The sequence below is a fragment of the uncultured Rothia sp. genome (assembly GCF_916049665.1).
Taxonomy (GTDB): Bacteria; Actinomycetota; Actinomycetes; order Actinomycetales; family Micrococcaceae; genus Rothia.
Map to the genome: position 1 here is coordinate 1 of NZ_CAJZIE010000005.1, position 44,878 is coordinate 44,878.

The 44,878-nt window shown below is 61.5% G+C and carries 32 protein-coding genes; 27 read left to right on the forward strand and 5 right to left on the reverse strand.

What is annotated here, in order from left to right; all coding sequences use genetic code 11:
• Positions 1 to 47: 47 nt before the first annotated feature.
• Positions 48 to 1,280, reverse strand: a complete 1,233-nt coding sequence (locus tag QZ540_RS00840) for a polyprenyl synthetase family protein (protein ID WP_294626998.1) — start codon at positions 1,278 to 1,280, stop codon at positions 48 to 50.
• Positions 1,281 to 1,465: 185 nt separating this feature from the next.
• Between QZ540_RS00840 and dinB the strand changes: the two genes are divergently transcribed.
• The 24 genes from dinB (at position 1,466) to nrdR (ending at position 33,689) form a co-directional block, all read left to right on the forward strand.
• The gene (gene dinB / locus QZ540_RS00845; protein WP_294627000.1) at positions 1,466 to 2,881 is read left to right on the forward strand and encodes a DNA polymerase IV; all 1,416 of its coding nucleotides are present in this window, start codon (positions 1,466 to 1,468) and stop codon (positions 2,879 to 2,881) included.
• A 243-nt stretch (positions 2,882 to 3,124) separates the two neighbouring features.
• Positions 3,125 to 3,526 (forward strand): DUF3040 domain-containing protein, encoded by a 402-nt coding sequence (locus QZ540_RS00850; protein ID WP_005506566.1) that lies wholly within the window; start codon positions 3,125 to 3,127, stop codon positions 3,524 to 3,526.
• A 555-nt stretch (positions 3,527 to 4,081) separates the two neighbouring features.
• On the forward strand, positions 4,082 to 4,513 hold the full coding sequence (gene mraZ, locus QZ540_RS00855; protein ID WP_294627002.1) for a division/cell wall cluster transcriptional repressor MraZ: 432 nt from the start codon (positions 4,082 to 4,084) through the stop codon (positions 4,511 to 4,513).
• Between the two features lie 105 nt (positions 4,514 to 4,618).
• Entirely contained in the window at positions 4,619 to 5,683 is a 1,065-nt protein-coding gene (gene rsmH, locus QZ540_RS00860; protein ID WP_294627004.1) for a 16S rRNA (cytosine(1402)-N(4))-methyltransferase RsmH, read from the forward strand.
• 20 nt (positions 5,684 to 5,703) lie between these two features.
• A complete protein-coding gene (locus QZ540_RS00865; protein ID WP_294627007.1) occupies positions 5,704 to 6,699 on the forward strand; it encodes an amino acid ABC transporter ATPase in 996 nt (331 codons plus the stop codon).
• A gap of 62 nt (positions 6,700 to 6,761) precedes the next feature.
• Entirely contained in the window at positions 6,762 to 8,627 is a 1,866-nt protein-coding gene (locus QZ540_RS00870) for a penicillin-binding protein 2 (protein WP_294627009.1), read from the forward strand.
• 168 nt (positions 8,628 to 8,795) lie between these two features.
• Positions 8,796 to 10,541 (forward strand): Mur ligase family protein, encoded by a 1,746-nt coding sequence (locus QZ540_RS00875; protein WP_294627011.1) that lies wholly within the window; start codon positions 8,796 to 8,798, stop codon positions 10,539 to 10,541.
• On the forward strand, positions 10,534 to 12,153 hold the full coding sequence (murF, locus tag QZ540_RS00880) for a UDP-N-acetylmuramoyl-tripeptide--D-alanyl-D-alanine ligase (protein WP_294627013.1): 1,620 nt from the start codon (positions 10,534 to 10,536) through the stop codon (positions 12,151 to 12,153). The genes QZ540_RS00875 and murF overlap by 8 nt, the downstream gene beginning before the upstream one ends.
• Positions 12,154 to 12,159: 6 nt before the next feature.
• A complete protein-coding gene (gene mraY / locus QZ540_RS00885; RefSeq protein ID WP_294627015.1) occupies positions 12,160 to 13,365 on the forward strand; it encodes a phospho-N-acetylmuramoyl-pentapeptide-transferase in 1,206 nt (401 codons plus the stop codon).
• Complete coding sequence (gene murD, locus QZ540_RS00890; RefSeq protein ID WP_294627017.1) at positions 13,365 to 14,951, forward strand: UDP-N-acetylmuramoyl-L-alanine--D-glutamate ligase; 1,587 nt, start codon at positions 13,365 to 13,367, stop codon at positions 14,949 to 14,951. The genes mraY and murD overlap by 1 nt, the downstream gene beginning before the upstream one ends.
• 149 nt (positions 14,952 to 15,100) lie before the next feature.
• A complete protein-coding gene (locus tag QZ540_RS00895; protein ID WP_294627019.1) occupies positions 15,101 to 17,287 on the forward strand; it encodes an FtsW/RodA/SpoVE family cell cycle protein in 2,187 nt (728 codons plus the stop codon).
• Between the two features lie 211 nt (positions 17,288 to 17,498).
• Positions 17,499 to 18,599: an undecaprenyldiphospho-muramoylpentapeptide beta-N-acetylglucosaminyltransferase gene (gene murG, locus QZ540_RS00900; RefSeq protein ID WP_294627021.1), complete on the forward strand. Its 1,101-nt coding sequence runs from the start codon at positions 17,499 to 17,501 to the stop codon at positions 18,597 to 18,599.
• A complete protein-coding gene (gene murC / locus QZ540_RS00905; RefSeq protein ID WP_294627023.1) occupies positions 18,599 to 20,098 on the forward strand; it encodes a UDP-N-acetylmuramate--L-alanine ligase in 1,500 nt (499 codons plus the stop codon). Before murG ends, murC begins: the two co-directional genes overlap by 1 nt.
• 9 nt (positions 20,099 to 20,107) lie before the next feature.
• Positions 20,108 to 21,715 (forward strand): cell division protein FtsQ/DivIB, encoded by a 1,608-nt coding sequence (locus QZ540_RS00910; protein ID WP_294627025.1) that lies wholly within the window; start codon positions 20,108 to 20,110, stop codon positions 21,713 to 21,715.
• Between the two features lie 196 nt (positions 21,716 to 21,911).
• The gene (ftsZ, locus tag QZ540_RS00915; protein ID WP_005507755.1) at positions 21,912 to 23,102 is read left to right on the forward strand and encodes a cell division protein FtsZ; all 1,191 of its coding nucleotides are present in this window, start codon (positions 21,912 to 21,914) and stop codon (positions 23,100 to 23,102) included.
• Positions 23,103 to 23,251: 149 nt separating this feature from the next.
• Positions 23,252 to 24,100, forward strand: a complete 849-nt coding sequence (locus tag QZ540_RS00920; protein ID WP_294627027.1) for a polyphenol oxidase family protein — start codon at positions 23,252 to 23,254, stop codon at positions 24,098 to 24,100.
• Between the two features lie 68 nt (positions 24,101 to 24,168).
• Positions 24,169 to 25,002 carry a YggS family pyridoxal phosphate-dependent enzyme gene (locus tag QZ540_RS00925; protein WP_294627029.1) on the forward strand — a complete coding sequence of 278 codons (834 nt, stop codon included), beginning with the start codon at positions 24,169 to 24,171 and terminating at the stop codon, positions 25,000 to 25,002.
• A gap of 204 nt (positions 25,003 to 25,206) precedes the next feature.
• Entirely contained in the window at positions 25,207 to 26,094 is an 888-nt protein-coding gene (locus QZ540_RS08450; protein ID WP_363279936.1) for a cell division protein SepF, read from the forward strand.
• Positions 26,095 to 26,104: 10 nt separating this feature from the next.
• Positions 26,105 to 26,404, forward strand: coding sequence for a YggT family protein (locus QZ540_RS00935; RefSeq protein ID WP_294627031.1), 300 nt, complete (start codon positions 26,105 to 26,107; stop codon positions 26,402 to 26,404).
• 450 nt (positions 26,405 to 26,854) lie between these two features.
• Positions 26,855 to 27,397: a DivIVA domain-containing protein gene (locus QZ540_RS00940; protein ID WP_070667253.1), complete on the forward strand. Its 543-nt coding sequence runs from the start codon at positions 26,855 to 26,857 to the stop codon at positions 27,395 to 27,397.
• A gap of 302 nt (positions 27,398 to 27,699) precedes the next feature.
• Positions 27,700 to 28,317, forward strand: coding sequence for a signal peptidase II (gene lspA / locus QZ540_RS00945; RefSeq protein ID WP_294627034.1), 618 nt, complete (start codon positions 27,700 to 27,702; stop codon positions 28,315 to 28,317).
• A 131-nt stretch (positions 28,318 to 28,448) separates the two neighbouring features.
• Entirely contained in the window at positions 28,449 to 29,435 is a 987-nt protein-coding gene (locus QZ540_RS00950) for an RluA family pseudouridine synthase (protein ID WP_294627036.1), read from the forward strand.
• A gap of 78 nt (positions 29,436 to 29,513) precedes the next feature.
• Positions 29,514 to 33,056, forward strand: a complete 3,543-nt coding sequence (gene dnaE / locus QZ540_RS00955; RefSeq protein ID WP_294627038.1) for a DNA polymerase III subunit alpha — start codon at positions 29,514 to 29,516, stop codon at positions 33,054 to 33,056.
• 177 nt (positions 33,057 to 33,233) lie between these two features.
• A complete protein-coding gene (gene nrdR, locus QZ540_RS00960) occupies positions 33,234 to 33,689 on the forward strand; it encodes a transcriptional regulator NrdR (RefSeq protein WP_005506525.1) in 456 nt (151 codons plus the stop codon).
• A gap of 174 nt (positions 33,690 to 33,863) precedes the next feature.
• Here nrdR and ppgK read toward each other — a convergent pair whose 3' ends face one another.
• Both ppgK and map read right to left on the reverse strand, forming a co-directional pair.
• The gene (gene ppgK / locus QZ540_RS00965) at positions 33,864 to 34,715 is read right to left on the reverse strand and encodes a polyphosphate--glucose phosphotransferase (RefSeq protein ID WP_294627040.1); all 852 of its coding nucleotides are present in this window, start codon (positions 34,713 to 34,715) and stop codon (positions 33,864 to 33,866) included.
• Positions 34,716 to 34,849: 134 nt separating this feature from the next.
• Positions 34,850 to 35,761, reverse strand: a complete 912-nt coding sequence (gene map, locus QZ540_RS00970) for a type I methionyl aminopeptidase (protein WP_049354871.1) — start codon at positions 35,759 to 35,761, stop codon at positions 34,850 to 34,852.
• 258 nt (positions 35,762 to 36,019) lie between these two features.
• Here map and QZ540_RS00975 point away from each other — a divergent pair, with 258 nt between their 5' ends.
• Complete coding sequence (locus tag QZ540_RS00975) at positions 36,020 to 36,277, forward strand: hypothetical protein (protein ID WP_294627043.1); 258 nt, start codon at positions 36,020 to 36,022, stop codon at positions 36,275 to 36,277.
• A gap of 155 nt (positions 36,278 to 36,432) precedes the next feature.
• On the opposite strand, the gene panB is transcribed toward QZ540_RS00975, so the two are convergent.
• Positions 36,433 to 37,347 (reverse strand): 3-methyl-2-oxobutanoate hydroxymethyltransferase, encoded by a 915-nt coding sequence (gene panB / locus QZ540_RS00980; RefSeq protein WP_294627045.1) that lies wholly within the window; start codon positions 37,345 to 37,347, stop codon positions 36,433 to 36,435.
• Between the two features lie 63 nt (positions 37,348 to 37,410).
• On the reverse strand, positions 37,411 to 39,228 hold the full coding sequence (locus QZ540_RS00985; RefSeq protein ID WP_294627046.1) for a geranylgeranyl pyrophosphate synthase: 1,818 nt from the start codon (positions 39,226 to 39,228) through the stop codon (positions 37,411 to 37,413).
• 413 nt (positions 39,229 to 39,641) lie between these two features.
• On the opposite strand from QZ540_RS00985, the gene glnA reads away from it, so the two are divergent.
• Both glnA and QZ540_RS00995 read left to right on the forward strand, forming a co-directional pair.
• Complete coding sequence (gene glnA, locus QZ540_RS00990) at positions 39,642 to 40,982, forward strand: type I glutamate--ammonia ligase (protein ID WP_049362897.1); 1,341 nt, start codon at positions 39,642 to 39,644, stop codon at positions 40,980 to 40,982.
• Between the two features lie 158 nt (positions 40,983 to 41,140).
• On the forward strand, positions 41,141 to 44,479 hold the full coding sequence (locus tag QZ540_RS00995; protein WP_294627047.1) for a bifunctional [glutamine synthetase] adenylyltransferase/[glutamine synthetase]-adenylyl-L-tyrosine phosphorylase: 3,339 nt from the start codon (positions 41,141 to 41,143) through the stop codon (positions 44,477 to 44,479).
• Positions 44,480 to 44,878 lie beyond the last annotated feature (399 nt).

Here is a 44,878-nt window from a genome sequence, read left to right on the forward strand (position 1 = left end):
CGGTATGCCGCCTCAACTTATTTAATGTTTATGACTGTGCTGAACCTCTAGGCCTTGCGGCGTAGCGCGCGGCCCACAATATCGGTCAGCGCCGCGTGCACCAGCTCGTCCAGGTTCATCGCCTCCAGCGCCTCAAACACCGCCTGAGACTTCTGCTCAATCAGCTGCTCGTGCTTGGCGAAAGCACCCGAAGAGACCATCAGCTCGCGGATGCGCTCCACCTGCTCATCGCTCAGCTCGGGATCGCCCAAGCTATCGTGCAGAAGCGCCGCATCCTTCTCATCGAGGGCGGCGGAGGTGAGCGCCACCAGGACGGTGCGCTTGCCCTCGCGCAGGTCGTCACCGGCGGGCTTGCCGGTCACCTCGGGCTGACCGAAAACGCCCAGCTCATCATCGCGCAGCTGGAAGCCCTCACCCAGCGGCAGACCGAACGCGCGGTATCCGGCAAGTACCGGGTGCTGCTCGCTCACAGCACCCGTGCCGTTCTCCAGCGCGGTAGCCTGCAGAGCCAGGGCACCACCAATCGTGAAGGGGTGCTCGCAGGAGTACTTGGCGGACTTAAAACGGATGACGTTCAGGGCACGCTGCAGAGCCGCCTGCGCGTCCTCGGTTTCGAGAACCTCGGAGTAGACGTCCAGGTACTGGCCTGCCAGAACCTCGGTGCGCATCCGGTCAAAAATGGTGCGCGCCGGAGCGCCATAGATTGCGCCCTCACCCAGGGATGTAAAAACCTCGGCAGACCACGCCAGGGTCAGGTCGCCAGCAAGGATGCCGCCGGTCAGACCGTAGTTGAACGCATCGCCGCGCCAGCTATTCTGCTCGTGTGCCGCCTCAAAACTCTTGTGCACGGAGGGAGCGCCGCGGCGGGTATCGGAACGGTCGATGATGTCGTCGTGAATCAGCGCGGAGGTCTGGAACAGCTCCACCGCCATGCCCGCCTTCACAATGGGCCAGGAGGCGCGGTCTGCAGTCACGGGTGCGCCGCCGGCACCTCGCCAACCCCAGTAGCTCAACAGAGCGCGCAGACGCTTGCCGCCGGTGGAGAGGGACTCGATGGCCTCCAGCAGGGGCAGGGTTTCGGGGGAGATACCCTCGAGCAGTTCGCGCTGGCGGGCAAAAAACTCCGCCATGAGGGTATCGAAAGCATGCAGGTAGGCTCGCTGCTCTTCAGCAATACGCTCAGTGAGGTGCGCAGAATCCGCCGGGATATTCGGGACTGCTACGGTGAGGCTCTCGGTCGCCTGGGGAGTGGGTGCTCCGGAAGGAGAAGGGGGAGTCATACTATCCTCGCTGATGGTCGCTGTGTACGGTCCATGTGTTGTGCGGTGTGCACTTCTTCTAGCTTAGTGGAGAAAAGCCCAAGAGAACGCATTTACGAATATGTTTACTATATGATGCCATGATTTTTCGTAGAAATGTGCTATATTTTCGGTAGGTGGGCGTAGAAGCTATGAGAGGAGGCGACATGGGGCAGGCTCGAACCGGCAAGAATAGCGGCGCAAGGAACGGTCGCGTCATTATGCACTTGGACATGGACGCCTTCTTCGTCAACGTTGAACTCCTCGAAAACCCCGCCCTGCACGGAACCCCGATTATCGTGGCGCCCCTGGGCCCCCGCTCGGTCGTCTGTTCAGCCTCCTACGAGGCGCGCGCCCATGGAGTACGCTCCGGCATGCCGCTCAGCCGCGCACAAAACCTCAGCCCCAATGCCACCGTCCTACCCCTACGCGGCGACTACCGACGCTACTCCCGCGCCGTCATGGCAATCCTGAACGACCTGAGCCCCTACGTGGAGCAGGTCAGTGTGGACGAAGCCTTTGTGGACCTGACCGGCGCCTACCTGCACGGCCAAGACCCCGTTGCCCTGGCGCAGAGCGCTCGCGACCGCATCGCACAGGAGCTCTCCCTGCCCTCCTCGGCGGGGGTCGCGCCCAACAAGCTACTCGCCAAAATGGCGTCCACCGGTAGCAAACCGAACGGGCTGTGGGTCATTCCGCCCGAGCGGGTTCAAGAATTCCTCGACCCCCGAAAAGTCTCCGACCTGTGGGGAGTGGGTGCGAAAAGTACCGAGCAGCTCTCCCGGTACGGTATTCAGACCATCGCCCAGATGCGATCCATGAGCTTGGACTGGCTCAAAGAACGCTTCGGCACCGCCCAGGGTGAGCACCTCTGGGCCATGGCGCGCGGCATTGACGAACGCCCCGTGGTCACCGAGCGCGAAGAGAAAAGCATGGGCGGCGAGCACACCTTCGAGACTGATACGACCGACGCCCACGAAATCAGTGCAGCCGTTCGGGAACTGAGCCTCAAACTTGGAAAGCGCCTGCGCACCGCTGGAAAACTTGCCGGAGGGCTCAGCCTCAAAATCCGCTACAGCACCTTCGAAACGCACACCCGCGCTATTGCCCTGAACGTGCCCGTAGACTCCGGTATGCAGATCGCCTCCCTCGCGTTGGAAGCCCTGCGTGCCGATGAAATTATGGTGGGCCAGGAGGCGCCACGCGCCCTGCGACTCATTGGAGTGCGCGCCGAAAAGCTCGCCCGCGCAGAAGACGGGGTGCAACAGACCCTCTTCGACTCCATCGAGAACGGGGCGAACTCATGCCCCGCAAGAACTGCCTCCGCCAGAATCGCCTCAGACAGAACAGCCTCGGTACAACGAGGCGGTGGGGGAGTGGGCAATGGTCCGGAGAACGGTACTCGCTCGGGGGGTGATGTTCGCTCGGGGTATGACGCTCGCTCTGGGTCTGGTGCCCGCCTCGTGAAGAGCAGCAGATGGTCCGAAGTGGAGCACGTCATGGACGCGATTCACCGCAAGTACTCGCAGGAAAGCCTCAAACCAGCCTCCGGAGTGGCTGCACCGGATCAACAAGCTGAGTAAAAGGCAGAGGAAGGGAACTAGATCGAGGGTAGCCACCACAGAAGGGGAGGCGCCCTCTGTAGAAGACCATAAAGTACTTCTGCCCGAAAAAGAATGCGCCAACCCCACCCCGCGCGGTACGATGGGAAGCATACGACCGGAAATATACGGCGGGAAGAAGCGCGCCCAGCGCCAGCTGATGCACTAGCTAACCCGGCTGATACCGACGTCATCTTGAGTAGCGACACCTCAAAGGAGAAAACGATGGCACTGTCCGAGCGTGAACAGAAGGTTCTGGACCAGCTCGAAGAACTCATGAGCAATGAGGACCCGCACTTTGCCTCCTCCATGTCTTCGACCGGCAACACTGCGCCGGTTTTCAGTGCTCGCCACCTGGCTCTCGGTATTCTCTTCGTCCTCATTGGCCTGGGCATCATTATTGGCGCGGTCGCGTCCAACATGATTTGGCTGGGCGTATTCGGCTTCCTCTTCGCGGCAGGTGGCGTGTACTTCGCAACCACCAGCAAGAAGACCCCCGTGGATTCCTTCCTGGGCGGTAAAGCAGAGGGCGCAGCGCGTGTGCGTCAGCGTGAGCAGAAGGAGCGTTCCTCCTTCATGAACCGTCTGGAGGACCGCTGGGACGAGCGCAATAACGGCCAGTTCTAATACTGCTTTGTTGCAATAGTTTTCTCGCGGCTGAGCATCCGTGCTCTCTAGGGCCTTAAGACTTCAACAAGACTTCACAAGCGGAAGGTAAGAATTCTCTTGCCTTCCGCTTTTTCTATGCCCGAACCAGTGATAGACGGGTGCTTTAGAGGCTGGTGGGCTGAGCATGCTGATTGCCGCAATCGACCCTGCCGTTGGGTCTGTAGCCATTGAGTCTGTAGTTGAGCCAGTGCGTGGCAAGCATGATGAGGGCGAGGTGCTGAGCGGATGCGACCCGAAGCTGTGTAGAAGCTGTGTGCCAGCGTTAAAAATGCAGAAGAGAGCATAAAAACACTAAAAGATACTCTGCCGGGTGGGGTAGGTGGTGGAAAGTGGGGTAAAGTGGAGGGGAAAGCTGAAAGTCAGTCCTATCGCCGTGCCCTCAAGCAAACGACGAAGGTGCAGGGCTCGGCACACCCCGCCACCGGCACCCACAGGGACCGTGGAGCAACCCCGCTCCCGCAGGCTTCAGCACATCGGCACACATCAGGGGCACACATCGGGGAGGTGAAGTGAATGTTCTTAGGTACCTACTCACCACGAATGGACGCCAAAGGACGCATCATCCTTCCCGCCAAATTCCGTGAGGAACTCTCTGCAGGCCTCGTTCTGACCCGCGGTCAAGAACGATGCCTGTACGTTTTCCCCGCCGCAGAATTTGAACGCATCCACGAGCGGATGCGCACCGCGCCGCTGCCCGGACGAGCCGCCCGAGACTTCCTGCGAGTCTTCCTCTCAGGAGCCTCAGACGAACTGCCTGACAAGCAGGGACGCATCACCATCCCGCCGATACTGCGCCAATACGCAGGGCTGAGCGACAACCTCGTCGTCATCGGCTCCGGAACCCGCGCAGAAATCTGGGATGCAGCCGCCTGGGAGGAATACCTCGCCCGCACCGAAGCTGAATTTGCTGCCCTCGACGAGGACCCGTTCAGCCCGCTGCTCTAGTCGGCACCTCGCCGGCGCGACGGCTACCGCCCGGCGTCTCTCTATCACCACCGCACTACATCTTCCGTAAGCCTTCCCGCAGGACAAACTCTCACAGGAGCACCCATGAGCGTAGACCACGCCCCCGAAACCGGTACGACCGCATCCGGTACTGCCGCTAAGGTGACCGGCGCATCCATTGAGAACCTCTCCCAGCGTGAAGCCAGCGAACGCCACGTGCCTGTCATGCTGGACCGCTGCATTAACCTGCTGGCACCCGGTATTGAGCGCGCCGTTGAGGAGCGCGGTACCGCCTACGTGATTGACGGTACTCTCGGCATGGGCGGCCACTCTGAGGCGCTGCTTGAGCGCTTCGAAAACCTTGTGCTGATTGGCATTGACCGTGACCTGCAGGCGCACGCCATCGCCGGTGAGCGTCTGGCACGTTTCGGTGACCGCTTCGTACCCGTTCACGCTGTCTACGACGAGATTGACCGCGCCATGGAAACCGCCAGCGTGCAGGGTATCGACGGCATCCTGATGGACCTGGGCGTCTCCTCCATGCAGTTGGACGAACGCACCCGCGGTTTCGCCTACTCCTACGATGCGCCCCTGGACATGCGCATGAACTCCGAAGACGAGCTCACCGCCCGCATTGTTGTCAACGAGTACAGCGAAGACCAGCTGCGCCGCATTATCCGCAATTGGGGTGAAGAGAAGTTCGCCTCGCGTATTGCCCGTGCCATCTGCACTGCCCGCGCCAACGCGCCCCTGGAAACCACCGGCGAGCTCGTGCGCATTATCCAGAAGGCTGTGCCCGTCGCCGCGCAGCGTACCGGCGGCCACCCCGCTAAGCGCACCTTTCAGGCGCTGCGCATCGAAGTGAACCACGAGCTGGAAGCCCTCGAACGCGCCGTACCGGCAGCCCTGGAGGCGCTCAATCTCGGCGGCCGATTCGTCGCCATGAGCTACCACAGCCTCGAAGACAAGATCGTCAAGAGGGCACTGACCGCAGAGGCAACCTCCAAGGCACCCAAGGGATTCCCCGTGGAGCTTGAAGAGCACAAGCCCACCGTCAAGATCATTACCCGCGGCGCCGAACCGCCTACCGACGAGGAAATCGAACAGAACTCCCGCGCCGCCAGCGCCAAGCTACGCGCCGCCGAGAAGATCCGCATCCCCGCCAAGTAGAAGACAGAAAGCGAAGAAGAGTGAGCACCCAGCACGCATCCCAGCGCCCCACCCGCACACAGGGCGCACCGCGGAGTCGACGCGCCGGTTCCTCGCGCCCTGCCGCCGGTACCCCCAGCGCCCTTGGCTCTACCCGCGCATCCTCTACTGGCGCATCGACCGGGGCGAGCCGCGCCTCCACTCGCGCCCACTCCGGTCGTACCCGTACCGCGCGTCTGGAGCCGGTCACCGCATCCCAGCCGGTGGTTCGCCCTGCCAGCACCGCTGCTTCGCACGGCGGTAAGCGCACCTCGACGAACGCGAGCCGCGTGCCATCGAGCGTTCGTGCGGCTGCTCGCACTGAGGAGACCCGCGAGGAGAAGCCGAAGTCGCGTCACCCGCTCTCGACGGTTCGCCGCCGAGCACGCAAGCTCAGCCCGCCCACCATGCTCGCTGTCTTCGCGGCAATCCCACTGACTCTGGTCTTTATCCTGCTGCTCAACGTGCTAATTGTGACCCGCCAGTACGACATGGTGGATTTGCGCGCGCAGGAGCAGCAACTTGTGCAGGAGAACCAGGCGCTTCAGCAGGAGATTGGTTTCAAGGAAGCCCCGCAGGACCTTGCGGTTCGTGCAAGCACTCTGGGCATGTTTGTGAGCTCTTCGCAGGCGACCCTGAATCTGCAGTCCTCCACGATTGAGGGCACCCCCGCCCCGGTGGCAAGCCCGACCGGCATCGAGGGAAGCAAGCAGGAGAACCTGATTGCCCCGCCGGCAGCGGGTTCGAACGAAAGCTACGCCAAGGGCATTGTGGATGCTGACAAGTCTGTTCAGCAGCGACACAGCCAGGCGAGCGCGGCGGCAAAGGCATCTGCAAGCGCCTCGGCAAGCCCCACTCAGCAGGCCAACCCCACTCAGCAGGCTAACCCCACTCAGCAGGCTAACCCCGCACCGGCGAATAGCGCCCCTGCTAGCCCGGCTGCGTCCGCCGCGCCGAGCACCGCTCAGCAGCCCGCGGCTAGCCAGCCCGCACGATAAACAACACTGACCACAGGATGCGTAGCATCACCGATAGACTAGACCAGCGAAAGGACCACCGCATGAGCTCCGACGCGCGTAAGAACGCGAACGAATCGGCATCCGGTCAGCCGGATCTGACCCGCCGCGGCTTCGTCGCAGGCGCCGCAGCCACCTGCGCTCTGGGCGTTATCGGTGCGAACCTGTTTATCCGTCAGGGCTTTGACCCCGGTGCGGTGGCGAATGCGTCCCGTCAGAAGCGTCTGCGCTCGCAGGTGCTGCCCGCTGTGCGTGGCCAGATTCTCGATATCAACGGTAACGTTATGGCGCGTACCGTGCAGCGTTATAACCTGACCGCAGATCAGAGCGCTGTGGCGACCTTCAAACGCTACAACGAGGACCGCACCCAGAAGATTGAGGTAACCCCCAACCAGCTGGTGTACGAGATGGTCGATATTCTCAAGACCGTTGACCCGGGTATTACCGATGAGTTCATCAAGTCCAAGCTGGACGGCACCTCTAAGTACTCGGTGATTAAGGCAAATATCACCCCGGAAATTTTCAATAAGATTGATGCTCTGGGCGCGCCCTTCATCTACGGTGAGGCGTTCTCCCAGCGCCTGTACCCCAACGGTAGTGTGGGTGGCTCCGTGGTCGGCAAATACAACATTGTTGAAGAGGCTGACGGCAACGGTAAGGGCGGTACGGTTTCCCGTAACTTCTCGGTGGGCATTGAGCGTGTCTTCGAGAAGGAACTTGCCGGCACCCCCGGTGAACGTACCTACGAGATTAGTGCTGATGGTGTGCGTATCCCCGTGGCGAAGGAAGAGCAACGCCTGGCGGTGGACGGTAAAAATATTCGCCTGACCATTAACCGTGATGTGCAGTATTTTGCGCAGCAGGTGGTTCGTGCCCGCGCTGAGGAGCTGAAGGCTGAATGGTGTACCGCCATTGTTATGGATGTGCGTGACGGCTCCATTTTGGCTCTCGCTGATTCCTCTACGATGGACCCGGGTGCGGCAACCATTGAGGATGCGGCGGATATGACTCCGCGCGCTATTTCGCAGAACGTGGAGCCCGGTTCGACCGAGAAGATGCTGACTTCTTCTGCGTTGATTGAGCAGGGCCTGACGACTCCGACTAGTGTGTATGATGTGCCCGCGACCCTCACGATTGACGGCCAGACTTTCAAGGATGCGTTTGAGCACGGGGCGCAGCGGCGTACTTTCTCGGGCATTATTCATGACTCGATGAACACCGGTACGGTGCTGGTCGGTCAGAAGCTCAGCAAGGAAGAGCGCTACAACTGGTTGAAGAAGTACGGCGTCGGCGAGTTTACCGGCATTGAGCTGACCGGTGAGGAGCAGGGCCTGATCAGCGATTGGCGTGATTGGGATGGCCGTCAGCAGTACACTGTGCTGTTCGGTCAGGGTGTTGCGCAGACTCCGCTGCAGACCGCCATGATTTTCCAGGCGCTGGGCAATAAGGGCGTTCGTCTGAAGCCGCGCATTGTGGACGCGATCATTGACGCCGACGGTACCGAACATAAGCGTGCCGTAGAGCCTGGCGAACGCATGGTCAGCGAGGAGACTGCCGCTTCCTGCCTGACTCTCATGGAGAATGTGGTGGAGCAAGGCCACGCCCGTCCGGCGAAGGTGACCGGCTACCGCGTGGGCGGTAAGACCGGTACTGCGGAAACTCCGAGTGAGAAGGGCGGCTACGACGGCAACACGACGTCCTTTATTGGTGTGGCGCCGATTGAGAACCCGCAGTTCTTGGTGGCGGTGACCATGCAGCGTCCTGAGGGTAGCGTGGGTACGAACGGTACGACGGCTGAGTTCTCCAAGATTATGGAGAAGACTCTGCACACCTATAATGTGCCGCGTTCTACCGGTGAACCGGAGTTGATTCCGCTTTTTGCTGAGGATAGCCCCAATAAGACGAGCTAAAGGTGAGCGGGGGAGAGGCGCCCGGTAGCTGATTCGTGATGAAGAAGCGCCGGTACTGAACACCTGTCGAAGCCTAAAGACCGTAGAATATTGAATGACCCTGTGTGCCTTGAGCGCATTGACCATACAGAGCTCACCGCTTCGGACAGCGGAGAGGAAAGAAGGACGATGGATACCGCATCTCACGCACCCGGCCAGAACCTGCTGGGCGGCGACGCTCAGACTCTGCGCCCGAATTCTGTGCGCCCGGTGAGTTTGGCGCACCTTCGCGAACATCTGCAGGGCTTGGGTGCTCAGGTGAGTTCCCAGCCGGCTAGCGGCGTTCAGGGTTCTGAATCCGGTGATTCTGTTGAGGTCACCGGTATCAGCATGGACTCCCGAGGCGTTCGCCCGCAGGACCTGTACGTGGCTCTGCCCGGTGCGAAGGTGCACGGTGCGCAGTTTGCTGAGGCTGCGTTGAAGCTTGGTGCTTCCGCTATTTTGACGGATGCTGCCGGTGCGCAGCTGCTGGGTGAGGCGCCGGTGCCTGTCCTGGTGGCTGAGAACCTGCGCGAGTATGTCGGTCCGTTGGCTGCGCTGATTTATGGTTCGGCGTCGTTCCCCGCCACCCACCGCTATGCGGTGACCGGTACGAACGGTAAGACCACCTCCACCTACATGTTGGAGTCGGTGTTCCGCACCGGCCTGGGTGTGAAGACCGGTCTGATTGGCACTATTCAGATTCTGATTGATGGTGTGTCGGTTCCTTCGAAGATGACCACCCCGGAGTCTCCTCACGTGCATTCTCTGCTGACGATTATGGGTCAGCATCAGGTGCGTTGCGCGGCGATGGAGGTGTCTTCGCACGCGATTGATTACCACCGTGTGGACGGCGTGAAGTACGCGGTTGCTGGCTTTACGAACCTGACTCAGGATCACCTGGATCTGCACGGCACCATGGAGCACTACTTCGACTCGAAGGCTCAGCTGTTCACTCCTGAGCGCGCCGAGCTGGCTGTGATTACTGCTGATGACGAGTGGGGCGAGAAGATGTTCTCCGCTGCTTGCGAGCAGATGGGCGCGCAGCAGGTGCACCGCCTGGTGACTGCTCGAGGTGCCGGTCTGGCTGAGGTGCCCGCAGAGTTCGGTCCCCGCGACTGGGCTGTGGTGAAGGTTCAGCGTGAGGGCCTGGGCCACCGCTTCCACGTGGCTAATGGTGCCGGTGAGAGTGTTGAATGCTACACCGGTCTGCCCGCTGACTTTAACGTTTCGAATGCCGCGCTGGCGGCTCTCATGGCGTACCTGGACACTGACTCCGCTGAGCGTGAGCGCCTGTTGCCCGAGCTGGTCTCCGGTGCGGCTCTGACTCCGGTGGTGCCGGGTCGTATGCAGCTGATTTCTTTGGCTCCGCACGCGATTGTGGACTTCGCCCACAACCCGGACGGTCTGACCCGTGCCCTGGAGGCAATGGACCGCCCCGGCGACGGTAAGGTCATGATTGTTTTCGGCGCGACCGGCGAGCGTGACCAGCTCAAACGCCCGATTATGGGTGCGATTGCTGCGCAGAACGCAGATATTGTTGTCGTGACTGATGACGACCCGCACGGTGAGGACCCGGCTCCGATTCGTGCCGCCGTTGAGGAGGGCGCGCAGAAGGCTGAGAACCGCCGAGCCACCCAGATCCTGAACATTTCTCCGCGTGCCGCCGCTATTGATGCGGCAATTGCCCTGGCGGGCGAGCACGACGCCATCCTGATTGCTGGCCGCGGCCACGAAACCGAACAGGATGTTGACGGCGTGGATATCGCCCTGGACGACCGCGTTGAAACCGCCCGTGCCCTGCGTGCGCACGGTTTCGAGATTCTGCCTGACTACCAGCGCATGCTCGATGAAAGTGACTCTAAGACCGCTGAAGGTATGGTGAAGAATGATTAAGCTCAGCGCCGCCCAGATTATTGAGGCAACCGGCGGCACCGCTATCGGCCTGGAGGGCCGTGAGGAGCAGGTGTACGCAGACTTCGCCACCACCGACTCGCGTGAGGTGCAGACCGGTACCTTGTTCGTGGCGAAGCCCGGCGCTGTCACTGACGGCCACAGGTTCATCCCCATGGCGTTTGAGAGGGGCGCGACCCTGGCGCTGGTCGAGCGTGAAGTACTCGACGAGCAGGGCGTGCCCTACCCGAGCATCCAGGTGCCCGATGTGGTGCTGGCGATGGGTGATTTGGCGCGCTACTCCATTGAGCAGATGCGCGCTCAGGGTGAGCTGACCGTTATCGGTATTACCGGTTCCGCCGGTAAGACCACCACCAAGGACCTTCTTGCCGCCATTTTCGCCCCGGAGGGCCCGACCGTTGCGCCGGTTGGTTCCTATAACAGTGAGGTGGGCGTGCCCCTGACCGTTTTCCGTGCGGATGAGTCTACCCGCTACCTGGTCATTGAGATGGGGGCCGACCACGTGGGCAACATCGAGTACCTGGCGAATATTGCGCACCCCGATCACGGTGCAATCCTGAAGGTCGGTACCGCGCACGCTGGCGAGTTCGGCGGCGTGGACAATATTGAGCGCACTAAAGGCGAGCTGGCTGAGGGTGTTCAGCCGACCGGTTCCCTGGCGCTGAACGCTGACGATGAGCGCGTGCTACGCATGGCGTCGCGTTCGGTTGCACCCATTACGTACTTCGGCGTGGGCGAGAAGACCGACGCGAACGGCCAGCCCTACGAACGCTACGTGGCGGCGCTGAACCTGCGCACCACCGACGCTGGCTGCCCCGAGTTCACTCTGCGCCTGCCCGACGGTAGCGAGTACGAGATTTCCTCGCAGCTGATCGGTGAGCACCACGTGCACAACCTGCTGGCTGCTGCGACAATCGCCTACAACAGCGGTATTTCGGGTGAGAAGATTGCTCGCGCGCTCAACAAAGCGGCGGCGGCTTCGAAGTGGCGTATGGCGCGCACCGACCGCGCTGACGGCGTGACCGTCATTAACGACGCCTACAACGCGAACCCCGAGTCGATGGCTGCGGCACTGCGCACCCTGGCGCAGCTGGGTCGCACCGTCGACCCGGCGACCGGTCAGCCGCACCGCACCTGGGCTGTTCTGGGTGCCATGCTGGAGCTCGGCGACGCCTCCATGGAGGAGCACGACCGCATCGGCCGCCTCGTGGTGCGCATGAACATTTCCAAGCTGATTGCTGTGGGTGACGAAACGAAGCCCACCTACAACGCGGCTCACCTGGAAGGCTCCTGGGGTAATGAAGCGACCTGGGTGAAGACCCCGGAAGAGGCGGAGCAGATTCTGCGCGCCGAGGTTCGCCCCGGCGACATTGTGCTCTTCAAGTCCTCGAACGGCGCGAAGCTGGGCATTCTGGGCGACCAGGTTGCTTTCGCTGAGTACACCTTCGGCGCTGAGGAAGAGCAGGCACCGACCTGGCTTTCTGCCGGTGACTTTGTTGAAACCACCGATTTGAGCGACCACCTTGCCGCTCACCTGGACGGCGCCGCTAACGGCGACCGTACTTCGACCGAACAGACCACGAACGAAGGGTAGCGCTTTATGATTACCGTGCTGATTGCTGGAATCTTCGGATTCCTCATCTCCCTCACCGCGCTGCCGGTGTTCATCAAGAAAATGAAGTCCCTCAAGCTTGGCCAGCTCATCCGCGAGGAAGGCCCGGCAGCTCACCAGCATAAGGCGGGCACCCCCACCATGGCGGGTCTGATTTTCATCCCCGCGGCGATTCTCGCCTACTTCTTGACGTTGGCGGTGAGCGCGCTGTTCTTCGGTACCGCACCGATGCCGACCGCTACCGCGTGGCTGACCATCGCCTTCACCCTGGGCATGCTCGGTGTGGGCGCGGCGGACGACATCATGAAGTTCCGCAATAAGGGCAACGAAGGTCTGACCGAGAAGCAGAAGACCATCGGTTTGCTGGGCGTGACCCTGCCCTTTGCGTTCCTGGCGTTCCAGTTCCCGAATGAGTCGGGTGCACGTCCGGCGTCGACCGCTATCTCGTTCGTGCGTGACCTGCCCATCGACCTGTTCGCGGCGGGTGCGGTCTTCGGCTCCATTCTGCTGGTTGGCTGGATTACCCTCATCTCCCTGTCCGGCACGAACGCGGTGAACTTCACCGATGGTCTGGATGGCCTGGCTGGCGGCATCATGATGACCATCTTCTCCGGCTACCTGACCATCAGCATCTGGCAGTACGTGCACGCCTGCTCCGCTGGCGCCGGCACCGCCTGCTACGATGTGCGCGACCCCGGTTCGCTGGCGCTGATTGCCGCGTCCTTCGTGGGTTCGCTGGCTGGCTTCCTCTGGTGGAACGTGTCGAAGGCACAGATCTTCATGGGCGACTCCGGCTCCCTGGCGCTGGGCGGTGCAATGGTTGCTTTCGCACTGTTCACCCGCACCGAGCTGCTCCTGCTGGTTATCGCCCTGATTCCCGTGCTGGAAGTGTTCTCTGTGATCGTGCAGAAGTTCGTGTTCAAGACCAGCCGTAAGCGTTCGGTGGCAGCGGGGGAGAAGCCCCTGCACGCGCACCGTTACTTCCGTATGACCCCCTTCCACCACCACATGGAGAAGGTCGGCGTCAACGGCAAGTACTCAATTGATAAGCGAGGCATTGCCCCCGGTACCGTCAGCAGCGGCGAAGTGAACTCCGTGTTCCGCCTCTGGGTTATCAACGCCCTCTGCGTGCTCGTTGCCCTGGCGCTGTTCTTCGGTGACTGGTTCTCGCAGACTTCTGGAGTGATTCACTAATGTCAACTAATGAACAGCCGGACGCCGCTCGCATTGAAACGAACGCCGCCGCTATTGCGGTGAACCCGGTGTACGAGAACGAGCGCCTCGCGGAGCTGACTCACTGGGGCGCTCCCTGGGCTAACCTGCGCGTGGTCGTGGTGGGCATGGGTACCAGCGGCGACGCTGTGACCGATGTGCTCGCACAGCTGGGTGCGAAGATCGTCGTCATCGACGGGGCTGATACCCCGGAGAAGCGTGAACGCATCGAGATTTACAAGAATGCGTACGGCAATGTTGAGGGTCTGTTCGGTCCCGAGCACATGCGTGCCCTGCCCTTGGTGGACGGTCAGGAACCCGAGCTTGTGGTGACCTCCCCGGGCGTGCGTCCCGACCACCCGGTCATGCTGGACGCGTATGAGCGTCGCATCCAGATTTGGGGCGATGTTGAGCTGGCGTGGCGCTTGAACGAGCGTAGTGGCCTGCCGACCCCCAAGTGGCTGTGCCTGACCGGTACGAACGGTAAGACCACCACCGTGGGCATGGTCGATTCCATCCTGAAGGCTGCCGGTAAGAAGGCTATTCAGGTGGGTAACGTGGGTATGCCCATTGTGTATGCCATTGCTGATGATGAGCCCTACGAGTTCTTCGCGGTGGAGCTGTCGAGCTTCCAGCTGCACTGGACCTACTCGCTGTCCCCGTACGCTTCGGTGGTTCTGAACATCGCTGAGGACCACGTGGACTGGCACGGTTCGTTCGAGCGTTACAAGGCTGATAAGGCTCGTGTGTACGAGCACACTCAGGTTGCCTGCATCTTCAACACCGACCACGTGGACACCCTGCGCATGGTCGAGAACGCGGACGTCATTGAGGGCGCTCGCGCGATAGGTTTCAGCTCCACTGAGATGCCCGCCGTGTCGATGCTCGGCCTGGCTGAGGACATCATGGTGGACCGTGCCTTCCTGAAGAACCGTTACAACGAGGCGTATGAGCTGGCGGTTCTGGAGGATCTCGCTCCGGCACCCGGTAAGATGCCCGCAAAGCACACCGTGGAGAATGCTCTGGCGGCTGCGGCTCTGTGCCGTGCGGCTGATATTGACCCGAAGGCTGTGGGCGCTGGCCTGCGTTCCTTCAAGACCGGTGCGCACCGCAACCAGCTGGTGGGTTACGCGAACGACATCATGTGGGTGAACGATTCGAAGGCTACGAATCCTCACGCCGCGAATGCTTCGATGAGCGGTTACCCCTCGCTGGTGTGGATTGCTGGCGGCCTGTCGAAGGGCGTTGAGTACGATGAGCTGATTGCTGCTCACGCTAAGCGCCTGAAGGCTGTGCTGATTATCGGTACTGATACTGCGGCGTTGAAGTCGGCGTTGGCGTCTCACGCCCCGGAGGTTCCGACCTACAATATGACCGCCGCTGTGGCTGATTCTTCGGATGGTGTTGCCGTGATGAACGCGGCTGTTGCGAAGGCTGCTGAGCTGGCGCATCCGGGCGATACCGTGCTGATGGCTCCCGCGTCTGCGTCGATGGACCAGTTCAAGAATTATGCGGTGCGCGGTGATGCGTTTGCGAACGCTGTTGCCGCCCAGCTGGCAGACTCTTAGGACGTTGCCTGCAGAGGGCGCTTCGGGTGACCGGGGTGCTTTCTGCGGCTTCTTCTCGGGGGTGGGATGGTAACGGTGTCCCACCCCTGAACCTTTTTCGTGTATTCGCCACGACGGATCCGTGGCAGTTGAGGCCTATAGGAGGGCATGTGAGTACCAGCGCATCTTCGGAGCGTTCGGCTTCTTCGGCGCGTTCGACTACGAGTGGTCGTTGGGGGTCTTTGCGAGCCGGTTTGGAGGATTTCTCTGCGCCGTTCCGTGCTCGTGCCGGTAGGCTGTACCGTCGTGGTTTGAAGGCTGACCTATGGGATGTGCCGGTGATGCTGCTGGTGACGACCCTGGGTCTGGCTATTTTTGGCTGCATTATGGTGCTGTCGGCTTCGAGCGTCACCATGATTTCTCAGGGCCAGTCGCCGTTCTCGCAGGTTTCGTCTCAGATCATGTTCTTGGTCGTGGGCGTTCTCGCGATGGTGGGTATTACACGTATCCCGGTGGGTGTGTACCACAAGAAGTTTGTGGTGTACGCGATGCTGGCCACCGCGCTGGTCATGCAGCTTGCTGTGGTGGTCGTTGGCGTTGAGGTGAACGGTAACCGTAACTGGTTGAAGCTCCCCGGAATCGGACAGATTCAGCCGTCGGAGTTTTCGAAGCTGGCGATTATTATGTGGCTGGCGTGGGTGTACAGCCGCCACGGCGATATCTCTCGCAGTATTTGGCGTACGCTGTTCCCTTCGATTTATGGTGTGGGCGCCCTGGTCCTGCTGATTATGCTCGGCGGTGACATGGGTACCGCCATGGTGTATGGCTTCATCTTCGTGGGCATGATGTGGCTGGCGGGTGCTTCTCGCAGTTCGCTGCTGAAGATTGGCGGCGCGTTTGCGGTGTTGGCGCTGGTGGGTGTGCTCAGTAGCGCGAACCGTGTGGCGCGTATTTTCGGTATTTGGGGTTCGTGTACGAACGCTAACTGTGACCAGGCGAATTCTGGTGAGGTGGCGTTGGCGACCGGTGGTTTCTTGGGCGTTGGTCTGGGCCAGTCGCGTCAGAAGTACAACTACCTGGCTGAGGCGCATAACGACTATATTTTCGCCATTATTGGTGAGGAGCTTGGTCTGCTGGGTACGCTGGCGGTTCTGCTGCTGTATGTGGGCCTGGTGTATTGCGCGGTGCGTATTATGCTGCGTACTACTGATCCGCTGGTGCGTTTGGCGACGGGCGGCATCATGATTTGGTTGACCTCTCAGGCGATTATCAATATGGGCATGGTGTCCCGTCTTTTGCCGGTGATTGGTGTGCCTCTGCCGTTCGTTTCGTACGGTGGTTCGTCGCTGTTGTCGTCGTTGTTTGCGGCGGGCTTGTTGTTGGCGTTTGCGCGGCAGACTCCGTTGCGTGGTGCGACGGAACCGTCGAATATTGAGACCCAGAGTGTGCGTGAGGTTCGTCGTGCGAATGCTGACTGGCAGCGTCGTACGCCGTTGCAGATTGTTCTGAATCAGGAGGAGGCGGCTCGTGCGGCTGCCGGTGGCCACCTGTTGAAGGAGCAAAACCCGTTCGCGCTGATGTTTGGTCCGGAGAGTACTTTGCGCCGCTGGTTGGGTTTTGCCCCGGATCAGCAGCGTGAGCTGGCTCGTATGGCTCGTGAGCAGCAGAAAGAGCAGGAACGCCAGGCCCGGGAGCAGGAGCGTCAGGAACGGGAGCAGGCTCGCCGTGAGGCGGCGCAGGCTCGTGAAGAGGCTCGTCGTGCTCGCGAGGAGGCGCGTCTGGCTCGTGAAGAGGCTGCCCGCGTGAAGGCGGAGCAGAAGGCTGCACCGAAGAAGGCGCCTCAGCAGAAGAGCGTTCCGAAGAGTCAGGCTCAGAAGCCTGTGTCTTCGGCTGGTGCTCCCGCGAAGAAGCCTGTTTCGAATCAGGCACCCGCTCAGGCTCGTGCTTCTCAGCCGCGTACCGGTCAGGGTAAGCCCGCTCAGAAGGCGACAGCTGCGAAGCCCGCAGGTCAGAAGCCCGCGGCTCCGAAGCAAGCTGTACAGCAGCGCGCCGTGCAGCCGCGTAATGCTCAGCAGCCTGCTGCGCAGAAGCGGGCAGCTCAGCCTCGTACTGCCCAGCCCCGTAGCCCGCAGCACCGCCCCTCGGGTTCACTACCTGCGGGTCTGCAACCGCTGCATCCAGAGGACCGTCAGCGTCGCGCCCAGCGACAGGGTACTCAGCGTCAGGCAGCGCCGCGACAGGGTGCTCAGGTAAAGGGTGCTCAGGCAAAGGCCGCGCAGAAGAACGGCGCTCAGCAGCGTCCGGCTCAGGGTGCGGCTCGGAACTCAGCTCAGCGGGGCACCCGTAAGCAGGGCTAAACCCAGGGGACCCCACCCCGTGTAGCCGGCATCGTGAGAGCTGGCGTTCGGGGGAGCGGGGCTGTGGATTGTGCTTCCGCCGGTGATGAATATGCGCTGAATAAGAGATAACGCCCTCGCCGTTGAGTCATAGCTCAATGGCGGGGGCGCTCTATTGAACAGGTGCGATAGCGTAAAATGATGCTGTACCGATGTGTTGGGAGAAAGACCTATGACGAAGAAGGCGCCCTCTATAGTCTTCGCCGGTGGTGGCACCGCCGGTCATATTAATCCGATGCTCGCGATTGCGCGTGCGGTTCGTGATCTTGAGCCGAACGCTAAGATTCTGATGCTGGGCACTGCGGACAAGATGGAAGCCGAGCTGGTTCCGGCAGCTGGTTTCGATATTGAGTTTATTCCTCGCGCGGCGTTCCCTCGTAGCATTAACCGTGCCGCTTTGGCTTTCCCCGCTAAGTTCTTTGGTGGCCTGTCGAAGACCCGCCGCATCCTCAAGGAAGCAGATGCGGATGTGGTTGTTGGCGTGGGCGGCTACGTGTGCCCGCCGGCGTACCTGTCGGCGTTGAGCGCTAAGATTCCCGTGGTGATTCATGAGGCGAATGCGAAGCCCGGTTTGGCGAACCGCCTGGGTGGTTCGTTTGCGAAGTTCACCGGTGTGGCGTTCCCTAATACTCCTTTCCCGCGCGCAACCCTGGTGGGCATGCCGATGAAGGATGAGATTGCCTACCTGAACCGTGAGGCGCACCGTTCGAAGGCTCGCCGTAACCTGGGTCTGGACCCGCAGAAGCCGACCGTGATTGTGACCGGCGGTTCGTTGGGTGCGTTGAGCCTGAATAATGCGGTGGCGGCGTGCCGTGACCACTTTGCGGAGTGGGATTTCCAGATTCTGCACATTACCGGTAAGGGTAAGGCTGTTCTGGATGAGAACGGTGAGCTGTTGAGCGCCCCGAATTACCGTCAGATTGAGTTCAGCAACGGCATGCAGGATGTGTATGCTGCCGCTGATCTTCTGCTGGTGCGTTCGGGCGCGGCGACCGTGAGCGAGGTTGCTGCGGTGGGTGTTCCCGCGATTTTTGTGCCGCTTCCCATTGGTAATGGTGAGCAGGCTCTGAATGCTCGTTCTCTGGTGGAGGCGTCTGCGGCTCTGCTGGTGAAGGATGCAGAAGTCACCGGTGAGTGGTTTGCCCGTGAGATTCCGGCTCTTATGGCGAACCCGGAGGAGCTGGAGCGCATGGGCGCTGCGGCGTATGAACTTGGTATCCGTGACGCGGCGCGCGTTATGGCTGAAGCAGTATTGAAGGCAGCTGAGAAGTAATGACTGAATTGATGAATCTTGAGATGGTGTTGCCGGCTCCGCTCAACCCGCCGTTCCCTGAGCGTGCGAAGATGAGCGAGTTGGGCCGTGTGCATTTCATCGGTATTGGTGGCGCGGGTATGAGCGCTATTGCCGCTCTGATGCTGCAGGCTGGCGTGACGGTGAGCGGTTCGGATCGTGCCGAGTCGGCTACTGTTGAGTCTTTGCGTGCTGCGGGTGCTCGTGTGGGTGTTCCTCAGCAGGCTGAGAACATTGTGGACGTTGATACCGTGGTGATTTCTACTGCGATTCGTGAGGATAACCCGGAGCTTGTTGCCGCTCGTGCGCAGGGTCTGCGTGTGCTACATCGTTCTGAGGCGCTGGCCGCTGTGATGGGTGAGTCTCAGGTGGTTGCTGTTGCCGGTACTCACGGTAAGAGCACGACTAGCTCCATGATTTCTGTGATGTTTGATCAGCTGGGCGCTGACCCGTCGTTTGCGGTGGGCACCGTGATTGCTGGTCGCGGCACGAACGCTCATCTGGGTGCTCAGGGTCCGGAGTCGATTTTTGTGGCTGAGGCTGATGAGTCGGACGGCTCGTTTGTGCGTTACCGCCCGGCGATTGCTGTGGTGACGAACGTTGAGCCGGACCACCTGGATTTCTACGAGACCGATGAGCGTGTCTTTGAAGCGTTCAACCGTTTTGTGGGTTCGCTGGCTCCTAACGGCGTTGTGGTGACCTGCGCTGATGATGCGGGCGCGGCTACTCTTGCGGCTCGTTCTCGTGCGGCGGGTGTTCCCGTGGTGACCTATGGCGAGTCTGCGGATGCTGACCTGCGCATTAGCGAGATTACCAGCGCTGGTTCGTCTTCTTCTTCGCACCTGTCGTGGTCTTTTGAGTGCCGTGGCGTGCGTTATGAGGGTGAGCAGGATATCGCTCTGAAGGTGCCCGGTATTCACAACCAGCTGAATGCTTCTGCGGCTTTTGCTTCGGCGTTGATTTCTGGTTACGAGGCTGCCGATATTGCTCCCGCTCTGGCTGAGTTTGTGGGTGCTGACCGCCGCTTCACCCTGCGCGGTGAGGTTGCCGGCGTGAAGGTCTTTGATGATTATGCGCATCACCCGACCGAGGTGTTCCGTGCCTTGGAGACCGGTCGTACCGTGGCTGACGGCCACAACCTGTACGTGATTTTCCAGCCTCACCTGTTCTCGCGTACTCGCGAGTTCGCGAAGGAGTTCGCGCAGGCTCTGTCGATGGCTGACCGCGCTCATGTGCTGGATATTTACCCGGCTCGTGAGCTGCCGATTGAGGGTGTGACCAGTGAGCTGATTACCGGTGCTGGTTTCTCTGAGGTTCGTTACGCTACCGCTGAGGGCGCTATTGAGGATATCGTGGCGTGCGCTCAGAGCGGCGATATTGTGATGACCGTTGGCGCCGGTGACGTGACCGCTTTGGGTGCTCGTCTGCTGGAGTCCCTGCAGGTTCGTCACGGTGGCGAGTCGAAGAAGTCGGAGGCTTAGGCTGTGCCGATGAGTTCTGGTCTCTCTTCGGAGGGGCATTCCTCCTCGCGCGTGCCGAAGGCTCCGCGTTCGCGTGCTCGTTTGCGTGCCCAGCAGGCGGCTGAGAATGCGCCGGTTGAGGCGGCACAGGTTAAGCCCGTGCAGCCGCAGGCCGTAAAGAGCGCAGAGTCTGCCGAGGCTCTACAGCCCGCGGAAGCCACGAAGTCTGCGGAGGCCGTGAAGCCCGCCAAGGCTACCGCCTCCGAGGGCGCGGCCCAGGCAGCCGCTACCCAGTCTTCGAGCCCTGTTCGCCATGTGCCGCGTAAGCCGGTGGTTCATAAGGCTTCCGCTCAGCACGGTGCTGATTCTTCGGCTCAGAAGAGCGCTGCAGCGGTGCATTCTTCGGCGCAGTCTCTGAAGGATTCGGTGCGTTCGGCGCTGATGACCGGTCGCACCGTGTCTGAGGTTGAGCACGCGCCCGAGCTGTTTGACGTTGAGGCGTTTGAGGATTCTTCTTCTAAGACTTCTTCTGCTCAGGCCGCATCCGCTAAGTCTGCGGCTAAGTCTGCGTCCGCGCAGGCCGAGAAGAGCGCCGGCAAGGACAGCGATAAGGGCTCTGACAAGAAGCCTGGCTCCTCCAAGGCCTCTGCTGAATCTCGTGAAGAGCCTGCCGCCCCGAAGGCTGAGGAAAACGCCGATAAGAGCACTGATAAGGCGGGGGAGAAGGCTGCTGAAGAGCCTCGCCCCACGAGCCGTTTCGGTCGTTGGCGTGCCGAGCGTGAGCAGCAGCGTGCCGCGGAGATTGAGAAGGAGCGTGAGCGTGCGAGCCGCCAGGCTCAGCGTGAGCGTCTGCGTCAGGATCCGGGTCTGGACGGTCTGCGTGCTGAGGAACGCCCCCGTAAGGAGCGTGCGCCTCTGACTCGTGCCCGCAAGCTGCTGTACACCGCCTCGGCGCTGGCTATTATCGCGGTGCTGTACGTGGTGCTGGTCTTCTTCTCGCCCCTGTTGGCGACTCAGAAGATTACGGTGCGCGGCGCATCCCTGCTGGAGACCACTCAGGTGGAGCAGAAGCTGGAGCCCCTGCGTGGTGTTCCGCTCACTCGCATCGACGAGAAGAAGGTGCGTGAGCTAATCGGGCAGGATAACGTGATTCGTAGTGTGCAGGTGGAGAGCCGCCCGCCGCATGAGCTGGTGGTGACTCTGAAGGAGCGTACCGCGGTTGCGGTTGTGAAGCAGGGCGATACGTACCATACTGTTGATAGTGATGGTGTGAGCCTGCTGGAGTCGGCAACTCAGCCCGATACCTCGGTGCCGCTGGTGCGTTTCAGCGGCGATGACCCGCAGACTTCGGCTGAATTCCGCACCATTTCTACGGCGCTTTCGGCGATGCCCTCTGAACTTCTAGCTCAGGTTAAGGAAGCCAGCGCTACCTCAACCTCAAGTATCACTCTAACCTTGAGGGATAATACTACGGTGCAGTGGGGAACCGCTGAAGAGAGCGAGTTGAAGGCTAAGGTCCTTCTCTCCCTGCGCCAGGCTATTGCTAAGCGTGCTCAGGAGGAGAGCTCCTCCGAGGCACGGACGCAGAAGGTGACCGTCTACGACGTGTCTGCCCCGCGCGTACCGGTGACCCGATAGGGGAACCATTCAGGCGCTTTATCCTCCCTTTTTGTGTGAAATCCGCAAAAAGAGGGGGTAATTGCGCTGTGTGACTAGGAACCAACAAAAACAGTTTGGTATCCTAGCAGATAAAGTCATTCTTTAGAGGAAACCTTCAGGCTTAGATTAAGCTGCGGGTCTTCCGAAGCTGGAACACGGAACAATCGAGGAATACATGGACGCTGGAACTCCCCAGAACTACTTGGCAGTCATCAAGGTCGTTGGTATCGGCGGCGGTGGCGTCAACGCAGTCAACCGCATGATTGAGGTTGGTCTGCGCGGCGTTGAGTTCATTGCTATCAACACTGACGCTCAGGCTCTGCTGATGTCCGATGCAGACGTTAAGCTGGACGTTGGTCGTGAGCTGACCCGCGGTCTTGGCGCGGGCGCAAACCCCGAGGTTGGCCGTCAGGCAGCCGAGGATCACGCGCAGGAAATTGAGGAAGTCCTCAAGGGCGCAGACATGGTCTTTGTGACCGCAGGTGAGGGTGGTGGCACCGGTACCGGTGGTGCACCCGTCGTGGCACGTATTGCCCGCTCCCTCGGCGCTCTGACCATTGGTGTGGTGACCCGCCCCTTCACCTTCGAGGGTCGTCGCCGCTCCAACCAGGCTGAGACCGGTATCGCTGCTCTGCGCGATGAGGTTGATACCCTGATCGTTATTCCGAACGACCGACTGCTGTCGATTTCGGATCGCAACGTCTCCATGCTGGACGCATTCAAGTCCGCTGACCAGGTTCTGCTCTCCGGTGTGCAGGGCATTACCGACCTGATCACCACCCCCGGCCTGATCAACCTTGACTTCGCTGACGTTAAGTCCGTCATGCAGGGTGCAGGTTCGGCTCTGATGGGTATCGGCTCGGCATCCGGTGAGGACCGCGCAGTGAAGGCAGCTGAGCTGGCTATCGCATCGCCGCTGCTGGAAGCATCCATCGACGGTGCACACGGCGTTCTGCTGTCCATTCAGGGTGGCTCCGACCTGGGTCTGTTCGAGATCAACGAGGCTGCACGCCTGGTTCAGGAAGTTGCTCACCCCGACGCAAACATCATCTTCGGTGCGGTTATTGACGACGCACTGGGCGATGAGGCTCGCGTGACCGTGATTGCTGCTGGCTTCGACGCAGTGAACCCGGAGACCAACTCCAACGCTTCCACTGCTGCGGCTACTCAGGCTCAGCGCACCCAGGCATCCTTCGGCGGTTCCACCGCTGCGGCTGCTCCGGCTGCTAACGGCTACGGCTACAACGCACCCGCTGCTGCTCCGGCTTCCACCGGCGCTGCTGGCTTCGACGTTGACCTTCCCCCGGTTGTGGAGGAAGCTCCGGCTCGCCGCGACACCCTGGACGTCCCTGACTTCCTGAAGTAGTCTGCCCGGCTGTGAACGCCTAAGCGTTGCACGGCTGAGAGTCTTATGAAGCTATAGGGGAGCTGAGAAACACGCACTTTGTGCGGTTCTCGGCTCCCCTTTGCTATACCCGCCGTTATACCTGCTGACATCTGATGAAGGAATAGACGATGAGCGACGCTCCCAAAACTCCACTACTTGCCTCAGCCGATACCCGCACCCTGGGCTCTTGGCGTGTGCGGGTGGGTTTCACTTCCCGCGCGGCAGGCAACCTGGGCCTGCACGTGGACGATGAGCTCGGCGGCGGTATGGATGCCTCCCTGGTGCGCACCCTCAACCACCGTGCCGCGCTGGAGGAAGCGCTGGGTACCGACCCGTTCTTCTACCTGAACCAGGTGCACGGTGTGCAGATTGCCTACCCGGAAGACTACGCGGTGGAATCCTACGCGCCCGGTGCACCCGAGGAGCGTACCGCTGAGCGTGCCCGCGCGGTGCTGGAGAACTCCCCGGTCGCCGATGCGGCGATTAGCAGTGAGGGCGTGCCCCTGGCGATTATGGTGGCGGACTGCATTCCCGTGGTGCTGGTGGGTGAGCGGGTCGCGAACTGGCAACCAATCCTGGCGGTGGCTCACGCTGGCCGCCGAGGCCTGCTCGACGGCGTGCTCCAGCAGACCGTGCAACGGATGCGTCAGCTTGGCGCGGAGAAAATTACCGCCTGGCTGGGTCCGAGCATTTGCGGTAGTTGCTACGAGGTGCCCGAGGCGATGCGCACCGAGTCTACCGAACTGATTCCGCAGGTGCACGCGGTGACCAGCCAGCAGACCCCCGGACTGGATTTGCCCGCCGGTGCCCGCGCCGTGCTGGAGGATGCAGGCGTGCAGGTGAGCACGGATTGTGCGCAGTGCACGTTTGAGGAGCCCGAGGTGTATTCGCATCGCGGGTTCACGAACCGCGGTGAGAAGCCGGGTCGTATCGCGGGTCTGGTGTGGCTTGAGAAGCTTGCGGAGCCCGCCGCCTAGAGCTGCTAAAGACAGAGCCGCTAAAGATAGAGAGCCGCTGAAGATAGAGAGCCGCTGAAGGAGAGAAGATGCCTGAAATGAACGTAGAAGAGAACCTGCAGTACACTCCCGAACGTGCCGAGCAGCTGTTGCAGAGCTACCGCCGCGTGCTTGAGCGTATCCGCACCGCTGAACAGGACCATAGCGCGGTGCGTACCGAGGCGAGCGCCCCGGTGCAGCTGGTGACGGTCACGAAGTTCTTCCCCGCCTCCGACGCGGCGGCGCTGCTGGATGGGGGAGTGTCCCTCTTCGGCGAGAACCGCGACCAGGAGGCGAGCGCGAAGGCTCGTGAGCTCGCCGCCTACTGCGCCCAGCGTGAGGTGCAGCCCCCGCACTGGGCGTTCATCGGCCAGTTGCAGACGAATAAGGCGAAGTCCGTGGTCAAGTACGCTTCCAGTGTGCATTCGGTGGACCGCCCCTCCCTGGCGGACGCCCTGGCGAAGGCGTACGCGAACCAGATCTCCCGCTTTGAGGCGGGGGAGGCGCCCGCACCCGCCGCGGCGGAGCAGGGGGCGCTGACCTGCCTGGTGCAGGTGTCCCTGGCGGAGGTTGCTACGGCTGGCCACGCTGCCGAGGGCGCGCGTGGTGGTACGAGCGCCTCCGAGCTGCTGGAGCTGGTGGAGCGCATCGAGAACCACGAGCACCTGCGTTGCGGTGGCGTGATGGCGGTGGCGCCGCTGGGCATGAACCCGGACGAGGCGTTCGAGAAGCTGTACGGCTTGGCGTCGCTGGTGCGTGAGCAGGTGCCGCACGCGACTGAGATTTCCGCCGGCATGAGCGGCGACCTGGAGGCGGCGGTGCGTTGGGGCTCGACCTGCGTGCGCGTCGGTAGCGACATTATGGGTCAGCGCCCGGCGCTCTAAGCCCTATTCAACCGCGGCCCTTCAATGGTTATAGTTCCGGGTCTGCTTTCGGCGGAATAATCATCGGTGCCCTGACCGCCCGCGCGGGGTGGGCGCTGGTAATATATACATGCCGGTGCATGACGTACCGTCACGCGCACACACCTTCTGACGAAGCACCACGGCAGACCCTGTACACCACAAGCAAAGAACAGCGAGAGAATCATGGCGAAACAAAGCCGTCTGGCGGGTTTCCTCGGCCTGGAACGATACCAGGACGCTGAGGCGACGCCGGAAGAATCCCCGCAGGCTGTGCAGGCTGACACCCGTAGGGAGGCAACCGCCTCCGCAGGGCAGGCTGCTGCAGCACAGAAGACCGAGGACCCTAACCGGCTCTCAGCACTGCCCGGCTCGGCACAGTACAGCAACAGTGCAGTCGAGCCGCAGAGCGAAACCTACCGCCAGCAGGACGAACCCGCCTATACTGAACAGGAAGAGTACCTGCAGGCTGATAGCTACGATGACGGTACAGAAACCGAGTATCTGGACGCAGAAGAACCTGCCGACGGACGAGCAACCGTAGATGCAGCGGCACACGCCACCGCTCATACACCTGAAACCACAGCTGACCTGGCAGAAACCGAACAGACCTGGGACGACGCCAGCGCAGACAATTGGGAGGACACCCCGGTGCCGAATACCGAATACACCGAGCAGTACGCCGAGACGTACTCCAACGACGGCTACTACGAAGAGGGCTACGCGCCCGAAGAAACCAACGGATACACCTACGGTTACGAGGAAGAAGAGGACGAATTGCGTCGTATCACCACTATCCACCCCCGCTCCTACAATGACGCAAAGATCATTGGTGAGGCATTCCGCGAGAACATCCCCGTGATTATGAACGTGGAAGAGATGCCCGACGCAGACGCTAAGCGCCTGGTAGACTTCGCCTCCGGTCTGGCATTCGCTCTGGAGGGCCGCATTGAGCGCGTCACCGCTAAGGTGTTCCTGCTGACCCCCTCCAACCTGGAGGTTCTGGGTGTGGCTAACTCTGAGGTTCCCGCCGGCTTCGAGACCGACGGCGAATTCCCCTTCGACCAGGGCTAAGGACTGATAGATGGGTTATATTTTCGCCCTCATTACGATCGTTGTCTACGTTCTCTACATTGCGATGCTTCTGCGCATGCTCTTTGACTGGGTGCGCATGTTCGCACCGGAATGGCGACCCAAGGGCATTGTGTTGCTCTTCGCCAGCGGCGTGTACGCGGTGACGGACTGGCCGATGAACCAGCTGCGCCGCCTGATCCCGCCGGTGCGCGTGGGTAACGTTGCGTTGGATACCGGTTTCCTGATTCTGATTGTTCTGCTGTCTTTCCTGCTGAGCATCATGATGCGGGCAACCGCAGCATTCTCCTAAACCGCCCGTTCGACCCGTTCGGCTGAGAGGCTAGAGAGCTAGAGTTTGAGCCCCGCCTGCGCTTGGCACCCCTCATGGGGTGGAGCGCCGGCGGGGTTTTCTGCGTCTGGGGTTTCTGTGTACGGGGAGCGTCAAAATGCCTCCTAGAAAACCTTGTAGAAATGCACCGCAGGGCAGAAAACTCAAGGGGGACAAACGGGGACTAGGGCGGATATTAGACGTGGTGAATCCCACCCTTGCGCAGAGCGAATATTTTACGGTTCAACCGACGTATAACCGGGCACAGAAACCAAAGAATAGTAGAATTGGTGCCAACGACTGCATCGCGGCATAGCCATGCCCTGAATCATCGGGACCCTGAAATATTGGGGCCACGCGCTATCTGGCTGGTGAATCCGCGGCACTCAACATCACCACCAAACCCCGTAGGGATACCCAGAGGAGAAGCCCATGGCAATCACCCCCGAAGACCTAATCACTAAGAGCTTCAAGATCGTCACCGAAGAGTCCGGTTACGACCGCAACGAGGTCGACGACTTCCTGGACGAGCTCGTTGTCGAACTGCGTGCACTCTACTCCGAGCGTGACGCCCTGGAGCGCCAGGTTGAGCAACTCTCCGCAAACGCGCCCGATTCCCCCGCAGCGGCTGTAGCACCCGCACAGTCCTCGGCTGCACCGGCAGCGGCACCTCAGGATGCGGCAGCACTGCTCGCCATGGCACAGAAGGTTCACGACGACTACGTGGCACAGGGCGAGAAGGCTAAGGCTGAACTGATTGAAGAGGCAGAGAAGAAGGCAGACGCTATGGTGAGCGAAGCTCAGCAGCAGCGCGAAGAGGTTCTCTCTCGCCTCACCGACGAGAAGGAAGAGCTGGAGATTGCTGTTGAGGCTCTGCGCGGCTTCGAGAGCCGTTACCGCTCCAAGCTGCTGCAGCACCTGGACGCACAGGTTCAGGAGCTGAAGAACCTCAAATCCATCGAGGCTTCCGCATAGAACAGTTCGCCTAAATAAGCTAACGACGCTAAGCTCACGACGCTTTGAGGCGTATGCCGCCCGGATTCTTTCTCTTCCACCGCTATTCACCGGGGAAGATGGAGAGAACCGGGCGGTATTCTCATACCTGCCCGGCACGGTGCAATAACCCAGCGTAAGAAGCGGGGGAGAGTACCCGCCACATCACCGCCGGATACTCGATGGTCTACCCCGATTTGCTAAGCTAGAGGGGCACTATCGAACGGTACCGCACCCGGTTTGCGTTCGGGCGTGCAGCAACCGGCACAGACTAGAGGAGAGCTATGACCAACACCCCCAAGACCGCTGAATCCTCAGTCGCACACACCGCTACAAAGGCTGAAGGACGCCGCGTGCGCATCCTCTCGGCTCGCTCCGCGGGTATTCTTGCGCTCGTACTTGCCGCCGTCGTGTTCGCTATCGACCAGGGCACCAAATACCTGGTCGTCACCCAGATGCAGCTGGGGGAGCGCATCACCGTTATCGATGGGTTGCTGTGGTGGTACTCGATTCGTAACTCGGGTGCCGCATTCAGCATGGGCGAGAATGTCACCTGGATCTTCACGCTCGTTATGGTCGCCGCCGCCTCCGTTGTGCTTTACCTGTTGCGCCGCACCCATGCCCTGTCCTGGACCCTCGCGCTGGGCGGACTGCTCGGCGGTATCTGCGGCAACCTCTTCGACCGACTCTTCCGTGAGCCCGGCTTCGGTTCCGGTCACGTGGTCGATTTTATTTCCGTGCCGAACTTCGCGATTTTCAATATTGCGGACTCCGCAATCTGCGTGTGCATGGCGTTCATCGTGCTGCTGAACTTCAAGGGCCTGAACCTCAACGGAACCCGCGTGCAGGCTGAGGACAAGAGCACCGCTGACAAGAACACCGCGGAAAAGAGCGCCAAGTAGCAGCGCCCTGCCCCGGCATACGCGCCGACAGCTAGGTTGCCGATACACGCGCTTACAGACGTTTTCACACAGACAACCCCTCTCACACAGACACCCCAGACAACACCACCCGCCACCCGAAGGAGAGCCGCATGAGCGAAACCACCAACGCCGCCGAAGAATCGGCACGCATCCGCGCCGAATTCACTGTTGAAGGCGCGCTTGCCGGTATGCGCCTGGACGCCGCGCTCGCCGGCGCCCTCGACGCGCCCCGAACCCGCACCTCCGGGTGGATTCGTGACGGCCACGTGACCGTGACCAACAACGGCAAGGCCGTGAAGATTGGCAAGTCCTACAAGCTTTCCGCGGGCGACGAGGTCGTCGTCGATGCACCCGCACCGCGCGATCTGGCGGACATCCGCCCCGAAAAGGTGGACGGCTTCCGCATCGTGCACCTGGACGACGACATTGTCGTGGTGGATAAGCCCGCAGGCGTGGCAGCGCATCCTTCGCCCGGCTGGCACGGCCCCACCGTGATCTCCGCGCTGATGGGTGAGGGTATTTCGGTTGCCACCTCCGGTGCGGCAGAACGCCAGGGCATTGTGCACCGCCTGGATGTGGGCACCAGCGGCCTGATGGTCGTAGCCCGCAGCGAACGTGCCTACACCGAACTCAAGCGCGCCTTCAAGGAACGCACCGTGGACAAGGTCTACCACACGCTCGTGCAGGGTCTGCCTGACCCGCTGCGTGGCACCATTGACGCACCCATCGGCCGTCACCCCGGCAGCGAGTGGAAGTTTGCCGTGGTCGAGGACGGCCGCAACTCCATCACCCACTACGATGTGCTCGAAGCCTTCGGCCCCGCATCGCTGGTGGAGGTGCACCTGGAAACCGGACGCACCCACCAGATTCGTGTTCACTTCTCCGCGCTGCGCCACCCCTGCTGCGGCGACCTGACCTACGGCGCCGACCCGCGCTTTAGCGCCGAACTGGGCCTGACCCGCCAGTGGCTGCACGCGCACCGCCTGGGCTTCGACCACCCCGGCACCGGCGAGCGTGTAACCTTCACCAGCGAGTACCCGCTCGATTTGTCCTACGCGCTGACCGCTCTGCGTGACGGCAACGTCAAACTCGGCTAGGCAGAGCCTCCCGCGCCCCGCCGCACACAGCTTCACATTCACCGCCCATCCTCCAGCCCACACCTCCAGGAGATTCCCGTGGCAACCAAAGAATTTACGCACCTGCACGTGCACACCGAGTACTCCATGCTCGACGGTGCCGCGCGCCTGGGTGACCTGTTCACCTACGCTAAAGAACTCGGCATGAAGTCCATGGCGACCAGTGACCACGGCTTCCTCTTTGGTGCCTTCGACTTCTGGCGTCAGGCTAAAGCGCACGACATTAAGCCCATCATTGGTGTGGAAGCGTACCTGACCCCCGGCACGCACCGTACCGACCGTTCGCGTGTGCGCTGGGGCGACGGCTCCCGCGACGACGTCTCCGGCGGTGGCGCGTACACCCACATGACCATGTGGGCTGAGACCACCGAGGGCATGCACAACCTGTTCCGTGCCTCTTCGATTGCGTCGCTGGAAGGCCAGCTGTACAAGCCGCGTATGGACCGCGAGGTGCTGCAGACCTACTCGAAGGGCCTGATTGCGACCACCGGTTGCCCCTCCGGTGAGGTTCAGACTCGCCTGCGCCTGGGCCAGTTCGATGAGGCGGTCCAGGCAGCGAGCGAATTCCGCGATATTTTCGGCAAGGACAACTTCTACTGCGAGGTCATGGACCACGGCCTGGACATTGAACGCAACGTCCAGGAGGATCTGCACCGCCTCGCCAAGAAGCTGAACCTGCCCTTCGTTGCCACCAACGATCTGCACTACACCCGTCAGGAAGACCACACCGCCCACGCGGCGCTGCTGTGCGTGCAGTCTGGCTCGACCCTCACCGACCCCAAGCGTTTCAAGTTCGACGCGGATAACTTCTACCTGCGCTCGGCAGAAGAAATGTACGCCCTGTTCGGCGACATTCCCGGCGCGTGCGAGAACACCCTCGAAATCGCTGAACGCTGCAACGTGGAGTTCAACACCAAGGCGAACTACATGCCGAACTTCCCCGTGCCCGAGGGCGAAAACGAGGAGTCCTGGTTCGTGAAGGAGGTCGAGAAGGGCCTGCACTACCGCTTCCCGGACGGCGTGCCTGACAAGGTGCGCAAGCAGGCTGAGTACGAGGTGGGGGTCATTACCTCCATGGGCTTCCCCGGCTACTTCCTCGTGGTCGCCGACTTTATCAACTGGGCTAAGCGCAACGGTATTCGCGTGGGTCCCGGCCGTGGTTCCGGTGCGGGCTCCATGGTCGCGTACGCGATGCGTATTACCGACCTGAACCCGCTCGACCACGACCTGATCTTCGAGCGATTTCTCAACCCCGACCGCGTCTCCATGCCCGACTTCGATGTGGACTTTGACGATCGTCGCCGCGGCGAAGTCATCGACTACGTGACCGAAAAGTACGGTGAAGAAAAGGTCGCACAGATCGTCACCTTCGGCACCATTAAGGCGAAGCAGGCGCTCAAGGACGCCTCCCGCGTGATGGACCAGCCGTACTCGGTCGGCGAGCGCCTCACCAAGGCGATGCCGCCGGACGTCATGGGTAAGAACATCGCCCTGGCGAACGTGTACAACGAAGAGGATAAGCGTTACGCTGAGGCGGCAGACCTGCGCGCCCTCATCGAGGACCCGGTCGATAAGATTTACGGCCAGGTGTTCGAGACCGCGAAGGGCCTGGAGGGTCTGAAGCGTCAGTGGGGTGTGCACGCTGCGGGCGTGATTATGTCCAGCAAGGACCTCGTGGACGTCATCCCGGTGATGCGCCGCGAGGCGGACGGCCAGGTGATTACCCAGTTCGATTACCCCACCTGTGAGGGCTTGGGCCTGATCAAGATGGACTTCTTGGGTCTGCGTAACCTCACCATCATTTCTGATGCGGTGGAGAACATTAAATCGAACCGTGGCATTGACCTTGACCTTGAGTCTCTGCCGCTGGATGACCCGGAATCCTACCGTCTGCTGGCGCGCGGCGACACCCTCGGCGTGTTCCAGCTCGATGGTGGCCCGATGCGCTCGTTGCTCAAGCTCATGGAGCCCGAGGAGTTCGAGCACATTTCGGCAGTGTTGGCGCTGTACCGTCCGGGCCCGATGGGTGCGAACTCGCATACCAACTACGCTCTGCGTAAGAACGGTAAGCAGGAGATTGAGCCGATTCACCCTGAGCTGGAAGAGCCGCTCAAGGACATTCTGGACACCACCTACGGCCTGATTGTGTATCAGGAGCAGGTTATGGCGATTGCTCAGAAGGTCGCGAACTACACTCTGGGTGAGGCAGACTTGCTGCGCCGTGCGATGGGTAAGAAGAAGAAGGCGGAGCTGGATAAGCAGTACGCTACCTTCCACGACGGCATGATTTCTAACGGCTACTCTGAGGGCGCTGTTAAGGCGCTCTGGGATATTCTGCTGCCGTTCTCTGACTACGCGTTCAACAAGGCGCACACGGCTGCGTACGGTCTGGTGTCGTACTGGACGGCGTACCTGAAGGCGCACTTCCCGCAGGAGTACATGGCTGCTCTGCTGACCAGTGTGGGCGATAACAAGGACAAGCTTGCGCTGTATCTGAACGAGTGCCGTGCCATGGGCATTACCGTGCTCGCCCCGGACGTGAACGAGTCCACCCTGACGTTTGCCCCCGTGGGTGAGGATATCCGCTTCGGTATGGGCGCGATTCGTAACGTGGGTGCGAACGTTGTGGAAGGCATGATTGCCGCCCGCGAGGAGAAGGGCCGCTACGAGTCCTTCAACGACTTCCTGAAGAAGGTGCCGCTGCAGGTGTGCAATAAGCGCACCATCGAGTCGCTCATTAAGGCGGGCGCCTTCGACGACCTGGGCCATACGCGCCGTTCCCTGTCCCTCATTCACGAGGCGGCAGTGGACGCGGCGGTGGCGGTCAAGCGTAAGGAGGCGGCGGGCCAGTTCGACCTATTCGGCTCCCTCGGCATGGACGACGCCCTCGGCGACGAGCTGACCGTGACCATCCCGGACGTGCCCGATTGGGACCGCCGCGAGAAGCTGAACTTTGAGCGTGACATGCTGGGCCTGTACGTTTCGGACCACCCGCTGCGCGGCCTGGAACGTGCGCTCTCTGATGCCGCCTCCCACTCGGTGCACGACATCATCGGTGAAGACTCGCACGTGCGCGACGGCGAAACCGTCACCATCGCGGGTATGCTCACCGGCGTTTCGCGCCGTATCGCCAAGTCCAGCGGCAACCAGTACGCCTCCGTGGAGCTGGAAGACCCCTCGGGCGCAACCATTACGGTCATGTTCTTCTCCCGCGCCTACGAGACGATGGGCGCCGCCCTGGCGGACGACCTCATCTGCTCGATTCGTGGCCGTGTACAGCGCCGCGACGACGGCAGCGTGAACATGAGCGCCCAGGAACTGCAGATTCTGGAAATCAGCGATGACGGCCGCGCCGCACCCATCACCATCGTGGTACCCGAGTACCTGGTGACCGAGGCGAACCTGAAGGAACTGAAGGAGACCCTGCGCGACCACAAGGGCACCGCGGATGTGCGCATGCTCATCCGCACCCGCGATAAGGAGCAGCTGGTGCTCCTGGACGCGAGCGTGCGCGTGGAACCGAACCCGAGCCTCTTCGGCGAAATCAAGACGATTTTCGGTCCGAGCTGTATTCGCCGCTAAAAATATCTGAACCCCCGAACGGGGGAGCGTCAGGGTGGATTCTGCATAGCAGAGTCCACCCTGAGCGTATATTCACTCACACCATACGGTGTATCCGCTGTATATCAGGGTAGAATAGGTATAAATATTCTTGAGCGCTGTATACGCGGGCGCTAGCGCCCAGCCAAGGAGAAACGAATGTACTGCCCCTATTGCAAGCACACCGACTCGCGCGTGGTGGATTCCCGCACCACCGATGACGGCGCCGCAATTCGCCGTCGCCGCCAGTGCACCTCCTGCGCTCGCCGCTTCACGACCGTTGAAACCACCACCATTTCGGTGATTAAGCGTTCCGGCGTGACCGAGCCCTTCGACCGTTCGAAGATTGCTGCGGGCGTGCGTAAGGCATGCCAGGGTCGCCCCGTGGGCGAGGACGATTTGGCGAAGCTCGCCCAGGAGGTCGAGGAGCTGATTCGTGCCCGCGGTCTGGCTGAGATTAACGCGCACGAGGTGGGTCTAACCATCCTGGAGCCGCTATCGAAGTTGGACGCGGTCGCCTATCTGCGTTTTGCGAGCGTGTACCAGGCGTTTGAAAACCTTGAAGACTTTGAGGAGGCGATTGCGCGTCTGCGTGAGGATCGCATCGCCCAGTAACTGACTAGCAGAGTAACTAGCTAAACCGGCTGCCGCTAAGTTTGAGCGGTGGTATACAGAAAAGGGGCTGTTCCCGAGATAACCATCTCAGGAACAGCCCCTTTAGCTGTATCTACGCTTTACGCTTCGCCGCGGTGCTGACGCGGCCGCGGGTCAAGCGGGTTTAGGAAAACCTTATGCTTCACCGCGGCGCTGACGCTCCGGCAGCATACCGCCAGCCCACAGTGCCGCACCCACAATACCCGCGTTGTTACGCAGGGCAGCCATGACCATGGGGGTACGAATCTGATCCTCAAAGTACGGCATGAACTTCTCCGGGTTCTTGGAGATGCCGCCGCCAATGATGAACAGGTCGGGGGAGAAGAGCATCTGAACGTGCTCGAAGTAGCGGTACAGGCGCTTGCCGTACTTCTTCCAGGACAGCTCGTGCACCTCGCGGGCACGAGCGGAAGCCTGAGACTCGGCGTTGTGGCCGTCAATCTCCAGGTGGCCCAGCTCGGTGTTCGGGATCAGCACGCCGTCGTTGATGAGGGCGGAGCCAATGCCGGTGCCCAGGGTGATGACAGCGATCAGACCGTCACGGTTACGGCCCTGACCGTAGGTTGCCTCAGCCAGACCGGCTGCGTCAGCGTCGTTGAGGCCGTAGACGGTGCGGCCACCCAGAGCCTCGCTCATGACCTGCTCCAGGTCAGTGTTAATCCAGGAGTCGTCCACGTTCGCTGCGGAAAAGACCATACCGTTCTTCACCACTGCGGGGAAGTCAATGCCGACAGCCGACTCGGGGTCCGGCGCCAGGTCGCGGCCCTGCAGCTCATCAACTACGCGGCGTACAACCTCAGCCACAGCGGCGGGGGTTGCAGGCTTGGGGGTGTCAATGCGGAAACGATCCGAGACGAGGTTACCGGTGCGCAGGTCGACGATGCCGCCCTTAATGCCGGTGCCTCCAATGTCCACACCAATCTGCAGGTCCTTGGGGGTGGGGGCAGGCAGCTCGTTGATGACGCCGGGTTCTGCGTAATCGCTCATGGTTTTCTCTCTCTTTCACCCCGCCTACTGCCGTATAACCGGGGAGCGGGCGGGCTTGTCAGTGGGTGAATTGATATAAAAAGTGAGGTGCTGGGTTTGAACCTGTACAAGCAGGAAACCCAGAGGGCTGCGGATTAGGGCAGGGTGAGGATGTCCGCGCCGTCAGCGGTCACCACGAGGGTGTGCTCGAACTGTGCGGTGCGCTTGCGGTCGCGGGTGACCACGGTCCAGTCGTCATCCCACAGATCCCATTCGATGGTGCCGAGGGTCAGCATGGGCTCGATGGTGAAAATCATGCCCTCGCGAATCTCGGTGTCGTAGGCGGGTGCCGCATCATAGTGGGGGATGATGAGGCCCGAGTGGAACTCACGGCCCACGCCGTGGCCGGTGTAGTCGCGAACCACGCCGTAACCGAAACGTGCCGCATACTTCTCAATGACGCGACCAATCACGTTAATCTGGCGGCCCGGCTTCACAGCCTTAATCGCGCGGTTCAGGGACTCCTCGGTGCGCTCAACCAGCAGGCGGGATTCTTCGTCCACGTTGCCGATGAGCAGGGTCTTGTTGGTGTCGCCGTGCATGCCGTCAAGGTACGCGGTGACGTCCAGGTTGAGGATGTCGCCGTCCTCCAGCACGGTGGTGTCCGGGATGCCGTGGCAGATGACCTCGTTCAGGGAGGTGCACACGGACTTGGGATAGCCGCGGTAATCCACGGTGGAGGGGTACGCGCCGTGGTCACAAATGTACTCGTGGACCAGCACGTCAATCTCGTCGGTGGTAGTGCCGGGTACGCAAATCTTGGATGCTTCAACAATGGCGCCTGCCGCAATCTTGCCGGCTGCGCGAACCCGCTCAACTTCCTCGGGGGTGTACATGTTCGAGTCGTTACCCTCGTTAGCGGTGGGCTTACCCACGTACTCGGGGCGAACAATGTGCGAGGGGACCGGGCGCATCGGGCTGACGCGTCCGGGGGTCAGACAACCGACGGGTGCACGACCGGGCTCTGCGGGAAGATTATGCGAAGTATTCGTTTTGGTTGAAGACATAGTTTCATCTTACCGGGCGTGGGCGGTTTGTGTCCCTTGCGGAGGCGCTAAAAAGCGGCGGATACATAAGCCGTACCTTTTTCCCAGATTGTGAATAAAATTCCAGGCTGACCGGGCTGGGTGGCGAGGGCGGAAAGGCGGCGCGCCGCTGAGAAAAGTAGGGGAGTGCCACGTGAGATGCTGCCCCTGCCCGATTGCCCCCACCGTAGGTGTGTGAGACGCTAAACATACCGGCTTAAAACCGTCGAAGGAGAACCCATGAGCGAGAAGAAAAACCACTTGAGCGAAGCTATCGAATCGGCAGTCGAGAAGACCCTGAACGCCGCAGCTGACGCAACCAGCCCGCACGCTGACGAATACTGGTACAATCTCGCCACCGGTGAGGTTGAGCGAGGCCAGCAGAGCGCCGTCACCTCCCTGTGGGGCCCCTTCAAAACCTACGAGGAGGCGGCACACGCCATGGACCGCGCTCGCGAACGCAACGAGGAGTGGGACAAGGACGGCGGCCTGCTCTAAAGCCCTGCTCTAAAGCCCAGCGAACGTTCTGCACGCATGCCTCTAACAGAGGCGTCTAACAGAGGCAGAAAAACAGATACAGCAAGACCCCCGAATCCGGAACACCGGATACGGGGGTCTTCGCTTTGTCTAAAGCTACCGTCTAAACCTAAAGCCTATTCAAAGGTGTGCTCAGCCGCCGGGAACTCGCCCGAACGAACCTGCTCACGGTAGGCGCGCGCGGCATCCTCCATGACCTGACCGATCTGCGCGAACTGCTTCACGAAGCGCGGCACGCGACCCTCACGCAGGCCCATCATGTCCTGCCAGACCAGCACCTGACCTGTCGTCACATTCGAGGCACCAATACCAATCGTCGGCACCGCGCCCACCGCCTCATCCACCAGGCGAGCGGTCTCGGTAGTCACCATTTCCATGAGCACGCAGAACGCGCCAGCCTCAGCCAGAGCCACCGCATCCTCACGAACACGCTCGGCAGCCTCGCCACGACCCTGCACACGGAAACCACCCAGAGCATGCTCCGACTGCGGGGTGAAACCAACATGCGCCACCACCGGAATACCGGTACGCACCAGGGCACGAACCCACTCGGTCATCGACGCATCCGCCTCAATCTTGACCGCGTGCGCGCCGCCCTCCTTCATCAGACGAACAGCGCTCGCAACCGCCTGCTGCGGCGACTGCTCATAGGAACCAAACGGCAGGTCAGCAACCACCATGGCGCGGGATGCACCGCGAGAAACAGCCGCGACCAGCGGAATCATCTCATCCAGGGTGATGGTCAGGGTCGACTCGTAACCGAGCACCACGTTCGCCGCGGAATCACCCACCAGCAGCATGTCGATGCCCGCGCGATCAAAAATCTGCGCGGTTAGAGCGTCATAGCAGGTCAGCATGGAGAACTTCTGCCCGGTCGCCTTAGCCTGCGCCAGGTGAACGGTGCGCACCTTCTTGACGGTATCAAGGTCAAAAGGCTTCTGCACGCCGGAGGGAGCAGAAGCAGTCGCGGAGGTAGCGGCAGGCTGTGCCGCGTAGGGTGAAGAGATCTCGGAAGAACGCTCAGTAGTCATGCTGACTATTCTAACCCTGCACGGCTCCAACCTGGCGCACCGCTCACCACGGGGGAACTACACCTAGTTCCAGATGAGATTGATGTAATAGGTTGGGAACGACGCAGCAGCGTTCTTATTCATCAGCTCCGGAACAGCGGTAGAAGCATCCTCAAACTCACGCGGCAGATCACGCTGAATGAGTGCCTGCTGCACCAGGGCGTCCCAGTACACCTGGGTGACCGAGTAGGTGCAGACTTCCTTCACGACGTCCTCCGCGTAGGACTCCCACGCCTTACGCGCCGCATCATCAGAGCCGAAGAAACCCTCATAACCCTGAGACAGGCCCGTATCGCAGGCACTCACCGCGTTCTTCGAGTACTGCAGCCAGTAGCTACGGCTCAGCTCATCCGAAGTATTGAACGTAAACGCCTCATAGTCCGCCTTCAGCAGGGCGTAGGACGCCTGGATGGAACCGGCAAGCGGGGCGTGCGAGGAGAAGACAATAACGTCCAGAAGAGCGGCAATGTACTCCATCTGCGCCTTCTCATATGCAATACCGGAAGGCTGAGCCGGACCAGAATGCATCTGCACCAAGCCCTCGACAGCGTTGATGAAACGCTCAATGTCGGCGGTTGCCTTCACCATCAAATTCAGCAGACGCTGAACGCGCTGATAATCCTCAGAAATCTGCGAGAACAGACCGTAAGGCAGGATGCCGCGCTCCGAAGCTGCCGCCGCCAGAACCTGGCTCGTCAGACGCTGACTCTCCACCTCAGCCTTCGCCACGCTCAGCAGCAGGGCACCACAATAGGCCAAGGCACGGCGATCCACCAGCTGAGGCTGCTGCTGATGCAGCGGCAGAAGACGCTCGTGAATCTGACGGAAAATCGCGCTCTGCGCCAGGGCCTTCTTACCCAGCTCCTCAGTCTTCAAAAGCACCGTATCCGCCGAGAAATCACGCGGAACAAAACGGCGCGCATCCTCAGCGGTAAACGGCGAATAGGGGCGACCCATCAGCGGCTGCAACAGCGACATCGTGGTAAACAGCGAAAAACGAGCCGACACCGGGTACAGCGAATCAGGGTAGTTCGGCGCATCTACCGCATTCACGCGCTCCGTGCACAGCGTCAGCCACGTCTGCTCCACCGCCCGCTCAGACCTAATGCCAAGACCCATACCCAGGATGCCCTCGCCGAACGCCTCCGAAGGGAGCTTGCCGGGGTTCATCTGACGCACCTGCATCTGCGCCAACGCCAGCTCCACCGTATAGTTCGCCCGGCGCTTCTTGCCCGCCTCGTCAAGATTCTGGAACGGACGCATACCCGCGATCTTCTGAGCGCGCGCCTGCGTGTGCAGCTCCTTGCTCATCGCAAACTGCTGCGGGTTACGCTGCATCATCTTCGACACCTCGTACGCGCTCTTACGGTTCAACTTCTCACGGCGCTGAGCGCCCTCAGCCGACAGCGCATCATACTTGCCGCGCGTCGCGTGCACATACCAGGCACGAATCAGCTGCAACGGCAGGAAGAAGAACGCGAACTTCCACGACCACGTAAACAGAAGAATCGGAATGACCGCAATCGACCCCACACGACCCGTATAACCGAGCCAAATAAGCTCCACAAACGCACCCACCAGCGCAAAGAGCGCCACGGTGCGAGTCCTAAACGCAACGCGGGAGGGGCGGTCCAGCAGGTAGGTCGTGCCGCCAGACTTGTTGTTCCTCATGACCAGCGGACCAAACGCCGCAATCGCCATAATGCACGCCAGGTACACAACGCAGAAAACAACCGGTGCCGCAATGAGTAGCAGCCACTCTAAACCGGTGGGGTCAGCAGCCACGATGCTGGTCGCCAACGGAAGCTGTACGGTCGAGGGAAGAAGAATGGAATGTAGCATACCCCCATTATCGCAAGGCGACCCCGCTCCCCGCCCCGAGAACCGTCATATGCTAGGTATCTGAACCTGCTTGGCATCTGAGTAAAACCCACACCGCAGAAAAAGTGGGGGAGCGGCCCCGGCACCGCCCAGAACCTGAGCCACCGAGGCGCACGAGCGAGACACGAGCCAGAATTTACACAAACGAAACCTCCCACCCGCGCGACGCACAGCAGAACCCGATAGGCTAGATAACAACAGGACATACGCCGGGGCAAGGAGGCGCCAGCACCGCTGGTACGCAAACCGCCGCAACTCCTTGGAAATCCAAGGGGCATGCAGGGTATTCCGCACCTCGGCAACAAATTCAGCGCGCCTCCGCCGCCCACAGACGGGTACCACGCGGATGCACGCCCACACCGAGAGGGCAACTCATGGACCGCCAACAGGAATTCGTACTGCGCACCATCGAAGAGCGCGACATCCGCTTCATCCGCCTCTGGTTCACCGACGTGGTCGGCACCCTCAAATCCGTTGCGCTCGCACCCGCCGAGGTAGAAAGCGCCTTCGACGAGGGCCTGGGCTTTGACGGCTCCTCCATTGAGGGTTTCTCCCGCATCTACGAATCCGACATGCTGCTGCAGCCGGACCCCTCCACCTTCCAGATTCTGCCCTGGCGCGGCGAGGAAGACTACACCTCCCGCATGTTCTGCGACGTGCTCACCCCCGACGGCGAGATTAGCGCCTCCGACACCCGCGGCGTGCTCAAGCGCGTGCTCAACAAGGCCGCGGAGATGGGCTTCACCTGCTACACCTCGCCCGAAATTGAGTTTTACCTGCTCGAATCCTCCAAGCTCGGCGCGGACGGATTCCCCGTGCCCGTGGACCACGAATCCTACTTCGACCACACCCCCGGCGGCATCGTGCAGGACTTCCGCCGCAAGGCAGTGACCATGCTCGAAGAGGTCGGCATCTCCGTCGAATTCAGCCATCACGAAACCGGCCCCGGCCAGAACGAAATCGACCTGCGCCACGCCGACGCCCTGCAGACCGCCGACAACGTCATGACCTTCCGCACCGTCATCAAAGAAGTCGCCTACTCGCTCGGCATGTACGCAACCTTCATGCCCAAGCCCTTCACCAAGTACGCCGGCAGCGGCATGCACACCCACTTCTCCCTCTTCGAAGGCGACACCAACGCATTCTTCGAAGCCGGCGCCGAATACCAGCTGTCCAAGACCGCACGACACTTCATCGCCGGTGTGCTCAAGCACGCCCCCGAATTCACCGCGGTCACCAACCAGTTCATCAACTCCTACAAGCGCCTCTGGGGCGGCGGCGAGGCACCCTCCTACGTCTCCTGGGGCCATAACAACCGCTCCGCCCTCGTGCGCGTGCCCCTGTACAAGCCGAACAAGATGCAGTCCGCCCGCATCGAGTACCGCGGCCTGGACTCGGCGTCGAACCCGTACCTCGCCTACGCGGTGATTCTCGCCGCAGGTCTGAAGGGCATCGAAAACGAGTACCCGCTCATGCCCGCCGTGACCGAAGACCTCGCTGCCATGACCAACGCAGAGCGCCGCGCCATGGGCTACAACCCGCTGCCCGCGTCCCTGCGCGAGGCTATCAATATCACCGAGGAATCCGAGTTCATGGCGGAGGTTCTGGGCGAGCAGGTCTTCGAGCAGTTCCTGCGCAATAAGCGCGCCGACTGGGACCAGTACCAGGCTCAGGTGACCCCCTATGAGCTCAAGCACAACCTCGGAATCCTCTAATCGCTGGATTCTCTGCCTCCTCGCATGATGAGTGACCGCTGACAGCATCAGGGCGGTACCCGCTACCGGTAACACGCCGGCGGGTACCGCCCACAGGTGTATCAGCATCGCTTTTTATCCCGCCGAAATTTATACTCTCTACCCACAGTTCTCACGCTATGACTGACAGCTCTCACTACCCGGCCACCGGGCTCATCCGCATTGTTGACCCCGCCAAAGAACCCAAGCCGCTGACCGACATCGCCCCCGATGCGCTCGACGACGAACAGCGCGCCGAAGCCGAACGCAAAGCACAGCTACGCCTGCACACCCGCATGATTGCCACCGGTTTTCACGACCCGTCCAAGGCGGAACGCTGGCTCAACGCGCCCGAACTGCAGCGTGTCTCGCAGGATGCGCTCTTTGCCGGGCTGCGCCTCGCACCCTCACCGGATATTGCCTTGCCAGCCCTCGTGCGCCTCATCGAAAAGCACCCGGCGGTCGCCGAGCGCGCCAACCGCGGCGAGGAAGAATTCGGCATGTACCGCCTGCTCGGTGCATCCCAGGCGATTGGTGATTTCCTCTACCGCCGCCCCGAGCTCATTGACCCGCTCTTCGACACGCAGGTGTACCCGGCTGAGAGCGCGCTGATTCGCTCCCAGCACCCGGCGTCGATTCTGCCGGAGACCGACGGGGAATTCCTGACCCCCATCGCCCCGCTGGACACCCCCTACCGCCGCGATATCCTCACCGCCCTCGGCGCCGACCCCCACGCGGAGCGTCCGCGCGCTGCCGCCGAGCAGACCGGCAAGGACGGCTACGTGACCCTGCGTGTCGCCTACCGTGCCGCCCTGGCGCGTATCGCCCTGCTTGACGTGTGCTGCGAAGACCCGGTCGAAATGATGCCCACCATCGGTCGTCACCTCGCCGATTTGGCTGCCGCCGCGCTGGAGGGTGCGCTCGCCATTGCCCGCACGGAAGTTGCGGAGGGGCTGGGCCCCGGCCTGGCGGCTCCTCGCCGCGGCGAGGCCGTAGACGCCCTGGACTTGGCGATTATCGGCATGGGTAAGTGCGGCGCCCGCGAGCTGAACTACATCTCTGACGTTGACGTGGTGTACGTGGTCGCGCCGGTCGAACCCGCGCCCAGCACTGGGGCAGAGGGGGAGAGCGCCCCGCTCAAGCTCACCGAGAACGAATGTTCCACCATCGGCACGGAGCTCGTGCACGCCCTCACCCGCGCCATCATGGGCCCCGCGCCCGAACCCGCCCTCTGGGAGGTCGACGCAAACCTGCGCCCCGAGGGTAAGGACGGCCCGCTGGTTCGCACCGTCGAATCTTACGTTCAGTACTACAAGCGCTGGGCCGAAAACTGGGAGTTCCAGGCACTGCTCAAGGCGCGCCCCATCGCCGGTTCGGCGCAACTGGGTGCCCGCTACGCCCGCGCCATTGACCCCTTCGTCTGGGAGTCTGCCGCCCGCGAATCCTTCGTGGAATCCGTGCAGGCGATGCGCGCCCGCGTGACCGACAATATCCCCTCGCACCAGGTGGACCGCCAGATTAAACTTGGCCCGGGCGGCCTGCGCGATATCGAATTCACCGTGCAGCTGCTGCAGCTCGTGCACGGTCGAACCGACCCCGCCGTGCGCACCAAATCCACCGTGGACTCGCTCGCGGCACTGACCGCGGTCAGCTACATCAGCCGCACCGACGCCGAGGCGTTCAGTCGCGACTACAAGAAGTTGCGCGTGCTGGAGCACCGCATCCAGTTGCAGCAGTTGCGCCGCACCCACCTGATGCCCGAGAAGGACGCCGAACAGCGCGCCCTGGCTCGCTCGATTCTCTCCCCGGAACGTAATGGCACGCTCTCCGCCGAGCAGATGCTCAAGGCATGGCAGAAAATTAAACGAAACGTCCGTTCACTGCACGAGCGGATCTTCTTCCGCCCGCTGCTTGCCGCCGTCTCCACGCTCAGCCGCGACGAAGTGGTGCTCAGCGAACAGGCGGCACAGGACCGTCTTGCCGCCCTCGGCTACCGCGACCCGCGCGGCGCCATGCGCCACATCAAGGCACTCACCACGGGCCTTTCCCGCAGCGCGGACATTCAGCGTCACCTCATGCCCGTGCTGCTGGGCTGGTTCGCCCGAGGCGTGGACGCGGACGCCGGCCTGCTCGGATTCCGCATCGTCTCCGAATCGCTCGGCAGCACCAGCTGGTACCTGCGCATGCTCCGCGACTCGCCCGCAGCCGCCGAGCGCCTGAGCCAGCTGCTCTCCAGCTCACGCCCCATGACCGACCTGCTGGAGGACGCCTCCGCCTCCATCGCCTGGCTGGACAAGGTCGCCGACCTCAAACCGCTGGGGGAGGAGGCGCTCGCCTCCGAAGTTTCCTCGCTGCTGGCACGCCACGATGACGCCGCCGAGGCGATGCGCGCCGTGCGCTACCTGCGCCGCCGCGAAACCCTGCGCACCGCCATGGGCTGGACCCTGGGTATCGTCAACATTGAAGACACCTGCGCCGGTCTAGCCGCCATTGACGAGTGCACGATCGGTGCGGCGCTGCAGATTGCCCTACGTGAACTCCAGGGGCCGACAGAAGGCGCCGAGGGTGCGGAGGCTGAGGAAGCAACGGGAGAGAAGCTACTCACCCGCATCGCCGTCATCGGTATGGGCCGCCTTGGCGGTGCCGAGAACGGCTTCGGCTCCGACGCGGACGTCATGTTCGTCCACGAACCCCTCGACGGCGCAGACGAAGACGCCGCGCAGGAACAGGCCGCGCGCATCGTCAACCGCACCCTCGCCCTGCTCAAGCAGCCCGTCAAGCCCCCGATTCGCGCCGAACGCCCCCTCGAAGTGGACGCCGATCTGCGCCCCGAAGGCAAGCAAGGTGCTATCGTGCGCTCGCTCGACTCCTACCGCTCCTACTACGAGCGCTGGGCGGAAACCTGGGAATTCCAGGCGCTCACCCGCGCCCGCCCCATCGCCGGCGACGAAGAGCTCGGCGAGGCTTTCGTGGAGCTCATCGACCCGTATCGTTACCCGGCAGCTTTCACGCCCGAGCAGGTGCAGCAGATTCGCCGCATGAAGGCGCGCGTGGAGAACGAACGTATGCCTCACGGTGCCGACCGCACCCGCCAGCTCAAGCTCGGCCGCGGTGGACTCTCCGACGTGGAATGGTTGGTCCAGCTCGTGCAGCTGCGCCACGCGCACACTGTGCCCGGGCTGCGCACTACCTCTACCCTGAAGGCGCTGAATGCGGCAGTCGAGGCGGGACTCGTCGAAGCTGCGGATGCGGAAATCCTCAGCGGTGCCTGGTTGCTCGCCACCAAGATTCGCGGCGGCAACGTACTGCGCGGCGTGCGCCAGTCCGACACCCTGCCCTCGGGTCGTGCCGACCTTGAGGCCATCGCGCGCTGGTGCGGATACCCCGCCGGCAGTGCGCGCGCCCTCGAAGAGGACTACCTGCGCCAAACCCGCAACGCCCGCAAGGTCTACGAGCGACTCTTCTTCGAAGAACTCTAAAAAATTCGCAGGCGCGGAATTCACGGGGGGGGGGGAGGGGCGGGGAACCAATTGTGGCTCCCGCCCCTCTTTCTACGTTTTTCTGTGTTCTCTGAAATTTTTCTGCGGACTTTACTCTCCCAACTCTTGCGGCAACCAGAACAGTATTCGCCTAAAAACCCGAAAATGTGACCGGCACCATGAAAATAAATTTTGCCAACATGTCCCAAAAAAGAGATAAAATACCCCGTTTTGCCCCGGAAACACGCGGAACACTGGGTGTCTAACAGGGGATTTGGCAAACACTCAAAAACCCCGTATAGTATTTACCTGTCAGCACGACGGAGCGAAAAACTCCTCGGAATGATTCAAATTGAATACGCTGATATGCGGTTGTAGCTCAGTTGGTAGAGCACCACC

What these genes read in the sequence shown, in the direction of transcription:
- QZ540_RS00870 (WP_294627009.1), top strand. Translation starts at nt 6,762, where the DNA reads ATGAGCTCCGACGCGCGTAAGAACGCGAACGAATCGGCATCCGGTCAG.
- mraZ (WP_294627002.1), top strand. Translation starts at nt 4,082, where the DNA reads ATGTTCTTAGGTACCTACTCACCACGAATGGACGCCAAAGGACGCATC.
- dinB (WP_294627000.1), top strand. Translation starts at nt 1,466, where the DNA reads ATGGGGCAGGCTCGAACCGGCAAGAATAGCGGCGCAAGGAACGGTCGC.
- ftsZ (WP_005507755.1), top strand. Translation starts at nt 21,912, where the DNA reads ATGGACGCTGGAACTCCCCAGAACTACTTGGCAGTCATCAAGGTCGTT.
- QZ540_RS00985 (WP_294627046.1), bottom strand. Translation starts at nt 39,228, where the DNA reads ATGCTACATTCCATTCTTCTTCCCTCGACCGTACAGCTTCCGTTGGCG.
- QZ540_RS00920 (WP_294627027.1), top strand. Translation starts at nt 23,252, where the DNA reads ATGAGCGACGCTCCCAAAACTCCACTACTTGCCTCAGCCGATACCCGC.
- QZ540_RS00940 (WP_070667253.1), top strand. Translation starts at nt 26,855, where the DNA reads ATGGCAATCACCCCCGAAGACCTAATCACTAAGAGCTTCAAGATCGTC.
- murF (WP_294627013.1), top strand. Translation starts at nt 10,534, where the DNA reads ATGATTAAGCTCAGCGCCGCCCAGATTATTGAGGCAACCGGCGGCACC.
- murC (WP_294627023.1), top strand. Translation starts at nt 18,599, where the DNA reads ATGACTGAATTGATGAATCTTGAGATGGTGTTGCCGGCTCCGCTCAAC.
- mraY (WP_294627015.1), top strand. Translation starts at nt 12,160, where the DNA reads ATGATTACCGTGCTGATTGCTGGAATCTTCGGATTCCTCATCTCCCTC.
- ppgK (WP_294627040.1), bottom strand. Translation starts at nt 34,715, where the DNA reads ATGAGCGATTACGCAGAACCCGGCGTCATCAACGAGCTGCCTGCCCCC.
- QZ540_RS00850 (WP_005506566.1), top strand. Translation starts at nt 3,125, where the DNA reads ATGGCACTGTCCGAGCGTGAACAGAAGGTTCTGGACCAGCTCGAAGAA.
- map (WP_049354871.1), bottom strand. Translation starts at nt 35,761, where the DNA reads ATGTCTTCAACCAAAACGAATACTTCGCATAATCTTCCCGCAGAGCCC.
- murG (WP_294627021.1), top strand. Translation starts at nt 17,499, where the DNA reads ATGACGAAGAAGGCGCCCTCTATAGTCTTCGCCGGTGGTGGCACCGCC.
- QZ540_RS00935 (WP_294627031.1), top strand. Translation starts at nt 26,105, where the DNA reads ATGGGTTATATTTTCGCCCTCATTACGATCGTTGTCTACGTTCTCTAC.
- panB (WP_294627045.1), bottom strand. Translation starts at nt 37,347, where the DNA reads ATGACTACTGAGCGTTCTTCCGAGATCTCTTCACCCTACGCGGCACAG.
- QZ540_RS00975 (WP_294627043.1), top strand. Translation starts at nt 36,020, where the DNA reads ATGAGCGAGAAGAAAAACCACTTGAGCGAAGCTATCGAATCGGCAGTC.
- QZ540_RS00925 (WP_294627029.1), top strand. Translation starts at nt 24,169, where the DNA reads ATGCCTGAAATGAACGTAGAAGAGAACCTGCAGTACACTCCCGAACGT.
- lspA (WP_294627034.1), top strand. Translation starts at nt 27,700, where the DNA reads ATGACCAACACCCCCAAGACCGCTGAATCCTCAGTCGCACACACCGCT.
- nrdR (WP_005506525.1), top strand. Translation starts at nt 33,234, where the DNA reads ATGTACTGCCCCTATTGCAAGCACACCGACTCGCGCGTGGTGGATTCC.
- QZ540_RS00910 (WP_294627025.1), top strand. Translation starts at nt 20,108, where the DNA reads ATGAGTTCTGGTCTCTCTTCGGAGGGGCATTCCTCCTCGCGCGTGCCG.
- QZ540_RS00950 (WP_294627036.1), top strand. Translation starts at nt 28,449, where the DNA reads ATGAGCGAAACCACCAACGCCGCCGAAGAATCGGCACGCATCCGCGCC.
- QZ540_RS00840 (WP_294626998.1), bottom strand. Translation starts at nt 1,280, where the DNA reads ATGACTCCCCCTTCTCCTTCCGGAGCACCCACTCCCCAGGCGACCGAG.
- QZ540_RS00995 (WP_294627047.1), top strand. Translation starts at nt 41,141, where the DNA reads ATGACTGACAGCTCTCACTACCCGGCCACCGGGCTCATCCGCATTGTT.
- glnA (WP_049362897.1), top strand. Translation starts at nt 39,642, where the DNA reads ATGGACCGCCAACAGGAATTCGTACTGCGCACCATCGAAGAGCGCGAC.
- QZ540_RS08450 (WP_363279936.1), top strand. Translation starts at nt 25,207, where the DNA reads ATGGCGAAACAAAGCCGTCTGGCGGGTTTCCTCGGCCTGGAACGATAC.
- murD (WP_294627017.1), top strand. Translation starts at nt 13,365, where the DNA reads ATGTCAACTAATGAACAGCCGGACGCCGCTCGCATTGAAACGAACGCC.
- QZ540_RS00875 (WP_294627011.1), top strand. Translation starts at nt 8,796, where the DNA reads ATGGATACCGCATCTCACGCACCCGGCCAGAACCTGCTGGGCGGCGAC.
- rsmH (WP_294627004.1), top strand. Translation starts at nt 4,619, where the DNA reads ATGAGCGTAGACCACGCCCCCGAAACCGGTACGACCGCATCCGGTACT.